This is a genomic window from Pseudomonas sp. NBRC 111131, assembly GCF_001320525.1.
Taxonomy (GTDB): Bacteria; Pseudomonadota; Gammaproteobacteria; order Pseudomonadales; family Pseudomonadaceae; genus Aquipseudomonas; species Aquipseudomonas ceruminis.
Genome location: NZ_BCBH01000003.1, coordinates 113970 through 171640 on the forward strand (window position 1 = coordinate 113970; position 57671 = coordinate 171640).

Sequence of the window (57671 nt, forward strand, 5' to 3'; positions counted from 1 at the left end):
GCTGGGTCCAGCCCCGCTCGGCCAGGTCCTGGGCGAGCAGGCTCGGCGCCAGGTAGCCATTGAGCAGGCCGCCCGTCAGGCGCCGGTCCTGCTGCAGGGCGCCGATGGCGTTGCGTGGGGTGTGGCATTCACCACAGTGGCCCATGACCTCTACCATGTACTGCCCACGCTGCCAGGCCGGCCCCTTGCCTTCGGCGGCCTGCAACTGGACGCTCTTGCCGTACAGCATGTTCCAGCCGGCCAGCCCCAGGCGCACATTGAACGGGAAGTCCAGCTGGGTCTGCGGGGCCGGTCGGTTGATGGGCGGCACGGTCTTCAGGTACGCCAGGATCGCGTCGGAATCCTGCCGGGTGATCAGGTGGTACGCGGTGTACGGCATGGCCGGGTAAAGGTTGGCGCCGTCCTTGCGCTTGCCTTCGGTGACCGCCGCGAAGAACTCATCGGCCGTGTAGCGGCCAATACCGTGTTGTTTGTCTGGGGTGATGTTGCTGCCATAGATAGTGCCGAACGGCGAATGGATCGGCAGGCCGCCGGCGAACGGCGCGCCGCCCTCGGCAGTGTGACAGGCCATGCAATCAGCGGCGCGGGCCAGGTACTCGCCGCGCTTGACCAGCGCCTGGTCATCGGCCTGGGCCGCCAGCGCAACGGCAAGCCCGAACGCCAAGGCGAAACCGGAACGTACATGCCCCATGCTCACCCCTCCTTGACCAGGCCGAGCTCATTGAGCACCGCGCGGGTCGCGTCGTAGTAACGCACGTAACCGGTACAGCGGCAGATATGATGACCAAGGCTCGCCTCGATGCGGTCTTCAAGCTCGCTCTTGTTCACTGCCTGGCGCTGGGCGCTTTCCACCAGCACCGTGGCCGCGTTGACGAACCCTGGTGCACAGTAGCTGCACTGGAAGGCGAACAGGTCGACGAACTTCTGCTGGATCGGGTTCAGGGTGACGTTGCCGGCCTCATCCTGCGTTGCGTGGCCCTCGATGGTGCGCACCTTCTTGCCGGCAAAGTAATGGGCGCCGGTGATGCAAGTGCGCACTTGCTCGCTGGTACCGTCGGGGTTGTCGACAATCACTACGCAGGCGTGGCAGATGCCCTGCCCACAACCCAGGCGCGAGCCGGTGAGGTTCAGGTGTTCGTGCAGGTAGTCGATCATCGCCAGGTCAGCAGGGACCTCGACCGGACCGACAGGTTGACCGTTGAGGGTCAGTTGAAGCGGACGGTTAGCCATTGAGGGCCTCCTTGATACGGGCTGGGGTAATCGGTAGTTCACGCACGCGTTTGCCAATGGCGTGGGCCACAGCGTTGCTGATGGCCCCTACCACAGGGATCATCACGACCTCGGCAATACCTTTGGACGGGTCGGTCGGCGACAGCGGCGGGAGAATCTCGCTGGTCTGCTGCCACACCGCCACGTCCCTGGCGTGCGGCAGGCGGTAACGGTTGAAGTTCCAGTCACCCTCGCCCGGGCCGCCTTCGTGCAGCGGCATTTCTTCGGTCAGTGCATGGCCGATCCCCATGGCGATGCCACCTTCGAGCTGGCCCTTGACCAGCTCCGGCACCAGTATCCGGCCGCACTCGACCCAACTGTGATGGTTGAGGACCCGGGTTTGGCCAGTACCCTTGTTCACCTTCACTTCGACGAGGGTTGCCACAGGGCTGTAGTAGGTCACCATGGCGTTGTTCAACTGGGTAGCCGGATAGGCGGCATTCTGCCGATCAAGCAAGTGGAAACCGTTGCGGGTCATCTGCGCCTTTTTGGCCGCCGGCGCACCGTCGCCGTACTTCACAGCAAGGGCATCGAGTGGGAACCGCTCGCGCACGCCGTCAATCACGAAGTCAGCCTCAGCCCAGCTCCAGCGGTTGAAACCGTGCACGCTCACACCGGTGACCAGGCCCATTTCGTGGGCTTTTTTCGCAAGCTCGACGAACGGGATCGGCGCCAGGCCGTTGCCCGTCAGTTCGCCGTTGACCCACACGGCGTTTTCGCGGCGCACCACCAAGGGGTTGGCCTGGCCGCCGTAGGGGCCCTTGCGCCACAGCGCCAAAGCGGCTGGCCACAGGCTGTGGTTGAACAGCACGCGTGCCGCTTCGCGGGTGGCGTGGCTGAAATAGAACGCCGAGTTGGTCGCCGACGAGGGCGACGCCAGCCGACCCACCCAGCGCGGGTCGCGTAGCGCCGCGTCCTGCTCGGCCTGGCTCATCAGGTAGGGGTTGCCGCTGGTGGTCAGTTGCAACTCCGGCCACTCGGTGACAGCGGTTGTTACCTCATCGGCCGAGCGGCCTAGAAAATCACTGACCACCAGCGCCTGGGAGGTGGACATGCCCGTGCCCAGCTCAGTGCCGATGTGACGCAAGCTGATGCGGCCATCAGCAGTGAATTCGATACTGGCCATCGGCGCCTCGGACCCGGTACCGAAATCCTTCTGGCAGATGGCAAAACCGACGCCGTACCAATGGTCGGGGTCCTTGGCGTCCATGTCCTGCTTGCGTGCCGCGCGATTGAGCCACCAATCATGGGCAGCAGCCTTATCGAGAATCTCATGCAGGCGCAGAGCCCCGGCAGGCACCGCGCCCTGGGTGTTCTTCATGCCCGACTTCAGCGCATTGGCCCGGCGCAGGTCGATGGCGTCGACCCCTAGGCGCCCGGCAACCTCATCGACCATCATCTCGGTGGCGGCCATGGTCTGCAGGGTGCCATAACCACGCATCGAGCCGGCCTCGACCCCACGGGAGTGATAGGCAGTGACGGACAGGTCGTTCTGCGGCATGTAGTAGATCGACTGCGCTGCCGTAGCCCCTACTGCGGCGACGGACGGGCTGTAGTTGATGCGGCCACCGCCGTCGCAGCTCATGTCGGCACGGAAAATCTTGAAGCTGTTGTCCTTCTTGTCCACCGCCAGCTGGTAGCGAATGTCGAAAGCATGGCGCTTGATGCCGCTCTGAAACTGCTCATAACGGTCGTTGGCCAGGCGGATAGGTACACCGCCGCCATACAGCGCGGCCACGGCCGCGTAGAAGACGAAGATGTTGTTGTCCTTGGAGCCATAGCCCACGGTGTAGCCGGGGTGCATGTTGAGGGTTTTCAGGACGAAGCGCGACGGCTTGATCATGTGCACGCATTCCTGCGCGGCCTCGAACGGGCACTGGGTAGCAACCACGAAATGCAACGTACCGGTTGCAGCGTCGTACCAGCCATTGCCGTTGTCGGGCTCCAGCGCGGCCGGCTCGATGGACGGCGTCTTGTAGCGCTCGTCGAACACCAGCCAGTCTTCGGGCGGGTTATCCAACTGCTCGCCGATACGCTTGGCGTAGAACAAGCCCTGCTCGGTCAGGTCGCCGTGCAGGTTGGGCTGTTTCGACCACACCGGCTTACGGTTGAGGATGGTGGGGAACAGCATGGAGTTCTTCAGGCTGGAGAACTCGTCTTCGTCGAACGGTGTGGCTCCGCCAACGCGTACGAAGCGGAAGCTGCCATACGGGTCACGCTGGTACAGCGGTGCCTGCTCCCCGTAGCGGATGGCCTGGTCATTGAACTGCAGCTTGCGCTTGGCCTGGCGAAAACGCTCGAAGTCGTGCCAGATCAGGATTGCCACGGGGTGGCCGATGAACATCGGGACCTTGCCGGGTGGCAATAGCGGGTCCGGTGAGTGCGCCTCCGGCCAGGCGATGCCGTCCTTCTCCAGGTCGGCGGCGGTGACGATGCGGTCTGGCTGCAGGTCGGTGCCGAGCCCGTCGAGGTCATAACCGGCATAGAGGCGATCGGCCTTGGTCGCCTTGAGCAACAGGGCATGGCCTTGTTGTTCAGGCCAGCCCGGCATGTCCTTGGCACGGATGTCACGGGCGAACACCTTGTTGCCGCACACCTTGGACAAGGCGTCGTTACGGAAACGGGCCTTGCCATCATGGTTCATCCACTTCTGCGGCGACGCAGTGACGCGGTCCTCCATCAGCGCGGCGTAGGCCTGGCTGCCAAGCGGCGCCATCGTCACACCGACACCGGCGATCAGGCCGCCTTGCAGGAAGGCGCGCCGGGAAATATCACGGTTGGACATGCTTGATCCTCTGGGCAGCACGTTAGCTGCCCATTTTTGATTCTTATGCAGGGGAACTCGGAAGGGGCGAGCGCCTTGACATGGCCAGCCTAAAAAACTGACCCGTGCGTCAACTTTACAGCAATAAAATAGCTTTTGGCAAAGTCAAGCCGACAATATGTCGCGGTGTTTCAAAACCAAGCCTGCGCCGGCAAGCACCGTACCGAACCCGTAGGACCTGCCTGCGTAGGAGCGGGTTAACCTTGGGTTAATCGACCCACGCCAGCATGGGCGCACTTCACGTACTGCCAAGGCGAAGACATGCGCGTTCTCCTGCTCTTCCTGACATTCCTGCTAGCCGGCCCGTTGCAGGCCAACCCGTTCGACGTCAAACCCAACTTCCTGCCGGTCGACCAGGCCTTCGTCCTCACCCAGGACCGCCAGGCTGACGGCCAGATGCGCCTGTTCTTCCAGATCAAACAGGGTTACTACCTGTACCAGAAACGCCTGAAGTTCGATGGCCTGGCCGTCGACCAGCACCCGCAGCTGCCCGCTGCCCTGAACCACCATGACGAATTCTTCGGTGACAGCGCGGTGTACCGCGACCAGCTCGAGCTGCTGATACCGGCCAATGCCCAAGGGCAATTGCGCCTGGGGTGGCAGGGCTGCGCCGATGCCGGCCTGTGCTATCCGCCACAGACCACGGTCATCGACCTGGGCGGCAGCGCCACACCGGTCGCCGATCAGGCCAGTGACCAGGCCCTGGCCAGCGGCCTGCAAAGCACCAGCCTGGCGTGGAGCCTGGTCGCCTTCTTCGGCCTCGGCCTGCTGCTGGCGTTCACGCCCTGCTCACTCCCCATGCTGCCGATCCTGGCCGGGCTGGTGCTGGGCAACGGCGCCAGCGCGCGGCGGGGTTGGCTGCTGGCCGGCGTCTACGTGCTGAGCATGGCACTGGTGTATGCGGCGCTGGGTGTGGTTGCCGCACTGCTGGGCGCCAGCCTGCAGGCCTGGCTGCAGCAACCCTGGCTGCTAGGTAGCCTGGCAGGGCTGTTCGTGGTGCTTGCCTTGCCCATGTTCGGCGCCTTCGAACTGCAACTGCCGGCCGCCGTGCGTGACCGCCTGGACCGTGCAGGGCAAGGCACCCGCGGTGGCAACCTGTATGGTGCGGCGCTGCTGGGCGCACTCTCGGGGCTGCTGCTGGGCCCTTGCATGACCGCGCCGCTGGCCGGCGCGCTGCTCTATATCGCGCAAAGCGGCGATGTGCTGCAGGGCGCGCTGGTGCTGTTCAGCCTGGGCCTGGGCATGGGGCTGCCACTGTTGCTGCTGGTGACCCTGGGCAACCGCTACCTGCCACGTCCGGGCGCCTGGATGAACCGGGTCAAGGGCGTGTTCGGTTTCGTGTTCCTGGCCATGGCCCTGTACACCGTGCGCAGCCTGCTGGCCGCCCCGCTGCTGCTGGCCTTGAGCGGTGCCTGGCTGATCGCCCTGGGCTGGGCTGCCTGGCCAGCGCTGCAGCGCTTGCCGGCTTTGCGAGCGCTGCCGCTGCTGGGCGCCCTGTGGGGCGGCCTGCTGCTGGTCGGTGCGGCGGCCGGTGGCGATGACCTCTGGCAACCCTTGCGTCCGTTCACTGGCGGGGCAACGCCGGTGGCCATGCAACCTGCCGAAGACACCTTCACCACGGTCAGCAGCCCTGAAGCGCTGCAACGTGAGCTGGACGCCGCCAAGGCCCGTGGCCAGTGGGTGATGCTCGATTACTATGCCGATTGGTGCGTCTCGTGCAAGGTCATGGAGAAGCACGTTTTCGCCCGCAGTGAGGTACAGGCCAGTCTTGCTGATGTGCACCTGCTGCGCCTGGACGTGACCGCCGACTCGCCTGCCAGCCGCGCTCTGTTGCAGCGCTACCAGGTGCCCGGCCCGCCCAGCATCATCTGGCTGGGCCCGGAGGGTGAAGAACGCCGCGCCCGGCGTATCACCGGCGAGGTGGATGCGGCCGCATTCCTGCAACACTGGGCCCAGACCAGGAGCCAAGGCTGATGCTGACGGTAACCCTCGGGCCATTGACCATGGCCCTCAATCACCTGTTGATGCTGGCCGCGCTGGGCATCGCCAGCCTGGTCGGCTGGTGGGTTGCCCGCCGTGGCGGTGAAAGCCCGGAGTCGGCGCTGTTCAACCTGTTCCTGGTCGGCCTGCTGTGCGCTCGGCTGGGCTTCGTCCTGGCCTACTGGTCGATGTACCGCGATGACTTGCTGCAGGTCATCGACATCCGCGACGGTGGCTTCCTGCTCTGGTCGGGCCTTGTCGGCATCGTGCTCGCCACCCTGTGGCAGGGTTGGCGCCACCCCGGGCTACGCCGCCCGCTAGGCTGGGCACTCTTCAGTGGCGCCCTGTTCTGGGGCCTGGCCAGCCTGGGCAGCCATCTTTACAGCAAAGGTACCGAGTTGCCCGAGCTGAGCCTGCGCAATGCCAGCGGGCAATCGGTCGCGCTGCACAGCTACCGGGGCAAGCCGCTGGTCATCAACATCTGGGCCACCTGGTGCCCACCGTGCCGACGGGAAATGCCCGTGTTGCAACAGGCTCAGGGCGAGTACCCGCACGTGACCTTCCTGTTCGTCAACCAGGGCGAAACCCCTGAAAACGTGAGCACGTTCCTCGCCACCACCGGGCTGAGCCTGACCCATGTGCTGTTCGACGGTACCGGCCTGCTGGCCCAGCGGGTCGGGTCGATGGCCCTGCCCACCACACTGTTCTACGACGCCGAAGGGCGGCTGATCGGCAGCCACCTGGGCGAGCTGTCCCGGGCCAGCCTGCGCCACGCCCTGGAACCTTTCCAACGGGCCGCCGCGCCCGCCCCTGCCGCACAAGGAAACTGACATGCGATTGACTGCCCTGCTGCCCCTGTCCCTGGCCCTGCTGGCCGCCCCGCTGGTGCAAGCCGATGAGCTGCCCAAGGCGATCCAGCAACTGCAAGCCAAGGGCGCCGTGATCAAGGGCAGTTTCGATGCGCCCAACGGCCTGCGCGGCTATGCCGCCGAGTACCAGAACAACGGCATCGCCCTGTACCTCACGCCTGATGGCAAACATGTGCTGGTCGGCAGCCTGTTCGATGAACAAGGCCAGGACCTCAGTGCCGAGCCGCTGGAAAAGCTGGTGTACGGCCCCATGTCCAAGGCCATCTGGGCGAAACTGGAAAAGACCAGCTGGATCGCTGACGGCAAAGCCGATGCACCGCGCAAGGTCTACCTGTTCAGCGACCCCAACTGCCCGTACTGCAACATGTTCTGGCAGCAGGCGCGGCCGTGGGTAGAGTCGGGCAAGGTGCAGCTGCGCCATATCATGGTCGGCATCATCCGCGAGGACAGCCCGGGCAAGTCGGCGGCACTGCTGGCCGCCAAGGACCCAGCCAAAGCGCTGGAACAGCATGAGAAAGCCGGCAAGGCCAGTACCCTGAAAGCGCTGGACAAAGTGCCAGAGGCGGTGCAGCAGAAACTGGCGGCGAACCTGGCCTTGATGGAAGAAATGGGCTTGCAGGCCACGCCGGCGATCTTCTATCAGGATGAGCAAGGTAACCTGCAAAGCCAGCAAGGGGCGCCGCGGCCGGAGATGTTGGGGAAGATTCTCGGTAAGCGCTGAATGATCAGCCGGCTATATCGGCCTCATCGCCGGCAAGCCGGCTCCCACAGGTATTCCACTGCGCCCATGAGCCGTGTTGTACCTGTGGGCCGGCTTGCCGACGAAATGGGCGCCCAGCGCCCCCGTTTTCCTACATCCCTTCGAGTTCGGCCATAAGGTCACTGAGCCGCTCGACCTTGCCCTCATCCAGCGCAGTGCCCTGCAGCCCACGCACATACTCAGCCAGCTCTTCGACCGTACCGCACTCGAACATCGCCCGCAGGGGCACGTTCAGCCGCAGCTGTTTCTGCACCCGCGAGGCAATCTGCGTTGCCAGAAGCGAATGCCCGCCCAGCTCGAAGAAGTTGTCGTGCACCCCTACCCGCTCGGCTTTGAGCACGTCGGCCCAGATACCGGCAAGCACGCCCTCCAGTTCGTCGCGCGGCGCCAGGTATGCCTGACTGTGCTGGCCGCCGATCTCAATGACCGGCAGGGCCTTGCGGTCGAGCTTGCCGTTGGCATTGTGCGGCAGGCTGTCGAACCAGGCCCAGTGCAGCGGCACCATGTAGTCCGGCAGGTCGGCGCGCAGGCGTTGCTTGACCTGCTCCAGCAGCACGGCGTCAGCCACGACACCCTGATGGGCGACCAGGTAACCGACCAGATGCTTGCCGTTGACTCCGTCCTGCACGCCAACCGCGGCATCGCGGATTTCGACCTGCTCGTGCAGGCGGGCTTCGATTTCACCCAGCTCGATGCGGTAGCCGCGGATCTTCACCTGGTGGTCGATACGGCCGACATATTCGAGCACACCGTCCGGGCGCTGACGTGCCAGGTCGCCGGTTCGGTACAGACGCTCGCCCGGCGCGCCGTGCGGGTGCGGGATGAACGCCAGCGCAGTGCGCACCGGGTCACCGACGTAGCCACGGCCCACCCCGGTACCGGCAACACACAGCTCGCCCACCGCGCCCAACGGCACCAGCGCTTGATCCTCGCCATAGAGGTACAGGCGGTTGTTGTCGGTTGGTGTACCAATCGGCAGGTAGCTGCCCCGGGTCGAGGCAAGGTCGACGCGGAAGAACGCTACATCATCGGAACACTCTGCCGGGCCATAGGCGTTGACCAGGCCGATGTGCGGGTAGCGCTGCAGCCATTGCGCAGCGAGTTCCGGCGGCATGGCTTCGCCCGTTGGCAGCATCCAGCGCAGGCCATCGAGCGCCTGGTGATCGCTGGCCAGCATGCCCTGGATCAGCGACGGTACGCTTTCCAGCACAGTGATGCCAGTGGCCTGCACATGGGCCAGCAAGCCCTGCGGATCGTGCGCGATGGCGTTGGGCACGATCTCGACCCTGCCCCCGAACAAGGGCGCAGCGAGGAACTGCCATACCGAGATATCGAAGCTCTGCGAGGCGGTCTGGGCGATCACATCATGCTCGCTCAGTGCCAGGTAAGGCACCTTGCTCAGCTGGTTGTTGAGCATGCCGCGCTGCTCGACCATTACCCCTTTGGGCAACCCGGTGGAGCCTGAGGTGTAGATGACATAGGCGAGGTTGCCCGGCCCACTGTGGATGCCGGGGTTGTGGCTGGCACTATTGCTCGCCTGGATGTCCTCCCACACCAACAGGTGCGGCCGCGCCACGCCCGTCAGTGTGTCGAGCAACTGGCGGGCTTGCTCGGCACAGGCCGCGCTGCACACCAGAACGGGTGTGCGGCTGAGCTCGACGATGCGCTGCAGGCGCGCCGATGGCAGGCCTGGGTCCAGCGGCAGGTAGCCCGCGCCCGCCTTGAAACTGCCAACGATCATGCCAAGCAGCGGCAAGCCGCGCTCGGCCAGCAGCGCGACCGGCTGATCGATGGCGACCCCCGCTGCGACCAGCGCATGGCCCAGGCGGTTGGCCGCCAGGTTCAGCCCGGCGTAGTCGTAGCTCGCCTCCAGGCAACGGGCCACGGTGCGTTCAGGGTGCGCAGCCACCTGCGCCTCGAACTGCGCAACGTAGCTCTGCTCCAGCGCGTAGGCATGCTCGGTGCGGTTGCAGTCCTCGAGCAGGAAGCGCTGTTCATCGTCACCCAGCAGTGGCAGCTCGCTTACCTGCCCTTCAAAACCCTGCGCCAGGGCCAGCAGCAAGCGCTTGAACTCGGCCAGCAGGCGTTCGACGGTGGGGAAGTCGAAGTAGCGCTGGTCGAACGACAGGTGCAGCCCCAGGTCGTCGCCTGGGTAGCACACCGCGGTCAACGGGAAGTTAGTGTGGGTACGGCCCGAATCGGAGCTGGCGTTCAGGTGCTGGGCATGATCGAGCACGGCGGTTTCCACCGGTGCGTTCTCGAACACGAACAAGCTGTTGAACAGCGGCTGGCCCTTGGGCAGTTCGCTGCACGCCTGGATCGTCACCAGTGGCAGGTACTCGTACTCGCGCAGCTCCATGTTGCGCTCCAGCAGGCTTTGCAGCCACTGGCGCACACTGCATCGCTGGCCTGGTTCGGGCAGTTGTACCCGCAGGGCGATACTGTTGATGAACAGGCCCACGGTGCGTTGCATCTGCGGCATGCTCACCGGGCGCCCAGCCACGGTGACGCCGAAGGCCACGTCGCGATCACCGCTGTAGCGCGCCAGCACCAGCGCCCAAGCCGCCTGGGCAAAGGTATTGATGGTCAACTGGTGAGCCTGGGCCAGCTCGCGCAGGCGTACGCCGTCGCTGACCGCCAGGCGTGTGTGGCAGTCGCCGACCACCATGCCGTCACCGGCATGATCGTTGCGCAACGGGCGGTCGCTGGGCAGCGCCGTGGCGCGTTCGAAACCGGCGAGGTTGGCCTGCCACCAGCCACGGGCATCATCCAGGTCCTGGCGTTGCAGCCAGCCGATGTAGTCGCGGTAGCGCGGTGGCACCGGCAACTGGGCCTGACGCCCGTCGCCCAACGCCTGGTAGATCTCGAAGAAGTCGTTCATCAGCAGCGAGCGGCACCAGGCATCGATGAGGATGTGGTGGTTGCTCATCATGAACCAGTAGCGTTGCTCGTCGACCCGTACCAGGCGCAGGTGGAACGGTGCTTCGCGCAGCAGTTCGAAACCGGCCTCGCGCTCCTGCTTGTGCAGCGCTTGCAGGCGCTGTTCCTGGGTCGTCTCGTCAAGGCCGCGCCAGTCCTGATAGTCCACCGGCGTATGGCCCGGTTTGTGGATGATCTGCAGCATTGCTTCGCCCGCGTTCCAGCAGAACGACGCGCGCAGCGCCTCATGGCGCGCGACCACGGCCTGCCAGGCCACGGCGAAGCGCTGCGGGTCAAGGGCGCTGTTGATGCGGTAGCGGTCCTGCATGTAATAGATGCCAGTGCCCGGCTCCAGCAACGTGTGCAACAACAGGCCCTCCTGCATCGGCGTCAGCGGATACACGTCCTCGATGTGGGCGGCGGGAACCGGCAGCGCGTCGATCTGCTCCTGGCTCAGGTGAGCCAACGGGAAGTCAGACGGGGTAAAGCTGCCGTTGCCATCGACCAGGCAGTGAGCGACCACGGCCAGCAGCTCCTGGCGATACGCTTCGGCCAATCGTGCAATGGTCTGCTCGTCGAAGCGCTCGGTGCTGTAGGTCCAGCGCAGCTGCAACGCCCCGCCGTAAACCTGGCCGTCGACGCTGAGCCAGTTTGGCAGCGGCGCTTCCAGGTCATGGGCCAGGCCCGCAGGTGCGTCCAGTGGCTGGAACAAGGCAGCGGCGTCGAACTGCTGGTCGAACTGGCCCAGGTAGTTGAAGGTAATCCGCGCCTGCGGCAGTGCCGCCATGCGTTCACGCCCGGTTTCGTCAGCCAGGTAGCGCAGCACGCCATAGCCCTGCCCCTTGTGGGGGACCTGACGCAGTTGTTCCTTGATCCGCTTGATAGACGTGGCACGCGCGCCCTCGTCCTGGCCCGTGTGCGGGCTCAAGCGTACTGGGTAGGCGCTGGTGAACCAGCCGACACTGCGGGTCAGGTCCATATCCTCGAACAGGCCGTCGCGGCCATGGCCTTCGAGCTGCACCAACACTTCATCGTCGCCGGTCCAGCGGCACAGGGTGCGCGCCAGGGCGGTCAGCAGCAGATCGTTGACCTGGGTGTGGTAGGCCGCCGGAGCCTGCTGCAGCAACTGGCGGGTCTGGTCCACGTCCAGGCCGATGGTCAGGGTATTGGCATGCCGGTGCAGGTTGCCACCTTGCGTGTGATCACAGGGCAGTTCGTGGCGCACGTTGCCCAGTTGCCCCTCCCACCAGCTGAGCTCGTCACGCAGCGAATCGCTGCCGGCATAGCTGGCCAGGCGCGCGGCCCAGTCGGCCAGGGCATGGGTCTTGGCCGCCAGCGGCTGGCCATGGTACAGCGCCTGCAGGTCTTCGAGCAGTACACGCCAGGACACGCCGTCGACCACCAGGTGATGAATCGCCAACAACAGGCGCTGGGCGCCTTCGCCGTCACTGACCAGCAAGGCACGCAGCAACGGGCCGCGCTCCAGGTCGAGGCTACGTTGTACGTCGGTGTACAGCGCCTGGCAGTCATCGAGGTCGGCCACCGTGGCGGTCCACAGCAACTGCTCGCTGGCGGGTGCGGCGAAGTCGCCCTGCCAGCGGCCATTGGCCTGGGTGAAACGCAGGCGCAGGCTGTCATGGTGCGCCACCAATGCGGCCAGAGCCGGTTCCAGGGTGGCTGCAGCCAGCGGCTGGCGTGCCTCCAGCAGCACAGCCTGGTTCCAGTGCTGGGGGTGGGTGACGTCACTGTCGAAGAACCAGTGCTGGATCGGCGTCAGGCCGCTGTGCCCCTGACGCAGGCCTTGTTCGATGGCGCTCGGTGCCTCGCTACGGCTGACCACGGCAGCCAGGGTCTGGATGGTCTGGTGCTGGAACAGGTCACGTGGGGTGAACTGCAGGCCAAGCTGACGGGCCCGGCTGACCACCTGGATGGACAAAATCGAATCGCCACCCAGCTCGAAGAAATTGTCCTGCACGCCCACCTGGGAAACGTTGAGCACATCGCGCCATACCTGCGCCAGTTGCACCTCCAGGGGGTTGCCCGGCGCCTGGTAGTGTTGGCGCGCCTGCTCAAGATCCGGCAGCGGCAAGGCCCGGCGATCGAGCTTGCCGTTGCCCATCAGCGGCAGGCTGCCCAACAGCACCAGGTGTGCCGGCACCATGTAGTCCGGCAGGTGCTGGCGGGCATCGGCCTTGACCGCTTCACGCAGGCGGGCCTGGGCCTGGCTGTCGGCGCCGGCCTGTTTGCACACCAGGTAACCCACCAGTTGCTTGCCACCGGGCAGGTCCAGGGCCAGCACCACCGCCTCGTCGACATCGGCATGTTCCTGCAGGCGGCTTTCGATTTCGCCCAGTTCGATGCGGAAGCCGCGGATCTTCACCTGCTGGTCGGCACGGCCGACGTACTCCACCAAGCCGTCGGCGCGCAGGCGCACCAGGTCGCCGGTACGGTACAGGCGCCCACCGTCGTGGCTGAACGGGTCGGCGACAAAGCGTTCGGCACTTAACCCGGGGCGGTCGTGGTAACCCTGAGCCAGGCCGGCACCGCCGACATACAATTCACCGATGCCACCTTGCGGCAGCAAGGCCAGGTCGTCGTCGAGGATATAGGCGCTGCGCGCCCCGATCACCCTGCCGATCGGCACACTGCCCGCGTCGCCGGGCAAGGTGTCCGGGGCCTGGCAGGCCAGTGGCATGACCACCGTCTCGGTCGGGCCATAGGCGTTGAAGCACTGCTGCGGGGCAAAGGCCTGTCGGATCCGTTGCAGGTGCTCGCCCGTCAGCGCTTCACCGCCAGTGATCACCAAGCGCACTGGCAACTGCTGGCCTTGCCCTGCCAGGTACTGGGCCAGCTGGCTGCCGTAGCTTGGGGTGAAGCCCAGGATGCTCACCCGTTGCTCGCGCACCAGTTGGCAGATGTCCTCGGCGCCCCATTGGCCCTGGGCACGCAATACCACGCGGGCACCACAGAGCAAGGGCACCAGCAAGCGTTCGCTGGCAGCGTCGAAGTTGATCGAATAGAAATGCAGTTCGCAGTCGTCACTGCGCATGCCGAAGGACGCAATCACCGCCTGGCAATGCATGGCGATTTCACCGTGGCTGACCACCACGCCCTTGGGTTTGCCGGTGGACCCGGAGGTATAGATCAGGTAGGCCTGGTGCTGCGGCAGGTTGAGGTTGTCCAGCGGCGCATCGCTGTACGCCGACAGGCTGTCGGCATCGTCCTCCAGGCTCCAGCGCGCCACTCCCTCGGGCAGTTCGCCGAGTGTGTCGAGCAACGTGCGCTGGCTAAGCAGCAGGCCGATGCGGCTGTCCTCGATCATGTAGCGCAGGCGATCGAGTGGGTATTCCGGGTCCAGTGGCACGTAGGCGCCACCGGCCTTGAGAATGGCCAGCAGGCCGACGACCATTTCCAGCGAGCGCTCCAGGGCCAGGCCCACCCGCACCTGCGGCCCCACACCGCGCTCGCGCAAGGCACGGGCCAGGCGGTTGGCCTGTTGATCAAGCTCGGCGTAGCTCAGGTGCTGGCCTGCAAAGGTCAATGCACCGGCGTGCGGCGTGCGCGCGGCCTGGGCGGCAAACAGGCCATGCAGGGTGTGGTCGAGGGCGACGTTGTGCTCGCCCTGCAACTGGCTGACCAATGCCTGCTGTTCGGCGTCGGCCAGCATCGGCAGTTCACACAGGCGTTGCTGCGGGTCGTCGAGCAGGCCCGCCAGCAACTGCTGCCAATGCTCGGCCATACGCGCGATACGCGGCTCGTCGAACAGGTCGCGGCTGTAGGTCAGGCAGCACCCCAGGCGGCCGTTGAGGTCGGTCACCTCCAGGTACAGGTCGAACTTGGTGGCGCTGGCATCGTTGACCAGGTAATCCACCTGCATGCCGGCCAGTTCACGGCTTTGCTGGAAGGCCCAGCGCTGAACGTTGCACATTACCTGGAACAACGGGTTGTAAGCGCTGCTGCGGGGCGGTTGCAGGGCCTCGACCAACTGGTCGAACGGCAGGTCCTGATGCGACTGAGCTTCGATGGCAGCCTGGCGTACCTGCTCGAGCAAGGTGGCAGCGGTCATCTGTCCGTCCAGCTCGCAGCGCAGGACCTGGGTGTTGAGGAAGGCGCCGATCAGCCCTTCGCTTTCCGGGCGGATGCGGTTGGCCACCGGCGCGCCGATGCGCAGGTCGCGCTGGCCGCTGTAGCGGTGCAGCAACGCGGCCAGGGTGGCGGTCATGGTCATGAACAGGGTCAGCCCGCGCTGGCTGTTGAACGCGTGCACGCGGGCGGCCAGTGCCGGGTCGAGGTCGAAACGGAACAACTCGCCCCGGTGGCTCTGAACGGCCGGGCGTGGACGGTCAGCGGGCAGGGCCAGCACCGGGTGTTCATCGCCCAGGCGAGCCTTCCAGTAGGCCAGCTGTCGCGCGCCCTCGCCGCTTTCCAACCACTGCCGTTGCCATACGCTGTAGTCCAGGTACTGCACCGGCAGCGGTGCCAACGGTGACTCACGGTCGTCGACGAAGGCTTCGTACAGCTCCCCCAGTTCGCGGGCGAAGATATCCATCGCCCAGCCTTCGGTAACAATGTGGTGCAGGGTCAGCACGAAGTAATGTTCGCGCTCCTGGGCCTTGACCAGGCAGGCGCGCAGCAGCGGGCCGCGCTCCAGGTCGAACGGCTGGTGCGCCTGCGCATCAGCCAACTGCTGCAGGCGCTGCTGGCGGCTATCGGCTGGCAAGGCGCTGAAGTCCTGCCAGTCCAGCTGCACGGTACTGTCGTCGGCCACGCACTGGTACGGCACACCGTCGATGGCAGGGAACGTAGTACGCAGGGTTTCGTGGCGCACGATCAAGGCTTGAAGCGCGCGTTCGAAGGCATCCACGTGCAACGTGCCGCGCAGGCGCGCCATGCCGCCGACATTGTAGGCCGGGCTGTCCGGCTCCATCTGCCAGAGGAACCACATGCGCTGCTGCGAATACGACAGGGGGACTGCCTGGCGGCGGTCGACCCGGGCGATCTCGCCTTGCAGGTTGTGCTCACCGGCCTCGCGGATGCGTGCGATCTCGGCACAGAAGGCGGCCAGTTCACTGGCCTCGAACAGCACCTTCAACGGCAGCTCGACATCGCACGCCTGGCGGGTACGCGAAACGATCTGGGTGGCCAGCAGCGAGTGGCCGCCCAAGGCGAAAAAGTCGTCGTGCAGGCCCACGCGCGGCAGGTTGAGTACCTCCCGCCAGATGGCCGCAACCTGCTGCTGCAGCGCAGTCTGTGGCTCGATATGCTCACGCTGGTGCCAGACCGGCGCAGGCAGCGCCTTGCGATCGACCTTGCCGCTGGGCCCCAGGGGCATGTGGGCCAGAGCAATCAACTGCGCCGGTACCATATAAGCGGGCAGCCGCTCGGTCAGGTTGGCCAGCAGCGTATCGGCCTGCGCGGGGCCGCTGTAGTAGCCGACCAGTTGCGCTCCGACGCCATCCTGGTGGATCAGCACCAGCGCCTGCTCGACACCCGGCTGGCCAAGCAGGCAGGCCTGGACCTCTTCAGGTTCGACACGGAAACCACGCACTTTCACCTGCTGGTCGAGGCGACCCAGGTATTCCAGGGCTTCGGCCTGCACGTGCCAGCGCGCGCGATCGCCACTGCGGTACAGGCGTTCGCCATTACCGTCCGGCTGGGGCACGAAGCGCTCAGCGGTGAGGCCTGGGCGGCCCAGGTAGCCACGGGCCAGGCCCGCACCGCCCAGGTACAACTCACCCGGCACGCCGGGGGCGGCCAGCGCCAGCTCGGTGTCGAGCACTCGACAGGTCACGTTGCCCAGCGGGCGGCCGATCGGCGAACGCACGCCGTCCTCGGCCCGGCAGTGCCAATGGGTGACGTTGATGGCGGTTTCGGTCGGGCCATAGCGGTTATGCAACTGCACCTGCGGCAGCCGTTGCAGCACACGGTCGCGCAGGCTGGCCGACAGGGCCTCGCCACCCGAGAACAGCCTTCGCAAGCTGGTGCAGCCGGCGCAAAGGGGCTCTTGCACGAATACCTGCAACAGCGGCGGCACGAAGTGCAGCGTGGTCACCCCATGCGCTTGCACCAGCGCGGCGATACGCTGCGGGTCGCGGTGTTCGCCGGCGCCAGCCAGCACCAGCTTACAGCCGGTGATCAACGGCCAGAAGCACTCCCACACCGACACGTCGAAGCTGATCGGCGCCTTCTGCATCAATACATCGCTGTCATCCAGCGCATAGGTGGCCTGCATCCACTGCAGGCGCTCGGCCAGGGCCGCGTGGGTATTGCCCACGCCCTTGGGCTGGCCGGTAGAACCGGAGGTGTAGATCACGTAGGCCAGGTTGTCACCGTGCAGGTGCAGGCCGGGTGCGTGGCTGGGCCAGCTGTCCAGGTGCAACTGGTCAAGGGCAATGGCGCTGACACCCTCAACCTGCGGCAAGGCGGCGAGGTTGCTGCTGTTGCTCAGCAGCAGGCCGGCTTGGCAATCGCGCAGCATGTAGGCCAGGCGCTCGGCCGGGTAGTCAACGTCCAGCGGCACATAGGCGCCACCGGCCTTGAGAATGGCCAGCAGGCCGATCAGCAACTGCGGCGAGCGCTCTACGGCGATGGCCACGCACGTGTCGGGGCCGACACCTTTGTCTCGCAGGTAATGGGCCAGGCGATTGGCCTGCTGGTGCAATTCGGCGTAATCGAGGCTGCCGCCGTCCCATGCCAGGGCGATGCGTGCTGGCGTCTGCCGTGCCTGTTCGTTGAGTTGCTCGACCACCAGGCGCTGCGGTCTTGGCGCAGGGGCCTGCCCCCAGGCCACCAGGTGCCGACGGCCTTGCTCATCGAGCAAATCAACATCGCCCAGGGCCAGCTGTGGTTGCACGCACACCTGTTCGAGCAAGGCCAGCAAGTGCTGGGCCAGGCGCTTGACGGTGCTGCCTTCGAACAGCTCGGCCGCATAGTCGAACGCCAGGCTCAGGCGGCCCTGGTGGTCTTCTTCGCTGTGCAACTGCAGGTCGAACTTGGCTTCCCGGCTGTGCCATGGCAGCTCCTCGGCGAGCAAGCCCGGCAGGCGGCGCAGGGCCGAAAGGTCGCGTTGCTGGTGGTTGAACATGACCTGGAACAGGCCCTGTTCGCGTGCACCGGGCAACGCTTCGAGCAGTTGTTCGAAAGGCAAGTCCTGGTTGGCCTGGGCCTCAAGAGTGGCCTGGCGTACCTGGGCCAGCAGGTGCGCGAACGGCAGGCGGCCATTGACGTGCGCACGCAGCACCTGGGTGTTGATGAAGAAACCGACCATGCCTTGGGTTTCCTGGCGCGGGCGGTTGGCGTTGGGCACACCGACGCGGATGTCGGCCTGCCCGGTGTAACGGTGCAGCAAGCCTTGCCAGGCCGCCAGCAACACCATGAACAGGCTGGCATTTTGCTCGCCCGCCAGGCCATTGAGGGCCTCGGTCAATGTGGCCGGTACTTTCACGGTCAACCGTGCGGCGCGGTTTTCATGCTGGCTGGAACGCGGGTGATCAGGGTGCAGGTCGAGCACCGGCAGGTCATCGCCCAGGCGGCCTGTCCAGTACGCCAGTTGCCGTACGCTTTCGCCTTCGGTCAGCCACTGGCGCTGCCAGGCACCATAGTCGGCATAGCCCATCGGCAGCGCCGCAAGAGACGCCTCGAGGCCTTGGCATCGGGCGGCATATAGCTTGGCGAACTCATCGAGCAAAATGTTCAGCGACCAGCCATCAGCCACGATGTGGTGCAACGTCACCCACAACTGGTGGTCATCGTCATCCAGGCGCACCAGGGTCACCCTCAGCAGCGGGCCTTGGGTCAGGTCGAACGGTTGCTGTGCGTGCGCTTCGCGGCGGGCGGCGACGTCGGTGGCTGGCACTCCTTCCAGGTCCAGACGGTGCAGGGTGAACGGCAGTGCGGGCAGAATGCGCTGCAGGGCCTGGCCGTCATCTTCGCTGAACACCGTGCGCAGCGACTCGTGGCGTGCTACCAGCGCCTGGAACGCGGCGTCCAGCGCCGCCGGGTCCAGCTCGCCGCGCAGGTGCAGGCCGGCAGGAATGTTATAGGCCGCCGATTGCGGCTCCAGTTGCCACAGCAGCCAGAGGCGGTTCTGCGCCAGCGACTGAGGCAACGCCTGGCCACGGCCAAGCGAAGCGATTGCAGCGCTCTGGCCCCCGCCTTGGGCGGTGATTGCCGCCACAGCGGCACTGTATTCGGCCAAGGTCGGCGCTTCGAACAAGGTGCGCAGGCTCAGGTTGATACCCAGTTCATCTGCCAGGCGCGCGGTGACCTGGGTGGCGGCGATGGAGTTGCCACCCAGCAGCAGGAAGTGGTCGTGCGCGGCAACCGATTCGGCCTTGAGTACTTCGCGCCAGACGGCGGCGATGCGGGCCTGCAGGCCATCGCCCACACCGGTGGCATCGGCCGGCTCAGCGGCTGTGGGAAAACGCGCGTAGCAATCCAGGCTGCCATCGTTCATCCGCAGGCGGCAGGCCGAGCGCTGCAACTTGCCGCTGGAGGTCTTGGGCAATGCGCCCGGGTTGAGCAACAGGACTACCGCCGGCGCCTGGCGGCAGGCATCAGCGATGACTTGGCGCAGGGTCTTGATCAGCGCCTCGGGCTGGACCGTCTTCTGCACGTTGCGGCTGATTTCCACCGCAACCCCAATCCCCTCCTCGCCCTGATCGTCGACAGCAAATACTGCCACACGGCCTTTGCGTAGCAGCTCGACTTCACGCTCCAGGGTTTTTTCCAGGTCTTGAGGGTAGAGGTTCTGACCGCGCACGATCAGCATGTCCTTCAGGCGCCCGGTAACGAACACCTCGCCTTCGCGCATGAAGCCCAAGTCCCCCGTCCGCAGCCAGGTCTGACCTTCCATCTCGACGAACGTCTGCGCGCTGGCCTCTGGGTTACGCCAGTAGCCCAGGGCGATGCTCGGCCCGGCGGCCCAGATCTCGCCCACCTGGTTATCCCCCAGCACCTGCCGATGCTGCGGTTCGACAATACGTACCGCATGCCCCGGCTGGGGGAAGCCGCAGCTCATCAGCACACTGCCCTTGCCGGCTTCTGCGCGGTTGGCGGCGAAGGCTTCGCCGTCCAGCTCCAGCGCACCGATGCCCTGGCCTCGGCGGCTGCCGCTGACGAACAGGGTGGCTTCGGCCAGGCCATAGCTGGCGAAGAAACTGCTGGGTGCAAAGCCGCAGGCGGCAAATTTTTCGGCGAAGGTGTCGAGGCTGTCCTGGCGGATCGGTTCGGAGCCGGAATAGGCCACGCGCCAGTGGCTCAGATCAAGGCCCGCCAAGGCTGCCTCACTGACCCGCTCGCTGCACAGGCGATAGGCAAAATCTGGCCCGCCGCTGATGGTGCCGCCATACTCGCTGATCGCCTGCAGCCAGCGCAGGGGCCGGGCGAGGAAGTAGCCTGGCGACATCAGCACGCACGGCACACCACTGAAAATCGGCTGAAGCAGCCCGCCGATCAGCCCCATGTCGTGGTACAGGGGGAGCCAGCTGACGATGACGTCATCGGGATTGAGATCGATACCGAACCCGTGCCGGATCAACTGCTCGTTGGCAACCAGGTTGCCGTGGCTGACTTGCACGCCTTTGGGCAGCGCGGTGGAGCCGGAGGTGTACTGCAAGAAGGCAATGTCATCGCCCGCCAGGGCAGGCTCCTGCCAGGCACTGGCCAACGCCAGGTCAAGGCCATCGACCGCCAGCAGTTCGGGGGCGCTTTCGCGGGCCAGGGCTTCCAGGCCCTGCAAGCTGTCGTGCAGCGCCGACACCGTCAGCAGCAGGCGCGGTTCGGCGTCGTCGATGATCGACAACAGGCGCTCCTGGTGATGCTGGCGCGAGGACTCTGGCGGATAGGCCGGCACGGCTATGACACCGGCATACAGGCAACCGAAGAATGCCGCCACGTAGTCCGGGCCACTGGGAAACAGCAGCACCGCGCGATCGCCGAACCCGGCCCGGGCCTGCAAGGCCGCGGCGATGGTGCGCGCGCGCATGTCCAGGTCCCGATAGCTGAGCACCGCCTGCTCGCCGGGGGCATCGGCCAGAAAGCGCAAGGCGATGCGGTCCGGGGTCTGCGCGGCTCGTTGCATCAAGGCCTGGACCAGCGAGAGCGGGAGTTCGAAGGCGTCCGTCATGGGGTGTTCCTGCCAGTGTCTGGGTAAGTCGGCCCGGCTGCCCCGCGCACGGTTGGCGGGCAGCGTTCAGGAGCCGGATGTACACAGGGGAACGGATGGGCAGGGCAAGAAATTACCGTGTAGCCGGGTGATCCCGCAGGCAAGGGCGTTGCACCTTCATCGCCCGCCGCCCCCCTCTTCCCAGGCAAGCCGACGGCGCCCGCTTAGAACTGAAACTAATGGATACTCATTAACTTTCGTATTTGACAATCATTATCATTCTGAATAGTTTGTCGCACGTCGTAGGAAGCTTCCCTGTCCGGGGTGCTCCTATTCCCCCCCGAGACAAGGTGATTTCCATGGCGGAACAACTATCCACAAGTAAGTGCGATTCACCATTACTCCAAGCATTCGTCGACAACCGCAGCATCCTGGTCAAGATCGCAGCCCGCATTACTGGCTGCCGCTCCCGTGCCGAGGACGTGGTGCAGGACGCCTTCTTCCGGCTCAGCGCAGCCCCGCAGATCACCTCGTCGTTCAAGGCCCAGCTCAGCTACCTGTTCCAGATCGTGCGCAATCTGGCCATCGACCATTACCGCAAACAGGCGATGGAGCTGAAGTACTCCGGCAGCGAGGAGGAAGGCCTGAACGTCGTCATCCCGAACGCCTCTCCCGAAGCCACGCACATCAACCTGGCAGCCCTTGAGCACATTGCCGAGGCGCTGAACGAACTGCCGCAGCGTACCCGTTACGCCTTCGAGATGTACCGCCTGCACGGTGTGCCGCAGAAGGACATTGCCAAGGAGCTGGGGGTATCGCCGACACTGGTCAACTTCATGATCCGTGACGCGCTGGTTCACTGCCGCAAGACGGCCAGCCGGCAGGCCTGATCGTCCTGCACGGCCTCTTCATTCGCGGGAAAACCCGCTCGTACAGGCCTTCACCGCATCGCTGCAGTGCGGGCCTGAATGAGCGGGTTTACCCGCGAAGGAGCCCATTCGATAGATCAGACCAGCCTGCAACGGTCGAAAAACCGCTCCCGCCCCAGAATCATCAGCGCTGCACGCTTGTGCGGGAAATCGAATTCCTTGTCGCAATGGAAGCACTGGTCATGCATGTAGCCGATCATCTTGCCATTGTCGGCACGCGGTTCGGCCACCACCCGCTGGGTGCGAGGGTCATCCAGGAACAAGTAGTGCACCAGCGCTGACAACCAGCTGGCGACCTTGTGCGGGCCGCGGTGCATCTCTTCCCCGACCAGCATATGGATGCCGCGGTCATAGTCATCTGCCGGGTAAAACGGCGCGATGCGATCTTCCTTGGCCCAATAAGCCTCGAAATAAGCGAACGGCTGATCATCGAAGCAGCCGATCAAGGTCACGGTGTGCGGGTCGGCCTCGAGCTTCGTCAGGTATTCACGGTGCTGCTCCAGTGAGCCGCCCTCCTGCCAGAACTTCTCCACACGCGGGTTGTTCTGCCAGCGGTTGAAGCGCTCCAGGTCCTGATCGATTTCCAGGGTGCGCAACGAAACCCAGCTACCCAGGCGTGCATCGAAGCGCCGGTACACCTCGCCACGTGGCTTGGGCGCGCGGCGAGGGTGGCGCTTGCCATTGCTGATCTGCATCTGCTGCGGATAGGCATCGCCGACCGGCTGGCCGAGCCAGGGCTGTGGCAACTGCCAGAACACCGTGCGCTCGCACAGGTACACGCCGGGCTGCTCGGTGATGAGCAACAGGCCACTGGCGAGGGTTTCAGGGACTGCCTCTGGCAGGTGCCAGGCCAGACGCTGGCGGGCCGGGTCACGCGACAGCAGCCAATAGCAGGCCGCCCACAGGGCCTGTTGCGGGCGCTCGGGGCAAAGGCGCTGAAGGTGCACTGCCAAGGTTTCTGCAGGTTCCAGGCGCACCTGGATCAACGGCTGGCCCTCAAGGGTAAGGCTCAACCAACAATCGCCCTCTTCGGCAGCCAAGCTGCGCCAGCGTGGCGGTGAAAGGGGCTGCGAAGCGGCATCGAACGGCATGGGCAGTGCTCACGGCAAATGAAAGAAAGGCTCACTCCGGAAAACGTGGTCGCCACCAGGGAATTTAGTCGTGAGGCGCTTCGACGGTGATTCGGTAGGGCTGGAAGATACGGCTCAGCTCACCCGTATCGCGCAGGTAACGTAGCAGCGCGGCAAATCGCTGGCCACTGATGGGCGCATCAGGGCGCAACAACGCGTAGTGGTGGTAGACCTGGTCAATGCGCGTCGAAGCGATCAACTGGTTGAGGCTGGCCGGGTTGCGCAGCAGAAAGTCGCTGAGGTACGAGCGGGTGACCAGCGCGATGTCGGCGCGACCGACCTGGACCATCAGCAAATTGCTGTCATGGGAATAGGTCAGCGTTGCGTTGTAGGTGCTGCGCAGGTATTTCGGGTCCGGATTAAAGCCGGCAAACGCGTAGTGATAGCCATTGAACAAGGCCAGCCGCTTGCCGGCCAGGTCGTCGAAGTAGTGCTGATCGCGGCCATCGATCTTTCTGGCCACAAACACTTCGGCGTCTTCCAGGCCCATGTCCACTGCCTGGTGGGGAATGTGCTGCCAGCCCCACTCAGGGTTTTCGAAGATGGCCATGTCGGTGCGGCCTTGCTGCAAGTCGCCAAAACGCCGCTGAATGGACGTGGGCACCAGCACGAAGCGGTAATCGGGCTGCAAGCGGTTCAATGCCTCGACCAGTTGAGGCAACAAGCCAGTATCAGCGCCTTGTTCAGGGCGCACGGTGTACGGTGGAAAGTGCGCGGCGCCAATCTTTACCTCGATGGCGTCACCAGCCCATACCGGCACCGCCAGCCATACTGCGGCCAGCAACAACAAGGTGGACAGAGCCTTCAGGCCGGGCGCTGGGGTCAAGACGGACACTCATCACGGTTCTTACCTGGATGCGTCTAAGCTAGGCGTTTTCCCGGCAGGGTACAACCGCTGGTTATGCCAAAGTGAGGGCATTTTGCCAGGGGATGCCGTGTGCCCACACATTGGCTACGCTGCTCTAGCATGTATGGCGAGGGAGCCTGGTATGGGCCACTGGTTGGTGATCGACCTGGAAGCCACCACCGATGACGGTGGCTGGCCGGTCACGGAGATGGAAATCATTGAAATCGGCGCCAGCCTGGTGACCCGCGAAGGCCGCGAAGTGGACCACTTCCAGCGCTTCGTGCGGCCCCGGCGACGGCCACAACTGACGCCATTCTGTCGCGAGCTGACGCACATCAGCCAGGCCAACGTCGACAGCGCCGCGGCGTTCCCCGAAGTGTGGGCGCGCTTCGAGCGCTGGCTTGGCCACCACCGCGGGCAGTTGCAGGCCTGGGTCAGCTGGGGCGACTACGATCGCCAGCAACTGCTGCAGGAATGGCAACACCATCACGTCGACAGCCTGTTGCGCCAGCTGCCGCACATCAACCTCAAGCAGCGCTTTGCCAAGGCCCGCCACTTGCAGCGCCCGGCGGGCCTCAACGGCGCCCTGCAGTTGGCCGGGATGCACTTTTGCGGGCAGCAGCACCGGGCCCTTGAAGATGCGCGCAATACGGCACGGCTGCTGCCGCTGAGCCTGCCGAGCCCGTGAACCCAGGGCCGTGAAAGCAGATGACGGGGCGGATGGGCTTGGGCATACTGGCCAGCCCTTTTTCACCCCCTCTTTTTCTGGAGTCGCCCTATGTTCAAGGTCAACGAGTACTTCGATGGCACCGTCAAGTCGATCGCCTTCGAAGGCAGTGAAGGTCCGGCTACCGTCGGCGTCATGGCACCGGGCGAATACGAGTTCGGCACTGCCAAGCGCGAAATCATGCACGTGGTGTCCGGTGCGCTGACCGTGAAGCTGCCAGGCAGCGACAACTGGGAAACCTTCCATGCAGGCGACAAGTTCAATGTTGCCGCCGACAGCAAGTTCCAACTCAAAGTCGCGGTAGACACCGCTTACCTGTGCGAGTACCGCGACTAAGCGATTGCCTGCACCGGCCCTATCGCCGGCACGCCAGCGCCCGCAGGGCATGACCTGTGTGAGCGCCGGCTTGTCAGCGATGAGGGCAGCACTATTTCAACAGGAAACCCGCCACCTGCTCAGCCGCCGCCTGCAGATGCTGTTCATGGCTGAACCCCGACGCCTTCAGCGGCTTCAGGTCATGATCCCCTGACACCAGCCAGCTCACCTCAATCGACGGTGACAATGCATACCCCTGCACCGCCTCCCGATTCCCCAGTGCATCCCGCTCGCCCTGCACGATCAATGTGGGTGTCTGCAAGCCTGCCAGGTGCTCGACCCGCGGTTTTTCCGGTTTGCCCACTGCATAGAAGGGATACCCCAGGCATACCAGCGCATCGGCGCCGAGTTCGTCGGCCAACAGGCTGGCCATGCGTCCGCCCATCGACTTGCCACCCACCGCCAGCCTGCCCGCGACCAAAGGTCGCACCTGCCGGTACACATCGCGCCAGCATTCCAATAGCACCTTCTGCGGATTGGGCGGCCGCTTGCCGCCACTGACCCTGCGTTCGGCCATGTAAGGGAATTCGAAACGAACCACCCCTACCCCAAGCGCCGCCAGCCTTTGCGCCATCTCGTTCATGAACCCACTGTCCATCGGCGCGCCTGCACCATGGGCCAGGATCAGACACGCGCAAGGGGCATCGCTGCCCTGATTCTGTGGAAGATCGCAGTGCAAGCCTGGGACATTTCTGATCTTCGCCCATTGATCCCCGTCAATACCGGCACATTGCCCATTACTCATGCTTGCCTCGCTGTATAGCCTGCCAAATAAACCGTGGATGGGAACCCATACATGAACACAACCAGCAGTACCGCCTATAACTACAAGGTGGTCCGCCAATTCACCATCATGACGGTGGTGTGGGGAATCGTCGGGATGGGGCTCGGCGTCTTCATCGCCGCCCAGCTCGCCTGGCCTTCCCTGAACTTCGACCTCCCCTGGACCAGCTTCGGCCGCCTGCGACCCCTGCATACCAATGCGGTGATCTTCGCCTTCGGCGGCTGCGCCCTGTTCGCCACCTCCTATTATTCGGTGCAACGCACCTGCCAGACCACCCTGTTTTCACCGAGGTTGGCCGCGTTCACCTTCTGGGGCTGGCAACTGGTGATCCTGCTCGCGGCCATCAGCCTGCCGCTGGGGTACACCAGCTCCAAGGAATACGCCGAGCTGGAATGGCCGATCGACATCCTGATCACCATCGTCTGGGTCTGCTACGCCATCGTGTTCTTCGGCACGCTGATGAAACGCAACACCAAGCATATCTATGTCGGCAACTGGTTCTTCGGCGCGTTCATCCTGACCGTGGCGATGCTGCACATCGTCAACAACCTGGAGCTGCCGGTCAGCCTGACCAAGTCGTACTCCATCTACGCCGGGGCTACCGATGCGATGGTGCAGTGGTGGTACGGCCACAACGCGGTGGGCTTCTTCCTCACCGCTGGCTTCCTGGGGATGATGTACTACTACGTGCCCAAGCAAGCCGAACGCCCGGTGTATTCCTATCGGCTGTCGATCGTCCACTTCTGGGCACTGATCACCCTGTACATCTGGGCCGGCCCGCACCACCTGCACTACACCGCGCTGCCCGACTGGGCACAGTCGCTGGGCATGGTGATGTCGTTGATTCTGCTGGCACCGAGCTGGGGCGGCATGATCAACGGCATGATGACCCTGTCCGGTGCCTGGCATAAGTTGCGCAGCGACCCGATCCTGCGCTTCCTCGTCGTCTCGCTGGCGTTCTACGGCATGTCCACGTTCGAAGGCCCGATGATGGCCATCAAGACGGTCAACGCCCTGTCCCACTACACCGACTGGACCATTGGCCACGTACACGCCGGCGCCCTCGGCTGGGTGGCGATGATCTCCATCGGCGCGCTGTACCACACCATCCCGAAAGTGTTCGGCCAAGAGCGCATGTACAGCCTGGGCCTGATCAACGCGCACTTCTGGCTGGCGACCATCGGCACCGTACTGTACATCGCCTCGATGTGGGTCAACGGCATCGCCCAGGGCCTGATGTGGCGCGCGGTCAACAGTGACGGCACGCTCACCTACTCGTTCGTGGAAACCCTGGTAGCCAGCCACCCTGGCTTCATCGTGCGCTTCGTTGGTGGTGCGATCTTCCTCAGTGGCATGTTCCTGATGGCCTGGAACACCTGGCGCACCGTGCGTGCCCCGGCCATCGATGCCGCCCCTGCCAACGCGCAACTGGCCTGAGGAGACCTGCCTGATGAAACATGAAGTCATCGAGAAAAACGTCGGCCTGCTGGCCCTGCTGATGGTGTTTGCCGTCAGCATCGGCGGCCTGACGCAGATCGTCCCGCTGTTCTTCCAGGACGTGACCAACAAGCCGGTCGAAGGCATGAAGCCTTACACCGCGCTGCAACTGGAAGGCCGTGACATCTACATCCGCGAAGGCTGCGTGGGTTGCCACTCACAGATGATCCGTCCGTTCCGCGCCGAGACCGAGCGCTATGGCCACTACTCCGTGGCCGGTGAAAGCGTGTGGGACCACCCGTTCCTGTGGGGGTCCAAACGCACCGGGCCGGACCTTGCCCGGGTAGGTGGGCGTTACTCCGACGACTGGCACCGTGCGCACCTGTACAACCCGCGCAACGTGGTACCGGAGTCGAAGATGCCGTCCTACCCGTGGCTGGTGGCCCAGCAGGTCGACAACAGCCACACCGACATCAAGATGCGCACCTTGCGCACCCTTGGCGTGCCCTACACCGACGAGGACATTGCCGGTGCCCGCGACGCGGTCAAGGGCAAGACCGAGATGGACGCCCTGGTGGCCTACCTGCAGGTGCTCGGCACCGCGATCAAGAACAAGAGGTAAGTGCGATGGAACTGGACATCGGCATGATCCGCGGCCTGGGCACCCTGGTAGTGATGATCGCCTTCATCGGCCTCTCGCTCTGGGTGTTCAACCGCCGCCGCGACCGTGATTTCGCCGAAGCGCGCCTGCTGCCCTTCGTCGACGACCGCCTGCCCCCTGCCGGGCAGGACACTGCCAAGAGGCCCGTTTTGAGGAACGTAAGTCAATGACTACCTTCTGGAGTACCTACATCAGCGTACTGACCATCGGCAGCCTGATCGGCCTGACCTGGCTGCTGCTGTCGACCCGCAAGGGCCAGAGCAACAGCACCACCGACCAGACCATGGGCCACAGCTTCGATGGCATCGAGGAGTACGACAACCCATTGCCCAAGTGGTGGTTCTGGCTGTTCGTCGGCACCTTGGTGTTCTCGGTGGGCTACCTGATCCTTTACCCGGGCCTGGGCAACTGGAAAGGCATCCTGCCCGGCTACGAAAACGGCTGGACCGGCGCCAACGAGTGGCAGAAGGAAATGGACAAGGCTGACGCCAAGTTCGGCCCGATCTTCGCCAAGTACGCCGCCATGCCAGTCGAGGAGGTGGCCAAGGACCCTCAGGCATTGAAGATGGGCAGCCGCCTGTTCGCTTCCAACTGCTCGGTATGCCACGGCTCCGACGCCAAGGGCGCCTACGGCTTCCCCAACCTGACCGACAACGACTGGCGTTGGGGCGGCGACCCCGAGACCATCAAGGCGTCGATCATGAATGGCCGCCACGGTGTGATGCCCGCGTGGGCCGAGGTAATTGGCGAGCAAGGCGTGGCGGACGTCGCGGCCTATGTACTGACCAACCTCGACGGACGCAGCCTGCCCGAAGGGGTCAAAGCCGACGTGGCCAAAGGCAAGGAGATCTTCGCCGGCAACTGCGTGGCCTGCCACGGGCCTGAGGGCAATGGCACACCCGCCATGGGGGCGCCCAACCTCAACCATCCGCAGGCGTTCATCTACGGCTCGAGTTTTGCCCAGCTGCAGCAGACCATTCGCTACGGCCGCCAAGGGCAGATGCCGGCCCAGGCGGACATTCAGGGCAATGACAAGGTCCACCTGCTGGCGGCCTATGTCTATAGCCTGTCGCAAAGCGCTGAAACCGTAACGGCCGAGTAACACCCCGGGGCCGCTGCGCGGCCCCACCCCTCCTTGCACCCCCTCCGAACAGAACTAAGCTTGTTGCCTCAGTGGGCTTCGCTGCCAGTCCAGCGAAGCAGACGCGGCGCATAGCCTGACGCCGCCCGCAAAAAGTTTGACCGTTCGATCAGAAAAAGACGAAAAACGGTACACATTACAAATATTTATTTGTGTACAATCGCCCAAACCCTATTGCTGCGGGACACCGGCAAAAGGGCCCGGACACGGGTCGGCGCAGGACGCCTGCGTTGCCATAACCCTGGTGGTTATCGATACTGGCGCCGATTTTTCAACCAACAAGAACTCCAAAACCGTGGAACCTTAGAATGAGCACTGCAATCAGTCCGACTGCTTATAACTATAAGGTCGTCCGCCAGTTCGCCATCATGACGGTGGTCTGGGGGATCCTTGGCATGGGCCTCGGCGTCTTCATCGCCTCGCAGCTGGTGTGGCCGCAACTGAACCTGGACCTGCCCTGGACCAGCTTCGGCCGCTTGCGCCCACTGCATACCAACTTGGTCATCTTCGCCTTCGGCGGCTGTGCATTGTTCGGCACCAGCTACTACGTGGTGCAGCGAACCTGCCAGACCCGGCTGATCTCCGACAGCATGGCCGCCTTCACCTTCTGGGGCTGGCAGGCGGTGATCCTCGGGGCATTGATCACCCTGCCGATGGGCTACACCACCACCAAGGAATACGCGGAGCTGGAATGGCCGATCGCGATCCTGCTGGCCATCGTCTGGGTCACCTACGCACTGGTGTTCTTCGGCACCATCGTCAAACGCAAGACCAAGCACATCTACGTCGGCAACTGGTTCTACGGTGCCTTCATCGTGGTCACCGCGATGCTGCACATCGTCAACCACATCTCGCTGCCGGTGAGCCTGTTCAAATCGTACTCGGCCTATTCCGGCGCCACCGACGCCATGATCCAGTGGTGGTATGGCCACAACGCCGTGGGCTTCTTCCTCACCACCGGCTTCCTGGGGATGATGTACTACTTCGTGCCCAAGCAGGCCGAACGGCCGATCTATTCCTATCGCCTGTCGATCGTTCACTTCTGGGCGCTGATCACCCTCTACATCTGGGCCGGCCCGCACCACCTGCACTACACCGCACTGCCCGACTGGGCACAGTCGCTGGGCATGGTGATGTCGATCATCCTCCTGGCGCCAAGCTGGGGCGGCATGATCAACGGCATGATGACCTTGTCCGGTGCCTGGCATAAGCTGCGCACCGACCCGATCCTGCGCTTCCTCGTCGTCTCGCTGGCGTTCTATGGCATGTCCACCTTCGAAGGCCCGATGATGGCCATCAAGACCGTGAACTCACTGTCGCACTACACCGACTGGACCATTGGCCACGTGCATGCCGGCGCGCTCGGCTGGGTCGCCATGATCTCGATTGGCGCTGTGTACCACATGATCCCTCGCCTGTACGGCCGCGTGCAGATGCACAGCGTCGGCCTGATCAACGCGCACTTCTGGCTGGCAACCATCGGCACCGTGCTGTACATCGCCTCGATGTGGGTCAACGGCATTACTCAAGGCCTGATGTGGCGCGCCATCAACGATGACGGCACGCTCACCTATTCCTTCGTCGAAGCGCTGCAAGCCAGCCACCCGGGCTATATCGTCCGCGCGCTGGGCGGTGCGTTCTTCGCCTCCGGCATGCTGCTGATGGCCTACAACGTGTTGCGCACCGTACGCGCCGCCAACCCCGTGGAAGCAGATGAAGCGGCCAAGATCGTCGTCGTGGGAGCGCACTGATGAAGCATGAAGTCGTCGAGAAGAACATAGGCCTGCTGGCCTTCTTCATGGTCATCGCCGTCAGCATCGGTGGCCTGACCCAGATCGTCCCGCTGTTTTTCCAGGACGTAACCAACAAACCTGTCGAAGGCATGAAGCCGCGCACTGCGCTGGAACTCGAAGGCCGAGACATCTACATCCGCGAAGGTTGCGTGGGCTGCCACTCGCAGATGATCCGCCCGTTCCGCGCCGAGACCGAGCGCTATGGCCACTACTCGGTGGCCGGTGAAAGCGTGTGGGACCACCCGTTCCTGTGGGGCTCCAAGCGAACCGGGCCGGACCTTGCCCGCGTAGGTGGGCGCTACTCCGACGACTGGCACCGTGCGCACCTGTACAACCCGCGCAACGTGGTACCGGAATCGAAGATGCCGTCCTACCCGTGGCTGGTGGAAAACAAGCTCGACGGCAAAGACACCGCGAAGAAAATGCAAGTGCTGCGCACCCTCGGCGTGCCCTACACCGACGCCGACATCGCCGGCGCCCGCGACGCGGTCAAGGGCAAGACCGAAATGGACGCCATCGTCGCGTACCTGCAGGGTCTTGGCACCCTCATCAAGAGCAAACGGTGACGCTGATGGATATCGGGATGATTCGCGGCCTGGGCACCGTGGTGGTGATGGTGGCGTTCGTGGGCCTGGCGCTGTGGGTCTTCAACCCACGGCGCAAGCGGGAGTTCGACGAGGCGACCCAGTTGCCCTTCGCCGATGATCCCGAGGCCAAAAAGCACGTCGAGCAAGCGCAAGCAAAAGCTGCTGGGAGCAAACAACAATGACAACCTTCTGGAGTCTGTACGTCACCGTCCTGACCCTGGGCACCATCTTCGCCCTGACCTGGCTGCTGCTGTCGACCCGCAAGGGCCAGCGTGAAGAGGTGACCGACGAAACCGTGGGGCATGCCTTCGATGGCATCGAGGAGTACGACAACCCCTTGCCAAAATGGTGGTTCTGGCTGTTCGTCGGCACCATCGTCTTCGCCTTGGGCTATCTGGTGCTGTACCCGGGGCTGGGCAACTGGAAAGGCATGTTACCGGGCTATTCGTACCTGGATAACGACAAGCAGACCGAGTTCACCAACGGTCAGTCTGGCTGGACCGGTGTGCACGAGTGGGAAAAAGAGATGGCCAAGGCCGATGCCCGCTTCGGGCCGATCTTCGCCAAGTTTGCCGCCATGCCCATCGAAGAGGTGGCCAAGGACCCGCAAGCCCTGAAGATGGGCGCGCGCCTGTTCGCCTCCAACTGCTCGGTGTGCCATGGTTCCGATGCCAAGGGCGCCTATGGCTTCCCCAACCTGACCGACAACGACTGGCGCTGGGGCGGCGAACCGGAAACCATCAAGACCACCATCATGGGCGGGCGCCATGGCGTGATGCCAGCCTGGTCGGAAGTGATCGGTGAGCAAGGCGTGGCCGATGTCGCGGCCTTCGTGCTCAGCAAACTCGATGGCCGTACCCTGCCTGAAGGCACCAAGGCCGATGCCGAGAACGGGCAGAAGATCTTCGCTGCCAACTGCGTGGCCTGCCATGGGCCGGAGGGTAAAGGTACGCCGGCCATGGGCGCACCCAACCTGACTCACCCGCAGGCGTTCATCTATGGATCGAGCTTCGCCCAGCTGCAGCAGACCATCCGCTACGGGCGCCAGGGGCAGATGCCAGCGCAGGAGCAGCTGCAGGGTAACGACAAGGTGCATCTGCTAGCGGCCTATGTGTACAGCCTGTCGCATCAGCAGCAGGAGCCTGAAAAGGCTGAGTAAGGCAGGCCAGGCCTCTTCGCGGGGCAAGCCCGCTCCCACAGTACTGCACAGGTCATGGGGCAACACCTGTGGGAGCGGGCTTGCCCCGCGAAGAGGCCGGCAAATGCACCCGCTGCTGACCTGGATCAATTGACACCCGCCATAACACGATTCACTCCACGAACCCAATGCGACAAAAGGTCGCAGCGCGACCCCAGCGTGCCATCACCGGCGTATCATGGATCGCAGCGCGCGTGCAGAACGCGCGAGACTGCGGCCGGCACGCACTGGCCGCGGCATTTCTCCACCGCCGTGGGACTTGATGATGAGCAAGCAAATTCCGGTACATGATGTCACCCCGCCTGCCAGCAAAGGGAAGGATTCCGTCGACCTCTACGCCTCTCGCGAGAAAATCTACACCCGCGCGTTCACTGGTTTGTTCCGCAGGCTGCGGATGGTGGGTGGGGCTGTGCTGTTCCTGCTGTACTTCGGCACCGTATGGCTGAACTGGGGCGGCCATCAGGCCGTGTGGTGGAACCTGCCAGAGCGCAAGTTCTACATCTTCGGCGCCACCATCTGGCCACAAGACTTCATCCTGCTGTCAGGCATCCTCATCGTCGCCGCGTTTGGCCTGTTCTTCATCACCGTGTTCGCCGGCCGCGTGTGGTGCGGCTATACCTGCCCGCAAAGCGTGTGGACCTGGATTTTCATGTGGTGCGAAAAAGTCACCGAAGGCGACCGCAACCAGCGCATGAAGCTCGACCGAGCGCCCATGAGCGGCAACAAGTTCCTGCGCAAGTTCGTCAAACACAGCCTATGGCTACTGATCGGCTTCGTTACCGGCATGACCTTCGTTGGCTATTTTTCGCCGATCCGCGAACTGGTCATCGAATTCTTCACTGGCCAGGCCGATGGCTGGGCCTACTTCTGGGTCGGCTTCTTTACCCTGGCCACTTACGGCAACGCCGGCTGGCTGCGTGAGCAGGTGTGCGTGTACATGTGCCCCTATGCGCGCTTCCAGAGCGTGATGTTCGACAAGGACACCCTGATCGTGTCCTACGACCCGCGCCGCGGCGAAACCCGTGGCCCGCGCAAGAAAGACCTCGACTACAAGGCCAAGGGCCTGGGCGACTGTATCGACTGCACCATGTGTGTGCAGGTCTGCCCCACCGGCATCGACATCCGCGACGGCCTGCAGATCGAATGCATCGGCTGCGCTGCCTGCATCGACGCCTGCGACAGCATCATGGACAAGATGAACTACCCCAAAGGGTTGATCAGCTATACCACCGAGCACAACCTGTCCGGGCAGAAAACCCACATGCTGCGCCCACGCCTGATCGGCTATGCACTGGTCCTGCTGGTCATGATCGGCGCCCTTGTCACCGCCTTCGCCACCCGCTCGTTGGTCGGTTTCGACGTGAGCAAGGACCGAGTGCTGTACCGCGAGAATGCCCAGGGCCGGATCGAGAACGTCTACAGCCTCAAGGTGATGAACAAGGACCAGCGCGACCATGTCTATGTGCTCGACGCCGCCGGCCTGCCGGACCTGCGCCTGGAAGGCCAGCGCGAAATCCGCGTGGCCGCCGGCGATATCGTCAGCCTGCCGGTACAGCTGTCGGTCGCGCCGGAGAAACTGCCCTCGACCACCAACGAAATCACCTTCATCCTCAAGAGCGCCGACGACAGCGCTGCCGAGGTAGAAGCCAAGAGCCGCTTCATCGGCCCACAGATCCGCTGAGAGAGAACACCCACAATGACTGCCGCCACCGCCACCAGCCCCTGGTACAAGCACCTCTGGCCCTGGATCATCATCGGCATCCTGACCACCTCGGTATGCCTGAGCCTGACCATGGTCAGCATTGCTGTGCGCAACCCGGACAACCTGGTCAACGACAACTACTACGAGGCCGGCAAGGGGATCAACCGTTCGCTCGACCGCGAACTGCTCGCCCAGACCCTCAACCTCAAGGCCAGCGTGCACCTTGATGAACTGACCGGCGAAGTGGACCTGCGCCTGACCGGCAACAGCGACCCGCAAACCCTGGAGTTGAACCTGATTTCGCCGACCCAGCCGGACAAGGATCGCAAGGTGCAACTGAGCCGTGCCGAAGCGGGGCGGTATGTCGGCCAATTGGACGACAAGGTCGAGGGGCGGCGTTTCGTCGAATTGCTGGGCAGCCAGCAGGGGCAAGTGTGGCGGCTGTTCGAAGAGGAGAAGGTCGAGCATGGCGTGGCCTTGCAGTTGGGTGATGAAGCGCTGCAAGGTGCCGAGCACCAATAGCCGCATCACCTTCGTACCTGTGGGAGCGGCTTGCCGCGCTAAGGGGCCAGACCAACATAGGGTGTTGCCTGAATTGACCCCGTCGCGGGACAAGCCCGCTCCCACAGGACCCGTTCCTCTCAGCCCATGCGTGCTCGCCTTATGACCCAGCCCATCCCCTGCTACCACTGCGCCCTGCCCGTCCCCGCCGGCAGCCGCTTCACCGCCGTGGTCCTTGGCGAGCCCCGGCAGTTTTGCTGCCCCGGTTGCCAGGCGGTGGCCGAAGCCATCGTGGCCGGCGGCCTGGCGCATTACTACCAGCACCGCAGTGACAGCAGCGCCAACCCTGAGGCCCTGCCCAGACAGTTGCAGGACGAGCTGGCCCTCTACGACCGCAGCGACGTGCAGCAAACCTTCGTCCACCATGCCGGCGCGCTGGCCGAGGCCACTCTGCTGGTCGAAGGTATCAGCTGCGCGGCTTGTGGCTGGCTGATCGAAAAGCACCTGCGTAACCTGCCCGGCGTGGCCGACGCGCGCCTGAACCTGTCCAACCACCGGCTGCTGCTCAGTTGGCACGACAACCAACTGCCGCTGTCCAGGCTGCTGGCCGAGTTACGGCAGATAGGCTATGCCGCCCACCCGTATCAGCCTGACCAGGCCGCCGAACAATTGGCCCGCGAGAACCGCAGTGCCTTGCGCCGCCTCGGGGTGGCGGGGCTGCTGTGGTTCCAGGCCATGATGGCGACCATGGCCACCTGGCCGGAATTCAACATCGACCTGTCGCCTGAGCTGCACACCATTCTGCGCTGGGTGGCGCTGTTTCTGACCATTCCTATTGTGTTCTACAGCTGCGCGCCGTTCTTCAAGGGCGCCGCACGTGATCTGCGTACCCGCCACCTGACAATGGACGTGTCGGTTTCGCTGGCCATCGCATTGGCCTTCGGCGCGGGCATCTGGACTGCAGTCACTGGCAGTGGCGAGCTGTATTTCGACACCGTGGGCATGTTCGCGCTGTTTCTGCTCACGGGTCGTTACCTGGAGCGCCGCGCACGTGAGCGCACCGCGGCGGCCACCGCGCAACTGGTCAACCTGCTGCCCGCCTCGTGCCTGCGCCTGGGGGCCCTAGGCCAGGTCGAACGCATCCTGCTTGGCGAACTGCAATGCGGCGACACCGTACAGGTGCTGCCCGGCGCAGTCATCCCGGCCGATGGGCGCATTGTCGAAGGGCGCTCCAGCGTCGACGAATCGTTGCTGACCGGTGAATACCTGCCCCAGCCGCGCCGGGTTGGCGAACGCGTGACCGGCGGCACACTGAACGTGGAAAGTACCCTGCATGTGCAGGTCGAGGCGCTGGGCCATGATTCGCGCCTGTCGGCCATCGTCCGTCTGCTGGAGCGCGCCCAGACCGAGAAGCCGCGCCTGGCGGAAATCGCCGACCGGGCATCGCAATGGTTCCTGTTGTTCAGCCTGCTGGCGGCGCTGGTCATTGGCCTGTGGTGGTGGCACCTGGACCCGACACGGGCGTTCTGGATCGTCCTGGCAATGTTGGTGGCGACCTGCCCTTGCGCCTTGTCGCTGGCCACCCCCACCGCCCTGACCGCCGCCACGGGCACCCTGCACAAGCTAGGCCTGTTGGTCACCCGCGGTCATGTGCTGGAGGGCCTGAACCAGATCGACACGGTCATTTTCGACAAGACCGGCACCCTCACAGAGGGCCGCTTGGCTCTGCGCAGTATCCGCCAGGTCGGAGCCCTGCCCGCCGACCGTTGCCTGGCGCTGGCTGCCGCACTCGAGAACCGCTCTGAACACCCGATTGCGCGTGCCTTCGGCCGCGCGGCCGCGCCCGCAGAAGACGTGCAGACAATCCCTGGGCTGGGCCTGGAAGGTGTGGTCGATGGCCAGCGCCTGCGCATTGGCCAGGCTACGTTCGTCTGCGCCCTCAGCGGCACGCCAACCCCCGGCGTGCCGGAGCCGCGCGGCCAGTGGCTGTTGCTGGGCGACCGCCAAGGCCCATTGGCCTGGTTCGGCCTGGACGACCGCCTGCGCGAAGACGCGCCTGCCCTGCTCGCAGCCTGCAAGGCACGTGGCTGGCGCACCCTGCTGCTGTCGGGCGACAGTTCGCCGATGGTCGCCGAAGTGGCCGCACAACTGGGTATCGACCAGGCGATCGGCGGCCTGCGTCCGGACGATAAGCTGGACAGGCTCAAGGCGCTGCAAAATGCCGGACGCAAGGTGCTGATGCTTGGCGATGGAGTCAATGACGTGCCCGTGCTGGCCGCTGCCGACATCAGCATCGCCATGGGTAGCGCTACCGACCTGGCCAAGACCTGCGCCGATGCCGTGCTGTTGTCCAACCGCCTGCAGGCGCTGGTGCAAGCCTTTGACCTGGCCCGTCGCACCCGCCGCAACATCCTCGAGAACCTGCTATGGGCGACGCTGTATAATGGCCTCATGTTGCCGTTCGCCGCGCTCGGCTGGATCACCCCGGTATGGGCAGCCATCGGCATGTCGGTCAGTTCGCTGATCGTGGTGCTCAACGCCTTGCGCCTGACCCGCCTGCCCGTAAAAGCAGGCAAGCCCGCGGCGGGCTTGGCGCCATACGGAAGGAAGACGCCATGCCCGCCCTCTATATAATGATCCCGGCCGCCCTGCTGCTTGTCGGGGTCGCCGTCTACATCTTCTTCTGGGCAGTGGACAGCGGCCAATACGACGACCTGGACAGCCCTGCCCACAGCATCCTGTTCGATGATCAAGACCCACGCCACCAGGCCGCAGTCAAGAACGAAGAAGCAGGCTCCGAAAACGCCCCATCCGCACACAAGGAACAACCGCCCCGTGCCTGACCTACTGCCCCTGCTCGGCTCGGCACTGGTGCTCGGCCTGCTCGGCGGCGGCCATTGCCTGGGCATGTGTGGCGGGCTGATGGGCGCGCTGACCCTGGCCATCCCGCCCGAACAACGCGCCCGCCGCGTGCGCCTGCTGCTGGCGTACAACCTGGGGCGAGTGCTCAGCTACGCCTGCGCCGGCCTGCTGCTGGGCCTGGCCGGCTGGGCCGTGGCCAGCGGCCCGGCTGCCCTGGCGCTGCGCGTGGCAGCCGCCCTGCTGTTGATCGCCATGGGGTTGTATCTGGCGGGCTGGTGGAGCGGGCTTACGCGCATCGAGGCGCTGGGCAGGGGGCTGTGGCGGCACATCCAGCCCGTGGCTTCGCGCTTGTTGCCGGTTTCCAGCCTGCCACGGGCGCTGCTGCTTGGCGCGCTGTGGGGCTGGCTGCCGTGCGGGCTGGTCTACAGCACCTTGCTGTGGGCAGCCAGCCAAGGGCATGCGGGGTACAGCGCAGCGCTGATGCTGGCGTTCGGGCTGGGCACCTGGCCGGTGTTGCTGGCCACGGGGTTGGCGGCAGAGCGCGTGAATGCGCTGTTGCGACGGCGCAGCGTGCGGATGGCCGGTGGCCTGCTGGTGATCCTGTTCGGGCTCTGGACCTTGCCTGGGCCTCACCAGCACTGGTTGATGGGGCATTGACAGGGGCTGCGCAGCCCAAGCTGCTCTTGATACAAATCAACACAGTTTCCTACAGACAGCCATAGACTCCGGTGCACTGCTGCTCTTTCCGGGGACCGCCCACATGCTCGAAGATCTACGCTGGGATGCCGACCTGATCCGCCGCTACGATCTGGCCGGCCCACGCTACACCTCCTACCCCACCGCTGTGCAACTGCACAGCGAAGTGGGCTCGTTCGACCTGCTCCACGCCCTGCGCGAAAGCCGCCGCGCCGTGCGTCCGCTGTCTTTGTACGTGCACGTGCCGTTCTGCGCCAACATCTGCTACTACTGCGCTTGCAACAAGGTCATCACCAAGGACCGTGGCCGCGCCGCGCCTTACCTGCAGCGCCTGGAGCAGGAAATTCAGCTCATCGCCTGCCACCTTGACCCCAAACAACGTGTTGAACAGCTGCACTTCGGCGGCGGCACGCCAACCTTTCTCAGCCATGTGGAATTGCGCCAGTTGATGGCCACCCTGCGCCAGCACTTCAACCTGCTGGACGACGATTCTGGCGATTACGGCATCGAAATCGACCCGCGCGAGGCAGACTGGTCGACCATGGGCCTGCTGCGCGAACTGGGCTTCAACCGCGTAAGCCTCGGCGTCCAGGACCTGGACCCGGCGGTGCAACGTGCGGTCAACCGCCTGCAGAGCCTGGAGCAGACCCGCACCCTGATCGAAGCGGCGCGCACCTTGCAATTCCGCTCGGTCAACCTGGACCTGATCTACGGCTTGCCCAAACAGACGCCAGAAGGTTTCGCCCGCACTGTAGAAGAAGTGATCCGCCTGCAACCGGACCGCCTGTCGGTGTTCAACTACGCCCACCTGCCCGAACGCTTCATGCCGCAACGGCGCATCGACACCAGCGAGCTGCCGGGCCCGGCCGCCAAACTGGACATGCTCCGCGCAACCATCGAGCAGCTGACGGGCGCCGGCTACCGCTACATCGGCATGGACCATTTCGCCCTGCCCGATGACGAGCTGGCCATCGCCCAGGAAGAAGGCACCCTGCAACGCAACTTCCAGGGTTACACCACCCATGGCCACTGCGACCTGATTGGCCTAGGGGTATCGGCCATCAGCCAGATCGGCGACCTGTACTGCCAGAACAGCAGCGACCTGAACACCTATCAGGACGCACTCTCCAGCGCCCAACTGGCAACCCAGCGCGGCCTACTGTGTAACCACGACGACCGCCTGCGACGGGCAGTGATCCAGCAGCTGATCTGCCATTTCGAGCTGGATTTCGAGCCCATCGAGGAAGCCTTCACCCTTGATTTTCGCGGTTACTTCAACGACCTGTGGCCACAGTTGCAGACCATGCAGCGCGATGGCCTGATCAGGCTCGACGACCAGGGCATACGTATTCTGCCGGCCGGCCGCCTCCTGGCCCGTTCAGTGTGCATGGTGTTCGACGCCTACCTGGCGATGCACAACCGCCAGCGCTTCTCGCGTGTCATCTAGCTGAGCACGTCGATAAACCGCATGGACAAGCGTCCTTGTCGGGCACACTATGGGCCAGAACAGCCCCCCGGCAGCCTTTAGCTGAGGGCCGGCCAGCTCGCACCACCCTAGCGACGCTGGCCTACACCCTATGCCGTAGGTTACCCTTACGTCTTATGTGTGCTTTCCCACAAGGATCGATTCAAATGTCCGAGCCAGTCAAACTGCGCCCACACAACCAGGCCCATTGCAAGGATTGCAGCCTGGCCCCCCTGTGCCTGCCTCTTTCGCTCAACCTGGAAGACATGGATGCACTGGATGAAATCGTCAAACGTGGACGGCCGCTGAAAAAAGGCGAGTTCCTGTTCCGCCAGGGTGACAATTTCGGCTCGGTTTACGCGGTACGCTCCGGCGCCCTCAAGACCTTCAGCCTGAGCGACAGCGGCGAGGAGCAGATCACCGGCTTCCACCTGCCCAGCGAACTGGTGGGCCTGTCGGGCATGGACACTGAGGCCTACCCGGTATCGGCACAGGCCCAGGAGACCACGTCGGTGTGCGAAATCCCCTTCGAGCGCCTCGACGAGCTGTCGGTGCAGTTGCCGCAACTGCGCCGCCAACTGATGCGGGTCATGAGCCGTGAGATCCGCGATGACCAGCAAATGATGCTGCTGCTGTCGAAGAAAACCGCCGACGAACGCATTGCGACGTTCCTCGTCAATCTATCTGCACGCTTCCGCGCCCGCGGCTATTCGGCCAACCAGTTCCGCTTGAGCATGTCGCGCAACGAGATCGGCAACTACCTGGGCCTGGCGGTTGAAACCGTGTCACGGGTCTTCACCCGCTTCCAACAGAACGGGCTGATCCGCGCCGAGGGCAAGGAAGTGCACATCCTGGACCCCATCCAGCTGTGCGCACTGGCCGGTGGTGCGTTGGAGGCCTGAAAGCCTGCGCGAAAAGGTATACTGGCGCATTCGTTTCCCCAGGATTACTCGCCACATGCACAGCGACGCCTTCGACCTCAAAGCCCTGATTCGCCCGGTAGCGGACTTCCCCAAACCGGGCGTGATCTTTCGCGATATCACCCCGCTGTTCCAGTCGCCGCGCGGGCTGCGCTACGTCGCCGACCAGTTCATCGAGCGGTATGTCGAAGCTGAGTTCAGCCACATCGGCGCCATGGATGCACGCGGGTTCCTGATCGGCTCGATCATCGCTCACCAGCTGAACAAGCCGCTGATCCTGTTCCGCAAACAGGGCAAGCTGCCGGCCGATGTGCTGTCGGAGGGTTACCAGACCGAATACGGCGAAGCCTTCCTGGAAGTGCATGCCGACAGCCTGTGCGACGGTGATTCGGTGCTGATCTTCGATGACCTGATTGCGACGGGCGGCACGTTGCTGGCAGCGGTCAACCTGGTGCGCCGCACCGGTGCCCAGGTCTTCGAGGCGGCGTCGATCATCGATTTGCCAGAGCTGGACGGCTCACGCCGGCTGCGTGCGGCGGGGGTGCCGACCTTCTGCCTGACCGAATTCTCGCTCAGCGAGTACTGAGTCAGCTCCAGGGGCGCAGGATCAGAGGGAAATCGGCCTGCGCCCGGCGAAGGCATGCGCCAGGGTGCCGCCATCGACCAGCTCCAACTCGCCACCCAACGGTACACCGTGGGCGATCCGCGAGGCGGCCAAGCCCTTCTGCGCCAGTAACTGAGCGATGTAATGGGCCGTCGCCTCCCCTTCCACCGTCGGGTTGGTTGCCAGGATCACCTCGGTAAAGCTGCCTTGTTCGTCAATCCGCGCCATCAGTTGCGGTACTCCGATTGCCTCAGGCCCTAGGCCATCCAGCGGCGACAGATGCCCCTTGAGCACGAAGTAGCGGCCTCGGTAGCCGGTCTGTTCCACCGCGTACACGTCCATCGGCCCTTCCACCACGCACAGCTGAGTGTCGTCACGCCGCGGGTCGGCGCACTGCGGGCACAGCTCCTGCTCGGTCAGGGTACGGCACTGACGGCAGTGCCCAACCCCCTCCATGGCCTGGCTGAGCGCCTGGGCCAGGCGCAGGCCGCCACTGCGGTCACGCTCTAGCAGTTGCAGAGCCATGCGCTGGGCGGTTTTCTGACCGACACCCGGGAGGGTGCGCAAGGCGTCGATCAGTTGACGGATCAAGGGGCTGAAGCTCATGTGTGCAGGCCTGCCAGTTCGGGAAACAGAATGAACAAGGGAGCAACGACCACGCGGCCGTTACTCCCCATTTGAAGCAAAGGATCGATCAGAACGGCATTTTGAAGCCCGGCGGCAGTTGCATGCCGGCGGTCATGCTGCCCATCTTGTCCTGGCTGTTCTGCTCGACCTTGCGAACAGCGTCGTTAAGGGCCGCAGCGATCAGGTCCTCGAGCACTTCCTTGTCGTCTTCGTCGGTCGACATCAGGCTTTGATCGATGCTGACGCGCTTGACGTCGTGACGACCTGTCATCACCACGCTCACCAGGCCGCCACCGGCTTGGCCGGTTACTTCAGCGTTGGCCAGCTCTTCCTGCATCTTGGCCATCTTTTCCTGCATCTGCTGGGCCTGCTTCATCAGGCCGGCCATGCCACCTTTCATCATGGGGGTATACCTCGATTGGGTCATGTGATGCGGCCTGGCAAAGGGCCGGCCGCATGGTTATGCATTACTGTCCCTGGCTGACCAGGGCCTCTACAGGTTCAATAGTATCCTGCCGCACCGTAGCACCGAACTGCTTGATCATTTGCTGGATCAACGGATCCTGCTCAATCGAGGCCACTGCGTCCTGCTGACGCTCGGCACGCTTGCGTGCTGCCGCCTGGGCCGGGGTTTCCTGTTCGGGGAGGATCAGCTCGATCCGCAGGTTCAGCGTGCGCCCCAGGTGCTGGTTGAGCGCTTCGTTCAGGCGGCGTTGCTGGGTGGCGTTGAACAGCGCGCCCTGGCCCGGGTCCAGGTGCAGCAGCCAGTCGTCACCGTCTGCAGCCATCAACGTACAGTTTGCAGCGATGTTGCCTGTCATACCGGACACAGGCAACTGTGGGAATAATTCCAGCCATTGCAGGGCCAGGCCAGTGGCAGGCTTCGCGGCAGGCAAGGGCTCGGGCGCGGCGACGGGCGGTTCTTCCTGCACGTGCTCGGCCAGTTCGTCCAGGTAGCTGAAGCCCACCGGATCGCTGTCACCGATGTAGTAGTCCTCATCCATCGGCGGCTCATCGTCACGGTCCATGCCCGCCGGGGAGTAGGCGGACGGATCGAACGGTGGCTCGTCGTGGGCAGGTTCGGCAGCTTGTGGCACCGGTGCAGGGTCGGGCTGCGCAGTGGCGGGCGCGGGCTCAGTAATGGGCTCTTCCCACGGCAGGTCGACTACTTCAGCAACCGCTTCCGGCGCAGGTTCTGCTGGCTCTGGCTCTGGCTCTGGCTCTGGAACAGCCTCGACCGCCGCTTCGGCCTCTGCGACAACCTCCGCCGGAGCAACGGCTGCCACGGCGACCGGCGGCACGGCAGCAACAACCGGCGCTTCAGCGACCGCCGCTGGCGCTGCCACCGGGTTTGCAGGATCAGCTGTGGCCTGGCTGATCCCCACCGGCTTTAGCACCGGCTTCGGCGCATCGTCGGTATCGGCCGGGCGGAACGCCAGCATGCGCAGCAGGACCATCTCGAAGCCGCCCCGCGGGTCCGGTGCCAATGGCAGGTCGCGGCGGCCGATCAGCCCCATCTGGTAGTAGAACTGTACATCTTCGGCCGGCAGGGCGGACGCCAGCGCCAATACCCGGTCGCGGTCGCCCTGGCCATTGTCCACCGCATCAGGCAATGCCTGGGCGATAGCCACACGGTGCAGCACATTGAGCATCTCGGCCAGTACGCCACTCCAGTCTGGCCCTTGCTCGGCAAGGTTGCGCACGGCCTCGAGCAACGCCCGCGCATCGCCCTCCAGCAACGCTTGCAGCACCCCATAGACCTGGCCGTGATCGAGGCTGCCGAGCATGGCCCGCACGTCGGCGGCCATCACTTTGCCTTCGCCAAAGGCAATAGCCTGGTCAGTCAGGCTCATGGCATCGCGCATCGACCCATCGGCAGCGCGACCGAGCAGCCACAGCGCGTCGGGTTCGAACGGCACGTTTTCGGCCGTCAATACATGGCTCAGGTGCTCGACCACACGCTCCGGGCTCATGTTCTTCAGCGAGAACTGCAGGCAACGCGACAGGATGGTGGCCGGCAGCTTCTGCGGGTCGGTGGTGGCGAGGATGAACTTGACGTAGGGCGGTGGCTCTTCCAGCGTCTTGAGCAAGGCGTTGAACGAGTGCGTGGACAGCATGTGCACTTCGTCGATCAGGTAAACCTTGAAGCGCCCGCGGCTCGGTGCGTACTGCACGTTATCGAGCAGCTCGCGGGTGTCCTCTACCTTGGTCCGGCTGGCAGCGTCGATCTCGATCAGGTCGACGAAGCGGCCCTCGTCGATCTCCCGGCACACCGAACACGTACCGCAGGGCGTGGAGGTAATGCCCGTCTCACAGTTGAGGCATTTGGCGATGATCCGGGCAATGGTGGTCTTGCCCACGCCGCGCGTACCAGTGAACAGGTAGGCATGGTGCAGGCGCTGGTTGTCCAAGGCATTGATCAAGGCCTTGAGCACATGGGCCTGGCCGACCATTTCGCGGAACGAGCGCGGACGCCATTTACGTGCAAGAACCTGATAACTCATCGAAAAACCATCGCAGCCTGATCGAGCGGAAGATCGCTAATGCTAGCGGAGCGGGGGCAAAATTGCACCCTGCAAGGTTCGGCTAAGCTAAGGAACTGGCGCATGCCGTTCAGGGAGAATGAGCCTTGCGAAGACTGCTGGCCCTGCTGATGCTGTGCAACACCCAGAGCCTGGCCGACCAGCCCGTGCTGCGGTTTTCCGTTGCCGAGAGCTGGAGCATGCCGCTGATGCGCGTGGCGGACGAGCAGCCGGTTGAAGGGCTGCTGTTCGACCTGATGCAAGCCATGGCCCGCGAAGTCGGCGCCCGCGCCGAATACCATGTGCTGCCCCGCCTGCGCCTGCAGCAGGCCATGGATGACGGCGACGTCGATGTGCGCTGTTATGTGAGCCCCCAGTGGTTCAACGATCGGCCGGGGCGGTTTGCCTGGAGCATACCGCTGTTTCGCCTGCGGGATGTACTGGTCGGGCAGCCGAACGACCAACCTACCCGCCCGGAGCAACTGCCGCTGCAGGCCATTGGTACGGTACTGGGTTACACCTACACCACGCTGGACCCTCTGTTCGAGCGTGGGCAATTACGCCGTGAAGACAGCCGCAGCCAGGAGCTGGCGCTGCAGAAGCTGCAGATTGGGCGCTATCGGCATGCGGTGAGCAACGAGCTGTCGCTGCAGTGGTTTAACCAGCGGTTACCCACTGGCCAGCGGCTGCAAGTGCTGGCGGTGCTGGAACAGCAGGCGCTGGGGTGCATGGTGCGAAATGATCCGTCGGTGCCGACCCAAGGGGTGTTGCGGGCATTGGTACGCATGAAGGAATCAGGGGAGATCGAGCGAATCACGCGGCGCTATGGGGCTGCGGTTTATTCAGGTGAGGTTTCGGGGGTGAAGCCTTGATCGGGGTCCCGCCTTGAGATGTAGGACAATCAAAGAGGTGTCGACAGGGTGCGGAGTCAGACATGCTGACCACCGTTAACATGAATTTCCGCGCCATTTACATAAGAAGCACCGCTTGTGCAAAGGAAGTAGACGAGCGAAGCAACTTCTTCAGGTTTGCCCAGCCGGCTCATCGGCACCAGACGCTCGACGATATCCGCAGTGCCTTCGGACAGTATCGAGGTTTCGATTTCCCCAGGGGCGATCGCGTTGACCCTTATGCCCTGCCGGCCAAAATCAAAGGCCATTTCGCGAGTCAGGGCGCACAGTGCAGATTTGGATGTGGAATAGGCAACACCTGCAAACGGGTGCACCCGGGACCCGGCAATAGAGGTCACGTTGATGATGCTGCCTTTTGCAGCGCTCAACTCCTCAAACAGTCCGCGGGCAAGCAGGGCCGTGGAAAACAGGTTGACATTGAAGACCTTGATCCAGGTTGCATAGTCGGACTGCAGTACACCAAGGCGCGCCCCCTCAGGCCCCTTGGGTGAAATCCCGGCATTGTTTACCAATGCATCCAGGCGCCCACCCAGTTTAGCTTTGATGACTGCCAGGCTGTCGTTGACGCTGTCGATATCCTCCAGATCAAGATGAAAGTGGTTGAGCAAACCCTCGGCCCACGGGCATTCAGCGACCCAATCCTGGCGAGACGCGGTGAAGATCCTCCACCCAGCGGCGTGGAAGTGTTTGACGGTGGCATGGCCAATGCCACGACTGGCACCGGTCAACAGCAGTGTCTTTTCGCTCATACCTGCATTTACCTGGTAAAAGTTTCGGGTGGACGACTCAGCGATCTAGGTCAAGAAGGCGACGAACCTCACGTGTCGGAGGCGTCATGGCTGTTAACTCTAAGTCGGACGACCTGTGGCGGAAACGACATATTTCCCTCGTTACCCGTCACAGGATGGCAATGCCCGTGCATGGCCGCCAACGGCCCGCCGGAGGCAATATCAGGGCCGGTCCCACCCGCCTCCCAACGCTCTGACCAGGTTCACTGTGGCAATGGCCTGCGTGCCGGTCAGACGGCTCAGTTGCAGCTCGGTTTGCAAGACCTGACGCTGAGCATCGATAACGTCCAGATAGCTGATCTGCCCCTCTTCATACTGAGTCCTGGAAAGGCGTTCTGTACGTATTGACGCTGCAACCGCTTCGCGTTGGTTACGCTTCTGATCACTGAGTAACCTCAGATCCGCGAGGTTGTCCTCTACCTCTCTGAATGCCACCAGTACCTGTTCCCGATACTTGGCAACCTGCTCGTCGTATCGAGCCCGCGCAGAGGCAAGGCCTGCTTTTCTGCGACCACCATCAAAGAGTGGCAAGGTCAGGGCAGTTCCGGTAAGTGGTCCTAATAGAAAAGACCGCGTTGACCAGTCGAACAGATTTCCCAGTGACGACGCCTCGAATCCGGCGGCGGCATTCAGATCAAGCCGCGGGAAGAATGCTGACCTTGCCAGCCCGATCTGGGCATTGGCCGCCGCCATGGCTTTTTCGGCAGCGGCAATATCGGGACGGCGTTCTAGCAGAGCTGATGGTAGTCCGACAGGCACCTGAGTCGCGATGGGCTCTATCGGCGACTCAGGGAATTTGAAGTCGGCAGGCGCTTTACCCAGCAACACCGCAAGGCTGTGCTCTGACGTTGCCCGAAGCCGTGCCACCCCTACCGAGTTCGCCCTCGCGCTCGCTAACTCGTTGCGCGCCCGGGACAAGTCAAGTTCGTTTATGTCGCCTTCCTTGAACCGCCCCTCTACCAACTTCAGGGTGTTTTCACGCAAGGTGACTGTGCGCCGAAACAATCGAAGTTGATTGTCATACTCACGCAGTTCGAAATATTGCTTGGCCACGTCAGCCTGCAGGGTTAGCAGCACAGAATGATAAAGCGCCTCGTTCTGGGCTTGATCAGCCAGCGCGACATTCACGTGTGAATCCACCCTGCCGAACAGGTCTACCTCATAGGAAGCGGTCGCCTGCGCCCGCCAAAGCGTCTGCGCCGACCCACGTGCATCGTCGGACAACGACTGTGAGGCTGGAGAGCTGCGTTCACGCGTAGCACCAAACCCTGCATCGATGGACGGGAACCACCCCGCTCGGGCTGACTGGGTCAATGCTCTCGATTGCCGGACCCGTGCGGCAGCCGCCCTAAGGTTCTGGTTAGCCTCTGCGGCTTGCCGCTCAAGGTCGTTCAGCACCGGATCGCCAAACGCCAACCACCATTGCCCTCGGTGTTCGGCCTCCGCCGGTTCAGCGTTTTTCCAAGCGCTGCGGTTGACGCTCGGTGCCTGCTTGCGGGTCGCCGAGGCCTCCTTGAAGGCCTGCGGAGTCGGCACATCAGGACGGGTGTATGTCGGCTCCACAGAGCAGGCTGTCAGCAGCGTTAGCACCGCTGAGGCAATTAGCAGCCTTGAACTGCACAGTTGGGGTAGTTGGCTCATTGCGTGGCTCCGATCATGCGTCCAATGCTTGCGTTGTCAGGTGAGGTGCGTCTTTCTGAGCCACATGTACTTTGCCGCCTGCCAACGTGCGCAGGACCACATAGAAGACAGGTGTCAGGACAAGGCCGAACAGGGTTACGCCCAACATGCCGAAGAAAACCGAGACGCCCATGGCCTGGCGCATTTCTGAGCCGGCGCCAGAGGAAAATACCAGGGGAACCACCCCCATGATGAAGGCGATCGATGTCATGAGAATCGGCCGCAGGCGCAGGCGGCTCGCTTCAATGGCGGCCTCCAACGGCGTATAACCGTCGTGCTCCAGCTCTCTGGCGAACTCGACTATCAAAATGGCGTTCTTCGATGCCAGGGCGACCAGGACCATCAACCCGATCTGGGTAAAGATGTTGTTGTCCCCCTGCGTGAGCCATACCCCTGTAAGTGCGCACAGTATGCTCATCGGGACGATCAGGATGACTGCCAAAGGCAGTGTCAGGCTTTCGTAGAGTGCGGCCAGCACGAGGAATACGAGCAGCACGCTGATTGGGAATACCCACATACCGGCGTTACCTGCCAACACCTTCTGGTAAGTCAGGTCAGTCCACTCGAATTTTACCCCTTGCGGCAATACCTCGGCTGCAATGCGTTCTGCTGCTACCTGGGCCTGGCCGGACGAATAGCCTGGCGCAGGGCCGCCGTTGATATCTGCCGCTGTATAGCCGTTGTATCGCACCACCATGTCCGGCCCATAGGTCGGGGTGATGCGAACCAGAGAAGACAAAGGCACCATTTCTCCACGGTCGTTTCTGGTTTTCAGCTGAAGAATGTCATCCGCGCGCTGACGAAACGGTGCGTCGGCCTGCACACGTACCTGGTACACCCGGCCAAAACTATTGAAGTCATTCACGTACAAGGAGCCAAGGTATACCTGCATGGTCTTGAACACATCGGTAACCGACACGCCCAGCTGCTTGGCTTTCACTCGGTCCAATTCAACGTTCAACTGGGGGAAGTTGATTTGATAGTTGGTCAGTGAGCCACCAAGCTCGGGGGTAACCGCCGCCTTGGCCACGAATGCTTGAGCGGCGTCGTTGAGCGCCTCGTACCCCAGGCTACCCTGGTCCTCCAGTTGCATCTTGAAGCCGCCCAGTGTGCCCAGGCCGAGTATTGGCGGCGGTGGAAAGGCTGCAACGTAGGCACCTTTGATAAGGGCGAACTTCTGGTTGAGGGACTCGACGATGGCCGCGGCCGACTCATCTTTGCCGGTACGCTCGCTAAGGGGTTTGAGGGGGACGAAGACGATCCCTGCGCTGGAACTGTTCATGAATCCGTTGACGGACATTCCAGGGAACCCGACTGCATGAGCTGCGCCCGGCTGCTGCATGACGATTTCGCTCATCTGGCGAATCACTTCTTCCGTGCGGTCAAGAGAGGCGCCATTGGGGAGCTGGGCGATGGTGACCAAGTATTCCTTGTCCTGCATCGGAAGGAAGCCTGCGGGCACACTATTGCCCACGACCACGGTGAGCCCCAGAAGCCCCACATAAACGAGCAGCATGCTGCCTTTGCGTTTAAGTACGCCTGTTACACCCTTCGAGTAGTGCTCCGAACCGCGACTGAAAGCCTTGTTGAATACTCGAAAAAAGCCGCCCAGTACGTTGTTCATCCCTCGAGTCAACGCATCCTGCTTTGCACCGTGGCTACGCAAAAGCAGTGCACTGAGGGCTGGGGACAGGGTGAGCGAGTTAAAGGCTGAGATCACCGTCGAAATCGCAATGGTCATCGCAAACTGCTGGTAGAACTGCCCCGTGAGGCCGCTCATGAATGCCAATGGCACAAACACTGCGACCAACGTGAGAGCGATTGCAATGATAGGGCCGCTGACCTCCTGCATGGCTTTGTACGTGGCCGCTCTGGGCGTCAGTCCCCCGGCGATATTCCTTTCCACGTTTTCGACCACAACGATGGCATCGTCGACGACGATACCAATAGCGAGCACCATTCCGAAAAGCGACAGGGCATTGATCGAGAAACCGAAGGCCAGCAAAAGCGCGAAGGTACCCACGATTGATACCGGTACGGCCAGCAAAGGGATGATCGCTGTACGCCATGACTGGAGGAACACAATGACGACCACAACCACCAGTGCGATGGCTTCGAGCAGTGTTTCTATAACCGCCTGAATGCTCGACTTCACGAAGCGCGTAGGGTCGTAGATCAGCCTGTAGTCCAGGCCAGGAGGGAAGTCAGCGCTGAGCTCCTTGAGTGTTGCGCGGATTTGATCGGAGATCTCAAGTGCGTTAGCGCCAGGCAATTGGTAGACGGCAAGGGACACGGCGGGCTTGTTGTCCAGCAGCGCACGTAAACCGTATTCAGCCGCAGAAAGCTCCACCCTGGCGACATCTCGCAGATGAGTCACTGCACCGTTTGGGCCTGTTTTAAGAACGATGTCACGGAACTCGTCGACCGTCTTCAGGCGCCCCTGGGCATTGATTGTCAACTGGACCGCAGTACCTGGCGAAGAAGGCGCAGCACCGACGGCTCCTGCGGCAACCTGGATGTTCTGCTCCTGGATGGAGGTGACAATCTCAGTGGCGGTGAGGTTTCGCTGTGCGACCTTCTGCGGGTCGAGCCATACGCGCATTGCGTAGTCCCCCGACCCCCACATGTCGACACGGCCAACACCGGATATTCGCTCAAATCGTGTTTTGACGTTCCGTACACCGTAGTTTCTCAAGTACGTTGTATCGTACCGATCATTCGGCGATACCAGGTGCAGGAACAGCACCAGTGCAGAAGAGCTTTTGAGGGTAGTGACACCCAGTCGTTGAACCTCTTCGGGCAACCGTGGCAATGCTTGGTTGACGCGGTTCTGAACCAACTGGGTCGCCAAGTCAGGGTCGGTTCCTAACGCAAACGTTACGGTTATAGTCAGGTTGCCATCACTGTTTGCCTGGGACTGCATATACAGCATATTTTCAACGCCGTTGATCTTTTCCTCCAGCGGCGCGGCAACGGTTTCGGCAATGACCTTTGGGTTCGCCCCGGGGTACTGCACACTGACCGTGACCGAAGGTGGGACGACTTCCGGGTACTCGGCAATCGGCAATCGAAATATTGCGATCAACCCTGCAAGCAGGATCACCACGGAAAGTACGCCCGCAAAGATCGGACGATCAATGAAGAACTTGGATATGTTCATGAGTGACTCTTTGAGTGAGCGCTACTACTTTCAGCGCTGCTTGAACTTCAACAATGAAAACAAAGCGCTGCGTTACCACCCGTTCGCTGGCCAACCGAGCCCGCTCAGGTGGGTTGAGACAGGGTAAATATGAAACCGGGGGTCAATGAATGTTGCTCGCCTGTGCGCTACCACGGGAAACTATTTTCCCTGATACCTGCTCCCCTGGACGAACTCGCTGAATACCACCCACCACTACCCGCTCGCCTTCTTCGAGCCCGGACGTAATAATCCGCTCGTTGCCTTGCAGGTTCCCCAGCGCCACCGGGCGATAAGCGATGTGGTCATCCTTATCTACAACCAGGACGAACCGCTTGTCCTGATCGGTGCCAATAGCGGCGTCATCAATGAGCAAGGCTGGGTACGGTTCACTGCCGCCAACTTTTACACGCGCGTATAACCCCGGGACCATACTGCCATCCGAGTTGTCAAACCGCGCCCGCATGCGAATGGTGCCTGACGTCGTATCGAGTTGGTTATCCACGGATTGGATAACGCCACGGCGCGAGTACCCAGTCTCATCTGCAAGTCCCAGATCAACGGGGACGTTACCGTTGTGGCCCTGCCGACTGAGGTATTTGAGATAGGTCTGCTCGTCAGCATTGAACTCCGCATACATGGGGTTGACCGAAACGAGAGTAGTCAGCGGTGCGGCGCCTGCCCCGGCATTCACAATATTGCCGAGTGTCAATTCCGCTCGCGATACACGGCCGGCAATTGGAGCGGTTATCTGGGTATGGCCGAGGTCAATTTTAGCGGCATCCAGCGCCGCTTCAGCTGTTTTAAGGTTGGCGCTGGCCTCCAGGGCCGCATTGTTTTTCTCGTCGTAGTCACGTTTGGCGATTGCATTTTCGCCGATGAGGCGCTGCGCCCTTTCCCAGTCGCTTTTCGTGTATGCGGCGCGAGCCCGCGCGGCGGCAACCTGGCCCTTGGCTCGTTCGACCTGTGCCTGGTAGGGACGTGGGTCGATGACAAATAGCGTGTCCCCTTTTTTAACCATTTGCCCATCATGTATGTTGACAAGCGTAATGGTTCCCGCAACCAGCGGCCTGACCTCAACCTTTTCCACTGCTGCCAACCGGCCAGAATAGACTTGCCAGTCGGTGACTGTTTCTTTTTTAACGACTGCGATATCGACCTCCTGCAGGGGTGACGGGCCTTCCTGTGCTACCGCCCGTGCTGAATGATCGACAACGCCATAGGCAATGATGCCTGAGATAAAAATAAAACCTACCGAATAAACTGCCAGCCTGGCATGGGATTTTGAATTTGAACTCATAATTGCTCCGGAATTAATTCTGCCTCACCCCACCCCTTGTTTAACTGTCGAGGTGCAGTAGCCAATGGCCGTGAGGTATTCGCCTCGACGTGCTTTGAGCGCCTAGGCACTCTCCACTACGAGAGATTTCGCGTTGCGCTCGGCACGCATCCATCGCACTGTAAAAACAGCAGACACAACGATGAGCGGCAAGACGACTGCATTCATGTTTTTCCAACCCATTAGCTGCAAGACCGGGCCGGCGGCTAACGTGGCGAATGCTGTAAACGTATATTGAAAAAGCTCTGCAACACCCTGCACCTTGGCCTTTTCACAGGCAGCATATGAGGAAGTCAGCAAGGTTGTGCCGCCCACAAACATGAAGTTCCAGCCGACCCCTAAACACAGAAGGGCCATGTAGAACGCGACCAAGCTAGTCGAAAAATTCGCGATCACTGCGCATGCTGCGCACAGCGCCATGCCAAGAAACAAAATAGGCGGCAGCCCCAATAACGCTATCAGGCGCCCAGCAAAAAGTGAGGGGGCATACATACCCACTAAATGCCATTGAATAATGCTCGCGCCATCACTGATCGAGTGCTGATTGGCGACCGCAGCCAGGGGGGTAGCGGTCATGATGAACATCATCACCACGCCGCCGATAACGTTATTGGCGAGTGCCGCCAATGAAACAGGCTGCGTCAATATCGTGCGTAATTTACGGGGAGACTGTTCCTGGCCTGGCAACACCAATGGCTCTGGAGGCGCATCCCGGTACCCGAGCCAAAGCAATGCCGCAGAGGCAAGGCCTAGTAGCCCTACCATCAAGTACGAACCTGCGAACAGCGCAGGGAGCAAATCTGTGCTCCAACTCGCTAACAAAGGCCCGAGCAACGCGGCAATCACGCCGCCTGCAAGCACCAACGAGATAGCGCGGGCCTTGCGACCGTTGGGTTCCGAGTCTGTAGCCGCCAACCGGTAGTACTGGGCGAACGCCTGAAAAACCCCTACAGCCGCGGTCCCGATGCAAAACAACCAAAAAGAACCCAGGAATACCGCCCATACGGAGACCAATCCTCCGATCGAACCGATAAGCGCCCCGAGCACAAACCCCCGCCGTCTACCCACCTTCTGCATGAGGGTAGAGGCGAAATAAGTCGCTATCGCCCCCGCTACGGTGATCAGCGCAAAGGGCAAGGTCGCCAGGGATTTATCGGGCGCCAGTTCATATCCAGTTAAACCGGTCAATGTGAGATCGATTGCAATGGCCGCCGTGAATAGTCCTTGGGCGAGTGCCAGTACGACCACGTTCGAATGGCGTGACGCGTTTCCACACGCTGGATTGTCACTCGATGAATTCGATGTGTTCATCGTGTCCGCCCCCAGGCAAGACGGCTCAAGCTGTGCGCCCTTACAACCATGACGACTCTCCTGTTGAAATCCGGAGCATTTTCTACGTCGCTTTTGGTGGGAGAAAGGACTTAGTTCCCTCCTTTCAGGCCATCAACCTGAGCCAGAGTGTATATGACGTTTTTTGAGGGTTTTTCGTACTTTCCGCCATTCAGTTTTTCTTGCATCATTTGGAACCGGCAGTAACAAACCAGGCAAAAGGGCACTGAACGGACACGGACATTCCGGGCAGGATCTACGCTTTTCGAGAAGGTAACCCCATGCGCGACATCGCTTTCCTGATCTTTCCCGAATTCCAGATTCTGGATCTGGGCGGGCCCCTGAGCGCTTTTGAAGTAGCGAAAGAAATTGCAGCGCCCGATCCTTACCGTTGCTCGGTGGTTTCCTTGTCGGGCGGCCCTGTGATGAGCTCGTCTGGCCTGGAAGTAAAGAGTCAGAAGATCAGGTCGACCCCGTACGATACGTTGATCGTGGTCGGCGGTAAGGCGTTTTCCAAGCCCTATGAGCTCCCGCGGGTGTCGGACCACCTCGCCAATGCCGCCGCGAAAGGTACCCGGCGAATCGCGAGTGTTTGCACTGGTGCGTTTCTATTGGCGTCGGCGGGACTGTTGGACGGCCGACGGGCGACAACCCACTGGAGGCAGACCGCCCGACTGCAGCGCAACTTCCCCAAGGTGCGGGTGCAGCCCAATCATATATTTACGAAGGATGGTGGGATCTGGACCTCCGCCGGCATCTCAGCGGGCATCGATCTGGCGCTGGCCATGATCGAGGAGGATCTGGGAAGTACTGTTTCCCATGAAGTCGCCCGAGCCATGGTCGTGTACCACCGGCGGCCCGGAGGGCAATCACAATTTTCCGCCATGGCCGATATGGAGCCCACGACGAACCGCATGAGAGAGGTGCTTTCCTACATGCGGGAGCATCTGAGCGAACAACTATCAACTGAGCACTTGGCGTCAATTGCCTGCCTTAGCCTGCGTCAGTTCGGCCGAGCTTTTCTTCTGGAAACGGGGGAAACACCGGCTAAAGCGGTGGAACGTTTACGTGTCGAGGCCGCAAGGCTGCGTGTCGAGCGCGGGGCAGAACCCATCGAGCTGATAGCACACGCGGTCGGCTTCAAGGACCCTGAACGGATGCGCAGAGCCTTTATCAGGGTTATCGGGCACCCCCCTCAAAGCATCCGGCGGCAGGCCGTGCATCAGGGCGTTAATGGTCATGGGCGTGAGGCTGAGGTGTCTTGACTCACAGCCGTATGCCGGCGGGAGTTCAGGAAGAAAGCAGAAAAAGGTCCGCCGCGGAAGAGGCAGGGATTTTCAAACCCCAGAAATGGAGGCGGCCCCACCAGCCACACCCCGGCACTCGATGTTCCCGCTATGGCTGCTCCCTTCCGGGCCTGACCAGGTTAACGGGTAATCAATGCGGGGGGACCGATGGGGCCACCACTACGCGGCTCGCTAAGCAGCGAGCCGCGCCATTGTACCCGTCTGGGGCGAAGTTACAACCTTTGGGTTAGAAAAAGTCATCATTTCTCAATGACTTGTCCAGCTGCAGCAGGCCAGGTCCGCTACCGAAGCCCTTTTCAAATGCTAATGCCCTGCGCGCTCAGGAAGCCGATGAACGCATCCTCATCCAGTACCTTCACCCCCAGCTCGCTGGCCTTGGCCAACTTGGAACCGGCGCCAGGCCCCGCGACCACGCAATGAGTCTTGCCGGAAACCGACCCGGCCACCTTGGCGCCCAGGCGCTCGAGCTTCTCTTTGGCACTATCACGGCTCATGCACTCCAGGGTGCCGGTGAGCACCCAGGTCTGGCCAGCCAGGGGCAAGCCTTCGGCGGTTTTCTTCTCGCTGCTCCAGTGCATGCCGAATGCCAGTAACTGGGCCTCGATGGCGCGCGCCAGTTTCTGGTTGGCCTCGTCCTTGAAGAATTCGCGCACCGCGTCGGCCTGCTTGGCCGCCAGGGCCTGGCGCAGGTCGATACCGTCTGCCGCGATGATCTTGTCCAGGTTGTCGAGCTTGGCCACCAGCTTTTCCGCACCGGTAGGCCCCACCGAGGCGATGTCGAGCTTGGCGATCATCCCGGCCAGGGTGGTGCTGGCTGCGAACTCGGCAGCCAGCTCACCCTCGTCCTGCAACTGCATGCCGCTGGCCAGCAACTGCTCGATGACGGTGCGGTTGTGCTCGTCTTCGAAGAAGTTGTGAATTTCGTACGCCACCTCCAGGCCAATGTCCGGCAGGTAGGTCAGCACCTGCGGCAGCGCCTGCTGCACGCGCGCCAGGCTGCCTAGCGAGCGCGCCAGGACCTTGGCGGTCTCCTCGCCCACGTCCGGGATGCCCAAGGCGTAGATGAAGCGCGCCAGGCTTGGGCGCTTGCTGGCTTCAATGGCATCCAGCAGCTTCTTGCTGGAGACTTCGGCAAAGCCTTCCAGGCCGACGATCTGGTCGAACTCCAGTTTGTAGAGATCCGCTGGCGAGCCGATCAGGCCCTCGTCCACCAGTTGCTCCACGCTCTTCTCGCCCAGGCCATCGATGTCCATGGCACGCCGCGACACATAGTGAATGATCGCCTGCTTGAGCTGAGCGCCGCAGGCCAGGCGGCCGACGCAGCGGTACACCGCGCCCTCGCTGGTGGTTTCCTTGCCCTTGCTGCGCTTGACCAACTGGGTGCGCTCGACTTGCGAACCACACACCGGGCACTCGCTTGGCACCTGCACCGGACGGGCATCTTCGGGGCGGCGCTCGAGCACCACCTGCATCACCTGGGGGATGACATCACCGGCACGGCGAATGATCACTGTGTCGCCAATGCGCAGGCCCAAGCGGGCGATTTCGTCCATGTTGTGCAAGGTGGCGTTGGAAACGGTCACGCCAGCCACTTTTACCGGCCTGAGGCGCGCGACTGGCGTGACTGCCCCGGTACGGCCGACCTGGAACTCGACATCCAGCACCTCGGTGAGTTCTTCCATGGCCGGGAACTTGTGGGCGATGGCCCAGCGTGGCTCGCGCGCACGAAAGCCCAGCTCGCGCTGGGCGGCCAGGCTGTTGACCTTGAACACCACACCGTCAATCTCGTAGGGCAGGCTGTTGCGCCGCTCGCCGATGTCGCGGTAGTAGGCCAGACACTCTTCGATACCGGCAGCGTGCTTGAGCTCGCGGCTGATGGGCAGACCCCAGGCCTTGAGCTGTTCCAGGATGCCGATGTGGCTGTCGCCGATGCTGGCAGAGACTTGCCCTACGCCATAGCAGCAGAATTCCAGAGGGCGGCTGGCGGTGATTTTCGAATCCAGCTGGCGCAGGCTGCCGGCGGCGGCGTTGCGCGGATTGGCGAAAGTCTTGCCACCGGCCTCGGCCTGGGCCGCGTTGAGGCGGTCGAAGCCGGCCTTGCTCATGAACACCTCGCCGCGCACTTCGAGCACCGCGGGCCAGCCGGTGCCCTGTAGCTTGAGCGGGATATTGCGCACCGTGCGCACGTTGGCACTGATGTCCTCGCCGGTGGTGCCATCGCCGCGGGTGGCGCCCTGCACCAGCTGGCCGTCGCGGTACAACAGGCTTACCGCCAGGCCGTCCAGCTTGGGTTCGCAGCTGTAATCGACCGCGCCGGGCTGGTCGAGGCTGCCCTCAACGCGACGGCCAAACTCGCGCAGGTCGGCTTCCTCGAAGGCGTTGCCCAAACTGAGCATCGGCACTTCGTGGCGTACCTGGCTGAACGCGGCCAGGGCGGTTCCGCCGACGCGCTGGGTTGGCGAATCTGGCGTGACCAGGTGCGGATGCTCGGCCTCGAGGGCCTTGAGCTCATTGAACAGACGGTCGTATTCGGCGTCGGGCACGCTGGGTTCGTCGAGCACGTAGTAACGGTAATTGTGCTGGTCGAGCTCGGCGCGCAGGGCGTGGATTCGGGATTCGGCGTTCATTCTCAGGTTCTCTTGCAAAGCAAAAAGAGCAGCCTGGGGGATGCGGCAGCCTCAGGTATTTTCAGATGGCCTGTTCCTGCCCTTTCGCGGATTTGCTCGCGAAAGGGCAGGAACAGGCCTTCTGAACACCTGGACCGACCAGCACACCCCACAGGCTGCTCTCTGGCTTGGATCTGTCTATCAGCGCTTCTGGGTCAGCGCACGACGCTCGAACTCGACGATACGCTGGCGGTAGTGTTCGATGGTCTGGGCGGTCAGCACGCTCCGCTGGTCATCCT

General features: G+C 63.0%; 41 protein-coding genes and 1 other RNA gene (2 of these 42 cut by a window edge). 24 read left to right on the plus strand and 18 right to left on the minus strand.

What is annotated here, in order from left to right; all coding sequences use genetic code 11:
• The 3 genes in view from APH34_RS04290 to APH34_RS04300 are tightly spaced (at most 2 nt apart) and all read right to left on the minus strand, a layout consistent with a single transcriptional unit that may run on beyond the window.
• Window positions 1-691 carry the 5' portion of a cytochrome c gene (locus APH34_RS04290; protein ID WP_054899941.1) on the minus strand. It extends 521 nt beyond the left edge of the window, so only the first 691 of its 1212 coding nucleotides appear in the window; the start codon lies at window positions 689-691; its stop codon lies off the left edge, out of view.
• Between the two features lie 2 nt (window positions 692-693).
• A complete protein-coding gene (locus APH34_RS04295) occupies window positions 694-1230 on the minus strand; it encodes a (2Fe-2S)-binding protein (RefSeq protein ID WP_054899942.1) in 537 nt (178 codons plus the stop codon).
• The gene (locus APH34_RS04300; RefSeq protein WP_054899943.1) at window positions 1223-4054 is read right to left on the minus strand and encodes a xanthine dehydrogenase family protein molybdopterin-binding subunit; all 2832 of its coding nucleotides are present in this window, start codon (window positions 4052-4054) and stop codon (window positions 1223-1225) included. Before APH34_RS04300 ends, APH34_RS04295 begins: the two co-directional genes overlap by 8 nt.
• A gap of 300 nt (window positions 4055-4354) precedes the next feature.
• Here APH34_RS04300 and dsbD point away from each other — a divergent pair, with 300 nt between their 5' ends.
• The 3 genes from dsbD to dsbG are packed head-to-tail and all read left to right on the plus strand — an operon-like array spanning window position 4355 to window position 7663.
• On the plus strand, window positions 4355-6067 hold the full coding sequence (dsbD, locus tag APH34_RS04305; protein WP_054899944.1) for a protein-disulfide reductase DsbD: 1713 nt from the start codon (window positions 4355-4357) through the stop codon (window positions 6065-6067).
• Window positions 6067-6903, plus strand: a complete 837-nt coding sequence (locus APH34_RS04310; protein ID WP_054899945.1) for a TlpA disulfide reductase family protein — start codon at window positions 6067-6069, stop codon at window positions 6901-6903. Before dsbD ends, APH34_RS04310 begins: the two co-directional genes overlap by 1 nt.
• 1 nt (window position 6904) lies before the next feature.
• Window positions 6905-7663: a thiol:disulfide interchange protein DsbG gene (dsbG, locus tag APH34_RS04315; protein WP_054899946.1), complete on the plus strand. Its 759-nt coding sequence runs from the start codon at window positions 6905-6907 to the stop codon at window positions 7661-7663.
• Between the two features lie 130 nt (window positions 7664-7793).
• Here dsbG and APH34_RS04320 read toward each other — a convergent pair whose 3' ends face one another.
• Complete coding sequence (locus tag APH34_RS04320; protein ID WP_054899947.1) at window positions 7794-20747, minus strand: non-ribosomal peptide synthetase; 12954 nt, start codon at window positions 20745-20747, stop codon at window positions 7794-7796.
• A gap of 338 nt (window positions 20748-21085) precedes the next feature.
• Between APH34_RS04320 and APH34_RS04325 the strand changes: the two genes are divergently transcribed.
• The gene (locus APH34_RS04325) at window positions 21086-21616 is read left to right on the plus strand and encodes an RNA polymerase factor sigma-70 (protein ID WP_054884092.1); all 531 of its coding nucleotides are present in this window, start codon (window positions 21086-21088) and stop codon (window positions 21614-21616) included.
• A gap of 116 nt (window positions 21617-21732) precedes the next feature.
• On the opposite strand, the gene APH34_RS04330 is transcribed toward APH34_RS04325, so the two are convergent.
• Both APH34_RS04330 and APH34_RS04335 read right to left on the minus strand, forming a co-directional pair.
• Complete coding sequence (locus APH34_RS04330) at window positions 21733-22746, minus strand: GNAT family N-acetyltransferase (protein ID WP_054899948.1); 1014 nt, start codon at window positions 22744-22746, stop codon at window positions 21733-21735.
• 64 nt (window positions 22747-22810) lie between these two features.
• Window positions 22811-23611 (minus strand): ABC transporter substrate-binding protein, encoded by an 801-nt coding sequence (locus APH34_RS04335; protein ID WP_054899949.1) that lies wholly within the window; start codon window positions 23609-23611, stop codon window positions 22811-22813.
• A gap of 163 nt (window positions 23612-23774) precedes the next feature.
• On the opposite strand from APH34_RS04335, the gene APH34_RS04340 reads away from it, so the two are divergent.
• A complete protein-coding gene (locus tag APH34_RS04340) occupies window positions 23775-24320 on the plus strand; it encodes an exonuclease domain-containing protein (RefSeq protein ID WP_054899950.1) in 546 nt (181 codons plus the stop codon).
• 90 nt (window positions 24321-24410) lie between these two features.
• A complete protein-coding gene (locus APH34_RS04345; RefSeq protein ID WP_054899951.1) occupies window positions 24411-24695 on the plus strand; it encodes a pyrimidine/purine nucleoside phosphorylase in 285 nt (94 codons plus the stop codon).
• Between the two features lie 91 nt (window positions 24696-24786).
• Here APH34_RS04345 and APH34_RS04350 read toward each other — a convergent pair whose 3' ends face one another.
• Complete coding sequence (locus APH34_RS04350) at window positions 24787-25479, minus strand: alpha/beta family hydrolase (protein ID WP_054899952.1); 693 nt, start codon at window positions 25477-25479, stop codon at window positions 24787-24789.
• A gap of 51 nt (window positions 25480-25530) precedes the next feature.
• Between APH34_RS04350 and ccoN (APH34_RS04355) the strand changes: the two genes are divergently transcribed.
• From ccoN (APH34_RS04355) to APH34_RS04430, 16 genes are all read left to right on the plus strand, one after another.
• Window positions 25531-26955, plus strand: a complete 1425-nt coding sequence (gene ccoN / locus APH34_RS04355; protein WP_054899953.1) for a cytochrome-c oxidase, cbb3-type subunit I — start codon at window positions 25531-25533, stop codon at window positions 26953-26955.
• Window positions 26956-26968: 13 nt separating this feature from the next.
• Window positions 26969-27577: a cytochrome-c oxidase, cbb3-type subunit II gene (ccoO, locus tag APH34_RS04360; RefSeq protein WP_054900114.1), complete on the plus strand. Its 609-nt coding sequence runs from the start codon at window positions 26969-26971 to the stop codon at window positions 27575-27577.
• 5 nt (window positions 27578-27582) lie between these two features.
• Entirely contained in the window at window positions 27583-27786 is a 204-nt protein-coding gene (locus APH34_RS04365) for a cbb3-type cytochrome c oxidase subunit 3 (protein WP_054899954.1), read from the plus strand.
• Entirely contained in the window at window positions 27783-28718 is a 936-nt protein-coding gene (gene ccoP, locus APH34_RS04370) for a cytochrome-c oxidase, cbb3-type subunit III (protein WP_054899955.1), read from the plus strand. Before APH34_RS04365 ends, ccoP (APH34_RS04370) begins: the two co-directional genes overlap by 4 nt.
• A gap of 347 nt (window positions 28719-29065) precedes the next feature.
• Window positions 29066-30508 carry a cytochrome-c oxidase, cbb3-type subunit I gene (gene ccoN, locus APH34_RS04375; RefSeq protein ID WP_054899956.1) on the plus strand — a complete coding sequence of 481 codons (1443 nt, stop codon included), beginning with the start codon at window positions 29066-29068 and terminating at the stop codon, window positions 30506-30508.
• Window positions 30508-31116 carry a cytochrome-c oxidase, cbb3-type subunit II gene (gene ccoO / locus APH34_RS04380; RefSeq protein ID WP_054899957.1) on the plus strand — a complete coding sequence of 203 codons (609 nt, stop codon included), beginning with the start codon at window positions 30508-30510 and terminating at the stop codon, window positions 31114-31116. The genes ccoN (APH34_RS04375) and ccoO (APH34_RS04380) overlap by 1 nt, the downstream gene beginning before the upstream one ends.
• A 5-nt stretch (window positions 31117-31121) precedes the next feature.
• Window positions 31122-31319 (plus strand): CcoQ/FixQ family Cbb3-type cytochrome c oxidase assembly chaperone, encoded by a 198-nt coding sequence (locus tag APH34_RS04385; RefSeq protein WP_043273373.1) that lies wholly within the window; start codon window positions 31122-31124, stop codon window positions 31317-31319.
• Window positions 31316-32296, plus strand: coding sequence for a cytochrome-c oxidase, cbb3-type subunit III (gene ccoP / locus APH34_RS04390; RefSeq protein ID WP_054899958.1), 981 nt, complete (start codon window positions 31316-31318; stop codon window positions 32294-32296). Before APH34_RS04385 ends, ccoP (APH34_RS04390) begins: the two co-directional genes overlap by 4 nt.
• A 304-nt stretch (window positions 32297-32600) precedes the next feature.
• Window positions 32601-34016, plus strand: a complete 1416-nt coding sequence (gene ccoG / locus APH34_RS04395) for a cytochrome c oxidase accessory protein CcoG (RefSeq protein WP_054899959.1) — start codon at window positions 32601-32603, stop codon at window positions 34014-34016.
• A 15-nt stretch (window positions 34017-34031) separates the two neighbouring features.
• Complete coding sequence (locus APH34_RS04400; protein ID WP_054899960.1) at window positions 34032-34559, plus strand: FixH family protein; 528 nt, start codon at window positions 34032-34034, stop codon at window positions 34557-34559.
• A gap of 141 nt (window positions 34560-34700) precedes the next feature.
• The gene (locus APH34_RS04405) at window positions 34701-37172 is read left to right on the plus strand and encodes a heavy metal translocating P-type ATPase (protein ID WP_054899961.1); all 2472 of its coding nucleotides are present in this window, start codon (window positions 34701-34703) and stop codon (window positions 37170-37172) included.
• Window positions 37154-37381, plus strand: a complete 228-nt coding sequence (ccoS, locus tag APH34_RS04410) for a cbb3-type cytochrome oxidase assembly protein CcoS (RefSeq protein WP_054899962.1) — start codon at window positions 37154-37156, stop codon at window positions 37379-37381. Before APH34_RS04405 ends, ccoS begins: the two co-directional genes overlap by 19 nt.
• Window positions 37374-38057: a sulfite exporter TauE/SafE family protein gene (locus tag APH34_RS04415; RefSeq protein ID WP_054899963.1), complete on the plus strand. Its 684-nt coding sequence runs from the start codon at window positions 37374-37376 to the stop codon at window positions 38055-38057. The genes ccoS and APH34_RS04415 overlap by 8 nt, the downstream gene beginning before the upstream one ends.
• A 103-nt stretch (window positions 38058-38160) precedes the next feature.
• Window positions 38161-39543 (plus strand): oxygen-independent coproporphyrinogen III oxidase, encoded by a 1383-nt coding sequence (gene hemN / locus APH34_RS04420; RefSeq protein WP_054899964.1) that lies wholly within the window; start codon window positions 38161-38163, stop codon window positions 39541-39543.
• A 185-nt stretch (window positions 39544-39728) separates the two neighbouring features.
• Entirely contained in the window at window positions 39729-40463 is a 735-nt protein-coding gene (gene fnrA, locus APH34_RS04425) for a Crp/Fnr family transcriptional regulator FnrA (RefSeq protein ID WP_054899965.1), read from the plus strand.
• 55 nt (window positions 40464-40518) lie between these two features.
• Window positions 40519-41067 carry an adenine phosphoribosyltransferase gene (locus APH34_RS04430; protein WP_054899966.1) on the plus strand — a complete coding sequence of 183 codons (549 nt, stop codon included), beginning with the start codon at window positions 40519-40521 and terminating at the stop codon, window positions 41065-41067.
• Window positions 41068-41088: 21 nt separating this feature from the next.
• Here APH34_RS04430 and recR read toward each other — a convergent pair whose 3' ends face one another.
• From recR to dnaX, 3 genes are all read right to left on the minus strand, one after another.
• Entirely contained in the window at window positions 41089-41691 is a 603-nt protein-coding gene (recR, locus tag APH34_RS04435; RefSeq protein ID WP_054899967.1) for a recombination mediator RecR, read from the minus strand.
• A gap of 88 nt (window positions 41692-41779) precedes the next feature.
• Entirely contained in the window at window positions 41780-42115 is a 336-nt protein-coding gene (locus APH34_RS04440; protein ID WP_054899968.1) for a YbaB/EbfC family nucleoid-associated protein, read from the minus strand.
• Window positions 42116-42179: 64 nt separating this feature from the next.
• Complete coding sequence (dnaX, locus tag APH34_RS04445) at window positions 42180-44216, minus strand: DNA polymerase III subunit gamma/tau (protein WP_054899969.1); 2037 nt, start codon at window positions 44214-44216, stop codon at window positions 42180-42182.
• Window positions 44217-44341: 125 nt separating this feature from the next.
• Between dnaX and APH34_RS04450 the strand changes: the two genes are divergently transcribed.
• The gene (locus APH34_RS04450; protein WP_054899970.1) at window positions 44342-45106 is read left to right on the plus strand and encodes an ABC transporter substrate-binding protein; all 765 of its coding nucleotides are present in this window, start codon (window positions 44342-44344) and stop codon (window positions 45104-45106) included.
• A gap of 56 nt (window positions 45107-45162) precedes the next feature.
• Here the strand turns inward: APH34_RS04450 and APH34_RS04455 are convergent, their stop codons facing one another.
• From APH34_RS04455 to APH34_RS04475, 5 genes are all read right to left on the minus strand, one after another.
• Entirely contained in the window at window positions 45163-45894 is a 732-nt protein-coding gene (locus tag APH34_RS04455; RefSeq protein WP_054899971.1) for an SDR family NAD(P)-dependent oxidoreductase, read from the minus strand.
• A 201-nt stretch (window positions 45895-46095) separates the two neighbouring features.
• On the minus strand, window positions 46096-47574 hold the full coding sequence (locus APH34_RS04460) for an efflux transporter outer membrane subunit (RefSeq protein ID WP_054899972.1): 1479 nt from the start codon (window positions 47572-47574) through the stop codon (window positions 46096-46098).
• Between the two features lie 13 nt (window positions 47575-47587).
• Window positions 47588-50773, minus strand: a complete 3186-nt coding sequence (locus tag APH34_RS04465) for an efflux RND transporter permease subunit (protein WP_054899973.1) — start codon at window positions 50771-50773, stop codon at window positions 47588-47590.
• Window positions 50774-50915: 142 nt separating this feature from the next.
• Complete coding sequence (locus APH34_RS04470; RefSeq protein ID WP_054899974.1) at window positions 50916-52091, minus strand: efflux RND transporter periplasmic adaptor subunit; 1176 nt, start codon at window positions 52089-52091, stop codon at window positions 50916-50918.
• 102 nt (window positions 52092-52193) lie between these two features.
• On the minus strand, window positions 52194-53441 hold the full coding sequence (locus tag APH34_RS04475) for an MFS transporter (protein ID WP_054899975.1): 1248 nt from the start codon (window positions 53439-53441) through the stop codon (window positions 52194-52196).
• A gap of 299 nt (window positions 53442-53740) precedes the next feature.
• On the opposite strand from APH34_RS04475, the gene APH34_RS04480 reads away from it, so the two are divergent.
• Window positions 53741-54724 (plus strand): GlxA family transcriptional regulator, encoded by a 984-nt coding sequence (locus APH34_RS04480; RefSeq protein ID WP_054899976.1) that lies wholly within the window; start codon window positions 53741-53743, stop codon window positions 54722-54724.
• 95 nt (window positions 54725-54819) lie between these two features.
• On the opposite strand, the gene ffs is transcribed toward APH34_RS04480, so the two are convergent.
• The 3 genes from ffs to zipA all read right to left on the minus strand — a co-directional run.
• Window positions 54820-54916: signal recognition particle sRNA small type (gene ffs, locus APH34_RS28545), an RNA gene on the minus strand.
• Between the two features lie 146 nt (window positions 54917-55062).
• Complete coding sequence (gene ligA / locus APH34_RS04485) at window positions 55063-57393, minus strand: NAD-dependent DNA ligase LigA (RefSeq protein ID WP_054899977.1); 2331 nt, start codon at window positions 57391-57393, stop codon at window positions 55063-55065.
• A gap of 180 nt (window positions 57394-57573) precedes the next feature.
• A protein-coding gene (gene zipA / locus APH34_RS04490) for a cell division protein ZipA (RefSeq protein ID WP_054899978.1) crosses the window boundary here: on the minus strand, window positions 57574-57671 show its 3' portion. It continues 787 nt past the right edge of the window; only the last 98 of its 885 coding nucleotides appear in the window; its start codon lies beyond the right edge, outside the window; the stop codon is at window positions 57574-57576.

Excerpts from the sequence above, each read along its gene's own strand:
- APH34_RS04345 (WP_054899951.1), top strand. The coding sequence starts at position 24,411 with ATGTTCAAGGTCAACGAGTACTTCGATGGCACCGTCAAGTCGATCGCC.
- APH34_RS04350 (WP_054899952.1), bottom strand. The coding sequence starts at position 25,479 with ATGAGTAATGGGCAATGTGCCGGTATTGACGGGGATCAATGGGCGAAG.
- APH34_RS04440 (WP_054899968.1), bottom strand. The coding sequence starts at position 42,115 with ATGATGAAAGGTGGCATGGCCGGCCTGATGAAGCAGGCCCAGCAGATG.
- ccoP (WP_054899955.1), top strand. The coding sequence starts at position 27,783 with ATGACTACCTTCTGGAGTACCTACATCAGCGTACTGACCATCGGCAGC.
- recR (WP_054899967.1), bottom strand. The coding sequence starts at position 41,691 with ATGAGCTTCAGCCCCTTGATCCGTCAACTGATCGACGCCTTGCGCACC.
- ccoG (WP_054899959.1), top strand. The coding sequence starts at position 32,601 with ATGAGCAAGCAAATTCCGGTACATGATGTCACCCCGCCTGCCAGCAAA.
- APH34_RS04430 (WP_054899966.1), top strand. The coding sequence starts at position 40,519 with ATGCACAGCGACGCCTTCGACCTCAAAGCCCTGATTCGCCCGGTAGCG.
- APH34_RS04385 (WP_043273373.1), top strand. The coding sequence starts at position 31,122 with ATGGATATCGGGATGATTCGCGGCCTGGGCACCGTGGTGGTGATGGTG.
- dnaX (WP_054899969.1), bottom strand. The coding sequence starts at position 44,216 with ATGAGTTATCAGGTTCTTGCACGTAAATGGCGTCCGCGCTCGTTCCGC.
- ccoN (WP_054899956.1), top strand. The coding sequence starts at position 29,066 with ATGAGCACTGCAATCAGTCCGACTGCTTATAACTATAAGGTCGTCCGC.
- APH34_RS04340 (WP_054899950.1), top strand. The coding sequence starts at position 23,775 with ATGGGCCACTGGTTGGTGATCGACCTGGAAGCCACCACCGATGACGGT.
- APH34_RS04455 (WP_054899971.1), bottom strand. The coding sequence starts at position 45,894 with ATGAGCGAAAAGACACTGCTGTTGACCGGTGCCAGTCGTGGCATTGGC.
- APH34_RS04465 (WP_054899973.1), bottom strand. The coding sequence starts at position 50,773 with ATGAACATATCCAAGTTCTTCATTGATCGTCCGATCTTTGCGGGCGTA.
- APH34_RS04405 (WP_054899961.1), top strand. The coding sequence starts at position 34,701 with ATGACCCAGCCCATCCCCTGCTACCACTGCGCCCTGCCCGTCCCCGCC.
- fnrA (WP_054899965.1), top strand. The coding sequence starts at position 39,729 with ATGTCCGAGCCAGTCAAACTGCGCCCACACAACCAGGCCCATTGCAAG.
- APH34_RS04480 (WP_054899976.1), top strand. The coding sequence starts at position 53,741 with ATGCGCGACATCGCTTTCCTGATCTTTCCCGAATTCCAGATTCTGGAT.
- APH34_RS04295 (WP_054899942.1), bottom strand. The coding sequence starts at position 1,230 with ATGGCTAACCGTCCGCTTCAACTGACCCTCAACGGTCAACCTGTCGGT.
- APH34_RS04300 (WP_054899943.1), bottom strand. The coding sequence starts at position 4,054 with ATGTCCAACCGTGATATTTCCCGGCGCGCCTTCCTGCAAGGCGGCCTG.
- APH34_RS04365 (WP_054899954.1), top strand. The coding sequence starts at position 27,583 with ATGGAACTGGACATCGGCATGATCCGCGGCCTGGGCACCCTGGTAGTG.
- hemN (WP_054899964.1), top strand. The coding sequence starts at position 38,161 with ATGCTCGAAGATCTACGCTGGGATGCCGACCTGATCCGCCGCTACGAT.
- APH34_RS04310 (WP_054899945.1), top strand. The coding sequence starts at position 6,067 with ATGCTGACGGTAACCCTCGGGCCATTGACCATGGCCCTCAATCACCTG.
- APH34_RS04320 (WP_054899947.1), bottom strand. The coding sequence starts at position 20,747 with ATGACGGACGCCTTCGAACTCCCGCTCTCGCTGGTCCAGGCCTTGATG.
- APH34_RS04330 (WP_054899948.1), bottom strand. The coding sequence starts at position 22,746 with ATGCCGTTCGATGCCGCTTCGCAGCCCCTTTCACCGCCACGCTGGCGC.
- ccoO (WP_054899957.1), top strand. The coding sequence starts at position 30,508 with ATGAAGCATGAAGTCGTCGAGAAGAACATAGGCCTGCTGGCCTTCTTC.
- ccoN (WP_054899953.1), top strand. The coding sequence starts at position 25,531 with ATGAACACAACCAGCAGTACCGCCTATAACTACAAGGTGGTCCGCCAA.
- ccoO (WP_054900114.1), top strand. The coding sequence starts at position 26,969 with ATGAAACATGAAGTCATCGAGAAAAACGTCGGCCTGCTGGCCCTGCTG.
- APH34_RS04400 (WP_054899960.1), top strand. The coding sequence starts at position 34,032 with ATGACTGCCGCCACCGCCACCAGCCCCTGGTACAAGCACCTCTGGCCC.
- dsbG (WP_054899946.1), top strand. The coding sequence starts at position 6,905 with ATGCGATTGACTGCCCTGCTGCCCCTGTCCCTGGCCCTGCTGGCCGCC.
- dsbD (WP_054899944.1), top strand. The coding sequence starts at position 4,355 with ATGCGCGTTCTCCTGCTCTTCCTGACATTCCTGCTAGCCGGCCCGTTG.
- ligA (WP_054899977.1), bottom strand. The coding sequence starts at position 57,393 with ATGAACGCCGAATCCCGAATCCACGCCCTGCGCGCCGAGCTCGACCAG.
- APH34_RS04475 (WP_054899975.1), bottom strand. The coding sequence starts at position 53,441 with ATGAACACATCGAATTCATCGAGTGACAATCCAGCGTGTGGAAACGCG.
- ccoP (WP_054899958.1), top strand. The coding sequence starts at position 31,316 with ATGACAACCTTCTGGAGTCTGTACGTCACCGTCCTGACCCTGGGCACC.
- APH34_RS04470 (WP_054899974.1), bottom strand. The coding sequence starts at position 52,091 with ATGAGTTCAAATTCAAAATCCCATGCCAGGCTGGCAGTTTATTCGGTA.
- APH34_RS04325 (WP_054884092.1), top strand. The coding sequence starts at position 21,086 with ATGGCGGAACAACTATCCACAAGTAAGTGCGATTCACCATTACTCCAA.
- APH34_RS04460 (WP_054899972.1), bottom strand. The coding sequence starts at position 47,574 with ATGAGCCAACTACCCCAACTGTGCAGTTCAAGGCTGCTAATTGCCTCA.
- ccoS (WP_054899962.1), top strand. The coding sequence starts at position 37,154 with ATGCCCGCCCTCTATATAATGATCCCGGCCGCCCTGCTGCTTGTCGGG.